General features: G+C 31.7%; 49 protein-coding genes and 1 tRNA gene. 25 read left to right on the plus strand and 25 right to left on the minus strand.

Annotated elements, in window-relative coordinates; translation table 11 throughout:
* The 8 genes from K8Z87_RS06795 to K8Z87_RS06830 all read right to left on the minus strand — a co-directional run.
* On the minus strand, positions 1-2,159 hold a 2,159-nt coding region (locus K8Z87_RS06795), incomplete at its 3' end, for a TonB-dependent receptor (protein WP_227476737.1).
* Positions 2,160-2,494: 335 nt separating this feature from the next.
* A complete protein-coding gene (arfB, locus tag K8Z87_RS06800) occupies positions 2,495-2,899 on the minus strand; it encodes an alternative ribosome rescue aminoacyl-tRNA hydrolase ArfB (RefSeq protein WP_227476738.1) in 405 nt (134 codons plus the stop codon).
* Positions 2,900-4,456, minus strand: a complete 1,557-nt coding sequence (locus tag K8Z87_RS06805; protein ID WP_227476739.1) for a DUF4301 family protein — start codon at positions 4,454-4,456, stop codon at positions 2,900-2,902.
* Positions 4,456-5,022 carry an AAA family ATPase gene (locus K8Z87_RS06810; RefSeq protein WP_227476740.1) on the minus strand — a complete coding sequence of 189 codons (567 nt, stop codon included), beginning with the start codon at positions 5,020-5,022 and terminating at the stop codon, positions 4,456-4,458. The genes K8Z87_RS06805 and K8Z87_RS06810 overlap by 1 nt, the downstream gene beginning before the upstream one ends.
* Positions 4,983-5,615: a nicotinamide riboside transporter PnuC gene (gene pnuC / locus K8Z87_RS06815; RefSeq protein WP_227476741.1), complete on the minus strand. Its 633-nt coding sequence runs from the start codon at positions 5,613-5,615 to the stop codon at positions 4,983-4,985. Before pnuC ends, K8Z87_RS06810 begins: the two co-directional genes overlap by 40 nt.
* Complete coding sequence (locus tag K8Z87_RS06820) at positions 5,599-5,859, minus strand: hypothetical protein (protein WP_227476742.1); 261 nt, start codon at positions 5,857-5,859, stop codon at positions 5,599-5,601. Before K8Z87_RS06820 ends, pnuC begins: the two co-directional genes overlap by 17 nt.
* 1 nt (position 5,860) lies before the next feature.
* Complete coding sequence (locus K8Z87_RS06825) at positions 5,861-6,586, minus strand: phosphoglycerol geranylgeranyltransferase (RefSeq protein ID WP_227476743.1); 726 nt, start codon at positions 6,584-6,586, stop codon at positions 5,861-5,863.
* Positions 6,586-7,212 carry a 4'-phosphopantetheinyl transferase family protein gene (locus K8Z87_RS06830; protein WP_227476744.1) on the minus strand — a complete coding sequence of 209 codons (627 nt, stop codon included), beginning with the start codon at positions 7,210-7,212 and terminating at the stop codon, positions 6,586-6,588. The genes K8Z87_RS06825 and K8Z87_RS06830 overlap by 1 nt, the downstream gene beginning before the upstream one ends.
* 130 nt (positions 7,213-7,342) lie before the next feature.
* Here K8Z87_RS06830 and ahcY point away from each other — a divergent pair, with 130 nt between their 5' ends.
* The 3 genes from ahcY to K8Z87_RS06845 all read left to right on the plus strand — a co-directional run bounded on the left by ahcY (position 7,343) and on the right by K8Z87_RS06845 (position 10,402).
* Positions 7,343-8,659 carry an adenosylhomocysteinase gene (gene ahcY, locus K8Z87_RS06835; protein WP_227476745.1) on the plus strand — a complete coding sequence of 439 codons (1,317 nt, stop codon included), beginning with the start codon at positions 7,343-7,345 and terminating at the stop codon, positions 8,657-8,659.
* 88 nt (positions 8,660-8,747) lie between these two features.
* Positions 8,748-9,212: a DUF1569 domain-containing protein gene (locus K8Z87_RS06840; protein WP_227476746.1), complete on the plus strand. Its 465-nt coding sequence runs from the start codon at positions 8,748-8,750 to the stop codon at positions 9,210-9,212.
* A gap of 47 nt (positions 9,213-9,259) precedes the next feature.
* Positions 9,260-10,402 (plus strand): methionine aminotransferase, encoded by a 1,143-nt coding sequence (locus K8Z87_RS06845; protein WP_227476747.1) that lies wholly within the window; start codon positions 9,260-9,262, stop codon positions 10,400-10,402.
* Positions 10,403-10,451: 49 nt separating this feature from the next.
* On the opposite strand, the gene K8Z87_RS06850 is transcribed toward K8Z87_RS06845, so the two are convergent.
* Positions 10,452-11,612 (minus strand): serine hydrolase domain-containing protein, encoded by a 1,161-nt coding sequence (locus tag K8Z87_RS06850; RefSeq protein ID WP_227476748.1) that lies wholly within the window; start codon positions 11,610-11,612, stop codon positions 10,452-10,454.
* A 78-nt stretch (positions 11,613-11,690) separates the two neighbouring features.
* Between K8Z87_RS06850 and K8Z87_RS06855 the strand changes: the two genes are divergently transcribed.
* Positions 11,691-12,473, plus strand: coding sequence for an amidohydrolase (locus K8Z87_RS06855; RefSeq protein WP_227476749.1), 783 nt, complete (start codon positions 11,691-11,693; stop codon positions 12,471-12,473).
* On the opposite strand, the gene K8Z87_RS06860 is transcribed toward K8Z87_RS06855, so the two are convergent.
* Positions 12,457-14,064, minus strand: coding sequence for an Ig-like domain-containing domain (locus K8Z87_RS06860; RefSeq protein ID WP_227476750.1), 1,608 nt, complete (start codon positions 14,062-14,064; stop codon positions 12,457-12,459). The genes K8Z87_RS06855 and K8Z87_RS06860 overlap by 17 nt on opposite strands.
* A 54-nt stretch (positions 14,065-14,118) precedes the next feature.
* Positions 14,119-14,787 (minus strand): ComF family protein, encoded by a 669-nt coding sequence (locus tag K8Z87_RS06865; RefSeq protein ID WP_317207421.1) that lies wholly within the window; start codon positions 14,785-14,787, stop codon positions 14,119-14,121.
* Positions 14,788-14,866: 79 nt separating this feature from the next.
* Here K8Z87_RS06865 and K8Z87_RS06870 point away from each other — a divergent pair, with 79 nt between their 5' ends.
* The gene (locus K8Z87_RS06870; RefSeq protein WP_227476751.1) at positions 14,867-15,754 is read left to right on the plus strand and encodes a coiled-coil domain-containing protein; all 888 of its coding nucleotides are present in this window, start codon (positions 14,867-14,869) and stop codon (positions 15,752-15,754) included.
* A 64-nt stretch (positions 15,755-15,818) separates the two neighbouring features.
* Positions 15,819-17,360 carry a glycine--tRNA ligase gene (locus tag K8Z87_RS06875; RefSeq protein ID WP_227476752.1) on the plus strand — a complete coding sequence of 514 codons (1,542 nt, stop codon included), beginning with the start codon at positions 15,819-15,821 and terminating at the stop codon, positions 17,358-17,360.
* Between the two features lie 81 nt (positions 17,361-17,441).
* Here the strand turns inward: K8Z87_RS06875 and K8Z87_RS06880 are convergent, their stop codons facing one another.
* Together K8Z87_RS06880 and K8Z87_RS06885 are read right to left on the minus strand one after the other, a co-directional pair.
* Positions 17,442-17,996, minus strand: coding sequence for a DUF3575 domain-containing protein (locus K8Z87_RS06880; protein ID WP_227476753.1), 555 nt, complete (start codon positions 17,994-17,996; stop codon positions 17,442-17,444).
* A 100-nt stretch (positions 17,997-18,096) separates the two neighbouring features.
* Positions 18,097-21,516, minus strand: coding sequence for a hypothetical protein (locus tag K8Z87_RS06885; protein WP_227476754.1), 3,420 nt, complete (start codon positions 21,514-21,516; stop codon positions 18,097-18,099).
* Between the two features lie 124 nt (positions 21,517-21,640).
* Here K8Z87_RS06885 and K8Z87_RS06890 point away from each other — a divergent pair, with 124 nt between their 5' ends.
* The 5 genes from K8Z87_RS06890 (at position 21,641) to K8Z87_RS06910 (ending at position 28,150) form a co-directional block, all read left to right on the plus strand.
* Positions 21,641-22,402: an exodeoxyribonuclease III gene (locus K8Z87_RS06890; RefSeq protein WP_227476755.1), complete on the plus strand. Its 762-nt coding sequence runs from the start codon at positions 21,641-21,643 to the stop codon at positions 22,400-22,402.
* 41 nt (positions 22,403-22,443) lie between these two features.
* Entirely contained in the window at positions 22,444-23,403 is a 960-nt protein-coding gene (locus K8Z87_RS06895; protein ID WP_227476756.1) for an OmpA/MotB family protein, read from the plus strand.
* 167 nt (positions 23,404-23,570) lie between these two features.
* Positions 23,571-24,608, plus strand: a complete 1,038-nt coding sequence (locus K8Z87_RS06900) for an aldo/keto reductase (RefSeq protein ID WP_227476757.1) — start codon at positions 23,571-23,573, stop codon at positions 24,606-24,608.
* A gap of 104 nt (positions 24,609-24,712) precedes the next feature.
* Positions 24,713-27,568, plus strand: a complete 2,856-nt coding sequence (gene polA / locus K8Z87_RS06905) for a DNA polymerase I (RefSeq protein ID WP_227476758.1) — start codon at positions 24,713-24,715, stop codon at positions 27,566-27,568.
* A 15-nt stretch (positions 27,569-27,583) separates the two neighbouring features.
* On the plus strand, positions 27,584-28,150 hold the full coding sequence (locus K8Z87_RS06910; RefSeq protein WP_227476759.1) for a cysteine hydrolase family protein: 567 nt from the start codon (positions 27,584-27,586) through the stop codon (positions 28,148-28,150).
* Between the two features lie 11 nt (positions 28,151-28,161).
* Here K8Z87_RS06910 and K8Z87_RS06915 read toward each other — a convergent pair whose 3' ends face one another.
* Positions 28,162-30,057 carry a T9SS type A sorting domain-containing protein gene (locus K8Z87_RS06915; RefSeq protein WP_227476760.1) on the minus strand — a complete coding sequence of 632 codons (1,896 nt, stop codon included), beginning with the start codon at positions 30,055-30,057 and terminating at the stop codon, positions 28,162-28,164.
* Between the two features lie 161 nt (positions 30,058-30,218).
* Here K8Z87_RS06915 and K8Z87_RS06920 point away from each other — a divergent pair, with 161 nt between their 5' ends.
* From K8Z87_RS06920 to frr, 8 genes are all read left to right on the plus strand, one after another.
* Positions 30,219-32,141 (plus strand): tetratricopeptide repeat-containing sensor histidine kinase, encoded by a 1,923-nt coding sequence (locus K8Z87_RS06920; protein WP_227476761.1) that lies wholly within the window; start codon positions 30,219-30,221, stop codon positions 32,139-32,141.
* Positions 32,138-32,764, plus strand: a complete 627-nt coding sequence (locus K8Z87_RS06925) for a response regulator (protein WP_227476762.1) — start codon at positions 32,138-32,140, stop codon at positions 32,762-32,764. The genes K8Z87_RS06920 and K8Z87_RS06925 overlap by 4 nt, the downstream gene beginning before the upstream one ends.
* 268 nt (positions 32,765-33,032) lie before the next feature.
* Positions 33,033-33,488: a 50S ribosomal protein L13 gene (gene rplM / locus K8Z87_RS06930; protein WP_227476763.1), complete on the plus strand. Its 456-nt coding sequence runs from the start codon at positions 33,033-33,035 to the stop codon at positions 33,486-33,488.
* A complete protein-coding gene (gene rpsI, locus K8Z87_RS06935; RefSeq protein WP_227476764.1) occupies positions 33,488-33,874 on the plus strand; it encodes a 30S ribosomal protein S9 in 387 nt (128 codons plus the stop codon). The genes rplM and rpsI overlap by 1 nt, the downstream gene beginning before the upstream one ends.
* Positions 33,875-34,087: 213 nt before the next feature.
* Entirely contained in the window at positions 34,088-34,876 is a 789-nt protein-coding gene (gene rpsB, locus K8Z87_RS06940) for a 30S ribosomal protein S2 (RefSeq protein ID WP_227476765.1), read from the plus strand.
* 34 nt (positions 34,877-34,910) lie between these two features.
* The gene (gene tsf / locus K8Z87_RS06945; protein WP_227476766.1) at positions 34,911-35,885 is read left to right on the plus strand and encodes a translation elongation factor Ts; all 975 of its coding nucleotides are present in this window, start codon (positions 34,911-34,913) and stop codon (positions 35,883-35,885) included.
* Between the two features lie 160 nt (positions 35,886-36,045).
* Entirely contained in the window at positions 36,046-36,753 is a 708-nt protein-coding gene (gene pyrH, locus K8Z87_RS06950; RefSeq protein WP_227476767.1) for a UMP kinase, read from the plus strand.
* Positions 36,754-36,796: 43 nt separating this feature from the next.
* Positions 36,797-37,348 carry a ribosome recycling factor gene (frr, locus tag K8Z87_RS06955; protein ID WP_227476768.1) on the plus strand — a complete coding sequence of 184 codons (552 nt, stop codon included), beginning with the start codon at positions 36,797-36,799 and terminating at the stop codon, positions 37,346-37,348.
* Between the two features lie 4 nt (positions 37,349-37,352).
* Here frr and K8Z87_RS06960 read toward each other — a convergent pair whose 3' ends face one another.
* Positions 37,353-40,112, minus strand: a complete 2,760-nt coding sequence (locus tag K8Z87_RS06960) for a hypothetical protein (RefSeq protein ID WP_227476769.1) — start codon at positions 40,110-40,112, stop codon at positions 37,353-37,355.
* Positions 40,113-40,535: 423 nt separating this feature from the next.
* Here K8Z87_RS06960 and K8Z87_RS06965 point away from each other — a divergent pair, with 423 nt between their 5' ends.
* The 4 genes from K8Z87_RS06965 (at position 40,536) to K8Z87_RS06980 (ending at position 46,542) form a co-directional block, all read left to right on the plus strand.
* Positions 40,536-42,926, plus strand: coding sequence for an efflux RND transporter permease subunit (locus tag K8Z87_RS06965; protein WP_227476770.1), 2,391 nt, complete (start codon positions 40,536-40,538; stop codon positions 42,924-42,926).
* A gap of 28 nt (positions 42,927-42,954) precedes the next feature.
* On the plus strand, positions 42,955-44,388 hold the full coding sequence (gene asnS / locus K8Z87_RS06970) for an asparagine--tRNA ligase (RefSeq protein WP_227476771.1): 1,434 nt from the start codon (positions 42,955-42,957) through the stop codon (positions 44,386-44,388).
* A gap of 87 nt (positions 44,389-44,475) precedes the next feature.
* A complete protein-coding gene (gene rpoN / locus K8Z87_RS06975; protein ID WP_227476772.1) occupies positions 44,476-45,933 on the plus strand; it encodes an RNA polymerase factor sigma-54 in 1,458 nt (485 codons plus the stop codon).
* A gap of 3 nt (positions 45,934-45,936) precedes the next feature.
* Positions 45,937-46,542, plus strand: a complete 606-nt coding sequence (locus K8Z87_RS06980; protein ID WP_227476773.1) for a hypothetical protein — start codon at positions 45,937-45,939, stop codon at positions 46,540-46,542.
* Here the strand turns inward: K8Z87_RS06980 and K8Z87_RS06985 are convergent.
* The 8 genes from K8Z87_RS06985 to K8Z87_RS07020 all read right to left on the minus strand — a co-directional run bounded on the left by K8Z87_RS06985 (position 46,537) and on the right by K8Z87_RS07020 (position 51,683).
* The gene (locus K8Z87_RS06985) at positions 46,537-47,220 is read right to left on the minus strand and encodes a porin family protein (RefSeq protein ID WP_227476774.1); all 684 of its coding nucleotides are present in this window, start codon (positions 47,218-47,220) and stop codon (positions 46,537-46,539) included. The two genes, K8Z87_RS06980 and K8Z87_RS06985, sit on opposite strands and share 6 nt — an antisense overlap.
* Before the next feature lie 98 nt (positions 47,221-47,318).
* On the minus strand, positions 47,319-47,789 hold the full coding sequence (locus K8Z87_RS06990) for an ExbD/TolR family protein (RefSeq protein WP_227476775.1): 471 nt from the start codon (positions 47,787-47,789) through the stop codon (positions 47,319-47,321).
* A gap of 1 nt (position 47,790) precedes the next feature.
* Positions 47,791-48,408 carry an ExbD/TolR family protein gene (locus K8Z87_RS06995; RefSeq protein WP_227476776.1) on the minus strand — a complete coding sequence of 206 codons (618 nt, stop codon included), beginning with the start codon at positions 48,406-48,408 and terminating at the stop codon, positions 47,791-47,793.
* A gap of 5 nt (positions 48,409-48,413) precedes the next feature.
* Positions 48,414-48,863 carry a hypothetical protein gene (locus K8Z87_RS07000; RefSeq protein ID WP_227476777.1) on the minus strand — a complete coding sequence of 150 codons (450 nt, stop codon included), beginning with the start codon at positions 48,861-48,863 and terminating at the stop codon, positions 48,414-48,416.
* 9 nt (positions 48,864-48,872) lie between these two features.
* On the minus strand, positions 48,873-49,640 hold the full coding sequence (locus K8Z87_RS07005) for a MotA/TolQ/ExbB proton channel family protein (RefSeq protein WP_227476778.1): 768 nt from the start codon (positions 49,638-49,640) through the stop codon (positions 48,873-48,875).
* Positions 49,641-49,715: 75 nt separating this feature from the next.
* Positions 49,716-49,803: transfer RNA gene (locus K8Z87_RS07010), tRNA-Ser, on the minus strand.
* Positions 49,804-49,887: 84 nt separating this feature from the next.
* Positions 49,888-50,913, minus strand: coding sequence for an asparaginase (locus tag K8Z87_RS07015; RefSeq protein ID WP_227476779.1), 1,026 nt, complete (start codon positions 50,911-50,913; stop codon positions 49,888-49,890).
* Positions 50,914-50,915: 2 nt separating this feature from the next.
* Positions 50,916-51,683, minus strand: a complete 768-nt coding sequence (locus tag K8Z87_RS07020) for a TatD family hydrolase (protein WP_227476780.1) — start codon at positions 51,681-51,683, stop codon at positions 50,916-50,918.
* A 48-nt stretch (positions 51,684-51,731) separates the two neighbouring features.
* Here K8Z87_RS07020 and K8Z87_RS07025 point away from each other — a divergent pair, with 48 nt between their 5' ends.
* Positions 51,732-52,172: a retropepsin-like aspartic protease gene (locus K8Z87_RS07025; protein WP_227476781.1), complete on the plus strand. Its 441-nt coding sequence runs from the start codon at positions 51,732-51,734 to the stop codon at positions 52,170-52,172.
* A 55-nt stretch (positions 52,173-52,227) separates the two neighbouring features.
* A complete protein-coding gene (locus tag K8Z87_RS07030) occupies positions 52,228-52,851 on the plus strand; it encodes a DNA-binding response regulator (RefSeq protein ID WP_227476782.1) in 624 nt (207 codons plus the stop codon).
* A gap of 742 nt (positions 52,852-53,593) precedes the next feature.
* Here the strand turns inward: K8Z87_RS07030 and odhB are convergent.
* Positions 53,594-54,805 (minus strand): 2-oxoglutarate dehydrogenase complex dihydrolipoyllysine-residue succinyltransferase, encoded by a 1,212-nt coding sequence (gene odhB / locus K8Z87_RS07035; RefSeq protein ID WP_227476783.1) that lies wholly within the window; start codon positions 54,803-54,805, stop codon positions 53,594-53,596.
* Between the two features lie 49 nt (positions 54,806-54,854).
* Positions 54,855-57,611 (minus strand): 2-oxoglutarate dehydrogenase E1 component, encoded by a 2,757-nt coding sequence (locus tag K8Z87_RS07040; RefSeq protein WP_227476784.1) that lies wholly within the window; start codon positions 57,609-57,611, stop codon positions 54,855-54,857.
* Positions 57,612-57,671: the final 60 nt, after the last annotated feature.

Consider the following 57,671-nt stretch of genomic DNA (forward strand, 5'->3'; position numbering starts at 1 on the left):
GTTCCGTCTACAGTTGTAACACCATTTCCTGATCCGTTTGGCACATCGAAACTGAAGAAGAATCCATTATTTTCATATGTTTCGTCAAAGATGTTATTGATTTGAGCTGTAAATACAATTGATTTAAAAATAGATACATTATCAAGAACATATTGTACGTTTAAATCATTAGTAAAATAGCTATCTAATAAAGAGCTTTCTGCATCTATATTTGCCAAATACTGCTCTCCTACATACTTTGTAAAAAAGGTTGTATTAAGATTATCTGTAATTCTATAGGTTAAAGCATTTCCTGCAATAAAATCTGGAGAAAAAGAGATATTTGTTGTTCCTAGGTTAACTAATTCGCCATCTCTTTGTGCTACAAAATCTTCATTTTTATTTCTACTTATAGCTACATTTGGTCTTGCTACAAGTTTATCTGAAATCTCAATAGCTGCATCTACTTCTAACCCTAGTCTATAACTGCTACCGCTATTTTGTCTAATAGGAAAACCTACTTGGTCTAATTCTCCTGTTAATACTAATTGATTACTAAAATCTAAATAATAGATATTAGTATTCAGCTTAACTCGATTGGTATTTAACCTCCATCCTAATTCAAAATCATTTAAACTTTCTGATTCTGGGCTTCCGTTTTCAAAATCAACTCTAGATGGTTCTCTATTAGCTCTCGCATAAGACAAATAGAATTTATTTTTATCATTAGCTCTATAGACTAAACCTGCTTTAGGGTTAAAAAATGTATAGCTTTCATCAACATCTAAAATGGCGCCTGGGAAAAACAGAGAGCCATCTGCTTCATAATTAACTGTTCTTATTTGAGCATCTGCGAAAAAAGAAAATTGATCATTAACTCTATACGTTGCTTTTGCATACACGTTAAAATCTTTCTTATCACTATTATTATCAAAAAAGCGAGTTGGTAACGATGGTAACTGTGCAAATTCAGCAAAGATCACTTCCCCAAATTGTTCGCCATCATAACGGTTCCAACCTCCACCGAAAACGGCATCTAACTTATCTTTTTTGTAATTTAAATTAAATACTGTTCCGTAAAAATCACTATTAAGATGTGATCTAGTTACCAAATCTGAGCTTAAAACTGTTTCTCCTTCAAACTGAAAATTAGGGAGTCTATAAAACTCTAAATTACCAGCAAATCCATCTTGAAAAAATAGAGTATCATCAATATATTGTTCAAAGAAACCACGCCCATAAGTGTAATGAAAAGATATATTTCCTGTCCAATTTTCATTAAACTTATGTGTTACGTGTAATTGATAATGATCTTGTCTATAGTCGTCTCTTTGTCCGTCATGAAATTGTTGATTTCCATCTCTATCAAAAAATAAACCATCTGAATTAAAACGTCTATCTGATTGCAAACCTGCTTCATCTAAACCAAAAAATGCTAGACCAGTGATTTCCTCACCTCCAAAAACTAATCCTTTTATAAGTGTGTTTTCTGTTTTATAAACTCCACTTAAAAAATAAGAACTTAAATCAGAAAAAGCTCTGTCAACATAACCGTCAGAATCAATTTTAGATAAGCGTGCCGAAAACGCAAAATGATCATCTAAAAGACCTGTACCAACTTTAACAGTATGCTTACGTGAATTAAAGCTACCAAAAGAATTAGAAATCTCAGCATATGGTTCTTGAGTATAATTATCTGTTAGTACATTAATACTTGCGCCAAAAGCACCTGCTCCATTAGTAGACGTTCCAACACCTCTTTGTACTTGTATATTTTCTACAGATGATGCAAAATCTTGAAGATTTACCCAAAATACAGATTGGCTATCTGCATCGTTATACGGAATACCGTTGAGCGTTACATTAATTCTTGAATTATCTGCTCCTCTAATTCTTAAATCGGTATAACCGATACCTGTACCATCAAAAGTTGTAGATACTACTGACGGTAAATAATTTAAAAGCACAGGAATGTCCTGACCTAAATTAACTTTTTCGATGTCTTTCTTAGTAATTTCTGAATACGTAATAGGTGAATTAGAGTTAACTCTTGATGATTTTACTACGACTTCTTCTAGTTTTTCAACTTTAGTTGAATCTTTCTTTTTTTCTTGTGCTGATACACAATAGCATACTAATGCAAATACAATTGTAATTGATTGTTTGAAAAATGATTTCATTCGAAATAAACTTTATAAATCGAATAAAAAGAGGCAATTATTCTTATATTAAATAATTGGTTTTCGTAAAATTTTCCGACGCGCCATGTGGCTACTTCGCTAAAAACATCCTTCGGATGTTTTCTTTACGCTCGTCCCTAAACAGCATTATCTGTTCTAGGTTCAATGGGTATGATCTCAGCCAAATGGATTTTAGATTTTAGATTTTGGATTTTGGATTTAGAACTTTTTAATTCATCAATCGTTAATCTTTAATCGTCATTCGTCAATCAATCGAGCACCCCTTTTTTGAGAACGGCACAAAGATAGTAACAAATACGTATTGACCAATAATTTTAATTAATATCTGGTTTTCTACGATTGGCTTTCTTTTCAGAAGTTTTTCTTTTAGTTGCTATACGTTTTTTAATCACTGATTTAGGCACCTTAGTTGGAATGCGTATTTTATCTTCTCTTAATCCTTCTTCAACTAAAGTTAAAAACCGTTGAATAATTATAGCTTTATTTCTAAATTGACTTCTGCTTTCTCCTGAACTTAGTGATAAAATTCCTTTTGAATTTATTCTGTTTCCAAAGAAAGCATATAATCTTGTTTTCTCTTCTTTAGTAAATAATGAAGTTTCTTGAAGATTGAAATACAATTCTACTTTAGAAGCAACTTTATTAACATGTTGACCACCTGCACCTGAACTTTTTACAGCTTTAAAAGTAAGTTCTTTTATTAGGTGAGAAGTATTCATTTATTTTAGTTGATGCGGTGATTTTAATAAATCATTTACTGTTTTAACAGGGTTAAAGGTCATTATAGGCACTTCTACAAAGATGGTATTCCAAAATGCCATACTTCCATTCCATAAACCTGGCGATTCTAATGCTTTTAAATCTTTCCCAACTTTCGTCTTCATAGTAATAAAAGCAGCCTTTTTATCTACAAAATCTTCTAAATTAAATTTTTCTCCTTTATAGTTTTTTATACCACAAACTATATCTACAGGGTTAAAATGTGTTGCATTTTTAAGAATTTCTTTTTGATTTTTATCTTTAAGATTAATTTGAGCCGATTCAACAATTTGCAAAGATAAATTACCAGATTCATTTTTTACCCAAAATGGTCCACCGCCTGGTTCGCCTTCATTCTTTACCATTCCGCAGACACGGATTGGCCTATTTAATTTGTCTCTTAAATATTCTATTTTGTATTTATTAGAGTACTTTTCAAAATCTTGCGATATTTTAACATTTAATTCTCTTGTTAAGAATTCTGCAACTTTAATAAGATCTCCTTCAATGATTTGATTATTCTCTAAATCTATCAAATATTGAAATATTTTTTCTTGAAACCCTATAAGGATTCCTGCTAATACTTTTTTATACTTAGCGACTACTTCTTTATATTTTTTTACAACAACATTATCTATGTTTTTTATAAAAATAATATCTGCATCTAACTCATTTAAATTCTTTAGTAATGCCCCATGCCCTGATGGTCTAAATAATAGACTTCCATCTTTATTTCTAAAAGGTTCGTCTTTAAGTGTTACGGCTATGGTATCTGTAGATTCATGCTGATAAGAATACGAAATATCAAATTTAGAGTTTGTTAATATTTCTATTTTTTCTTGAATTCTCTTAAACTCATTTATAAATTTACCCTTAAAACGTTCTGATATCGTGAAATGTATTTTGGCTGCCTCTTCTTTAGAAGCATATAAAACAGATTCGAATAAATGTTCTTCAAAAGCTGTAGATATAACATCATTCTTATATTTATGAAATGGCAATAAGCCTTTTGGATAATTACATAAATTTAATTGATCTTCATCTAACATCGCATGAACAAAAGTATAAGCTAGTTGATTTTCTGACAAGCTATTAACTTTAATATTATTAGATATTATATGGCGGCATACCTGATCATAAAAAGGAAATTTATCTAAACCTATCATAAATAACATTAAATCTTTTAATTTATTTTTATTAATGTATGAATTAATAGATTCTTTTTCAGGATTGTATTCTTTAACAAACTTGAATAAAAATTTAAACATCCGAGTTGCAGCTCCTGACGCTGGAACAAATTTCAATAAACAAAGAGTTTCTTTTCTGGATTCAAAAACAGCGATAGCATCACCAATATTGGCTTTATTTAATTGAGTTATTCCATTACCAATAGTTGCTGCTTCAAAAATGTTTGTATATGGAACACCTTTCTTAAACAGTTCAATTTGACTCTTAACTTCTTTTGGTGTTAATCCTTTATTTTCTATTTGCTTTATATCTTCTTCGGTAAAATGCATTATCTACTTTCTAACAATTTATCTATATGCGCTATTGCATTTTTCAATCTCGCTTTTTTATCTCCTTTAAGCAAAACAAAAGGGCGATTGTATTTTATTAAAGCCTCCTCAAAAGCTTTAAACATTTTCTCTCGCTCATTAGGCTTGTCCCTTAAATCATCAGCTTCCCAAGGTGTGTCAATATAGGTTAAAAAATACAAATCATATGAATTCTCTAGAGCATATTTATTTAAAATTGGGTCACAGATTCCTATATAATATGCTTCACTATATACTTTGGTTTCTAACAAATCTGTATCGCAAATTAAAACACTATTAACTTGGTTTGCTAATTCATTCTCTAATTGCATTTGTCCAATAACAATAGGTAATAAGTCTTTTGGCTCACAAACTTTTTGTTCTTTATCCCATTTATATTGAAGATATTCTCTGGCATATTCTGGTACCCAAAGTGTTTTGTAGTGTTCTGCTAATTGCCTGGATAATGTTGTTTTCCCTGTTGATTCTGGCCCAAATAGGACTACTTTTATGCAGTCTGCTGGTTGTTGCTTAAGCTTTTTTTCCATTCTATATATCCTTGAATAGCTAAAATTGTAAATATTAAGTATTGTAATGAAAACATTCCCCAACCACGATAAGCATATAGAGGTACTGTTATAATATCAGCAAAAATCCATAATGTCCAATTTTCTAATTTTTTATTTGCCATATACCACATAGCAGTAAAAAATATTCCTGAAGTAAATATATCTATATAATTAGACGTATTAATTTCGGTTCCATAAGCCCAGTAAACTCCATAAGTAACAAGCATAGTTAATAGAAACATTCCTATACCAATTACTTTTTCTCTGGAATTTGTTCTAGAAATTGGCACGATAAATTTATTTTCTTTTTTTCTAGACCAATTCCACCAACCATACAAACTCATAATAGAATAATAAAAATTCATCATCATGTCTCCCATTAATTCATCATGAAAAAAGAGATATACGGTTATTATCGTAGCAACTAAACCAACAGGATAAACTAAAATATTTTCTTTTTTTGCATAAATAACACTGGCAATACCAAATAAAAATGCAATAGCTTCTAATATTATTAAATAAGTTTCTCTAGTATAATATGGTTCTAGAAAGAAATCAAAAATCTGATTCATAATCGCTTCGGTCTGTTTTTACAATTTTCATTTGCAATACCGAGATGCCTACATCAGCAAATGAACGTTTAATTTCTTTAGTTAAAAATGGCATTAAAGTATCATAATTGCCATAAATCTGTGTGCTTAAAGGGTTTTCTAGTACAGTAAATTCTGAACTTCTGAGTCGTTTTATAAAATTGATGACATGAGTTTCATAATCATTTTGAAGTGGTGATAAAGTTAAATCTACTGATATGTTCATGTTATTTTTTTATTTCATTAAAAAACGATTTGTCTTGTTCAAAAGCGGTCCCAATTACAACCAAATCTGCACCAGCTTTATAAGCAGATTCTAATCCTTTTTTACTTCGAATACCTCCTCCAACAATTAGTGGAATATTAAGCTCTTCTTTTACTTTAGAGATAATTTCTGGCTCTATAGCATGTGTTGCGCCACTACCTGCTTCGAGATAAATAAGTTTCTTTCCTAATAATTCTCCTGCTTTTGCTGTATCAATTATTTTTTTAATATTATTTCTTTTCAAAGGTTTTGTTTTGCTAACGCGTTCTACAGACGTTTCTTTTCCGTTTTCAATAAGCAAATAACCCGTTGAAACGACCTCTAGATTTGTTTCTCTCAATTTAGAAATTGCATCAACATGTTTACCAATTAAATAATCTGGATTTCTACCAGATATTAAAGATAAAAACAAAATAGCATCCGCTTTATCTGTAATCTGAATAACATCTCCTGGAAATAAAATTACAGGTAAATTGGTGTGTTTCTTAATGTCTTCAACTAAAGTTTCAGTAACCCCTTCGTTAACCTCACTCCCACCAACAAAAATATGTGTGGCTTTAGATTGATTAATCTTAGAAATAAATTTTGAAACAGCTTCTAACCTCATCTTATCAGGGTCAATTAAAACTGCTAAAAGTTTTTCAGATTTTGAAATTGAAGTGATTATATTTTGATAAATACTATTCATTACGGAATCACATAGGCACAAGTAAATCCTTCAAACTCTATAAAAGCAGTATTGTACTTGTATTTTTTATCTTTATAATCTATCCAAGCTACAGTTTTGCCATCGTTTAACATAAACGGAATCACTAAGAAATGCTCTCTAAATAACATGCCCGGTGTTGCAAATAGCTTGTATAAAGATTCCTTTATTCCCCAAATCACAGTTAGTTTTCTAATATAATCTTCTGTTTCAGACTCTAAATAATTAAACTCATAATCGATGAATTTTTTAGCTATAATTCCAATTTTATTTCGTTGCTTTTCTATATCAATACCTACTTCTTTATCGCTAATAATAATTCCTGAAAATATAAAACTATGTGTTATAGAAATGTGCTTTCCATCTTTAAGGTGTGGCTTACCATTTTCATCGTAATATAAATCTTGATCAGTATATCCAAAATCTCTCAAAAGATGTCTAACACTTAAAAAACCACGTTGATGTAATTCACTTTTCATGCTTAAAACGCGTTCTAAACTCTGAGGTTTTAAATCTAAGGGAGATAATAAATCACTATAAGACTCATCAATCTTCCAGATTTTAACAGTAGTTTGTGAATTTACAGTAATGGATTTGTACAGTGGCATTTAATATTCTGAATCCTATTGATTATCTTTGCATCGCCTAAGGCGAATTTGGCATTTTTTGATATAGCGAATTTAGTTATTTAAGCCATAAACCCAAAGGCAAGTATAATTTAAAAAAGACAAAAATAATATGAGTACAAAAACTGTTGCTTACGTACCAAATAAGGTGAAAGATATGTCGCTTGCGGCTTGGGGAAGAAAAGAAATTGAATTGGCTGAAGCAGAGATGCCAGGTTTAATGAGTTTACGTGAAGAGTATAAAAACGCTCAACCATTAAAAGGTGCTCGCATCGCTGGTTGTTTACACATGACGATTCAGACTGCTGTATTAATTGAAACATTACAAGCTTTAGGCGCAGAAGTAACTTGGAGTTCTTGTAATATATTCTCTACTCAAGATCAAGCTGCTGCTGCTATTGCTGATGCAGGTACCGCAGTATATGCTTGGAAAGACATGACTGAGGAAGAATTTGATTGGTGTATTGAGCAAACTTTATTCTTTGGTGAAGATAGACAACCATTAAATATGATTCTTGATGATGGTGGAGATTTAACCAATATGGTTTTAGATAAATATCCGGAATTAGCTGCTGGTATTAATGGCCTTTCTGAAGAAACAACAACTGGTGTACACCGTTTATACGAGCGTGTAAAAAATGGAACGCTTCCAATGCCTGCAATCAATGTTAATGATTCGGTTACTAAATCTAAATTTGATAACAAGTATGGTTGTAAAGAATCTGCAGTAGATGCAATTCGTCGTGCAACAGATATTATGTTAGCAGGAAAACGTGTTACTGTTTGTGGATATGGAGATGTTGGTAAAGGAACAGCTGCTTCGTTTAAAGGCGCAGGTAGTATTGTTACTGTAACTGAAATTGACCCTATTTGTGCTTTACAAGCTGCAATGGATGGTTTTGAAGTAAAAAAACTAGAAACTGTTATTGGTAATACTGATATTGTTATTACAACTACTGGTAATAAAGATATTGTACAAGGACGCCACTTCGAAGCTTTAAAAGACAAAGCTATTGTATGTAATATTGGACATTTTGATAATGAAATTGATATGGCTTGGTTAAATGAAAATCATGGTCATACTAAAGATACTATTAAGCCGCAAGTAGACAAATATAATGTTAATGGAAAAGACATCATCATCTTGGCTGAAGGTCGTTTAGTTAACTTAGGTTGTGCTACAGGACATCCAAGTTTTGTAATGAGTAACTCATTTACTAACCAAACACTTGCACAGATTGAGCTTTGGAATAACATTGAAGCTTATGAAAACGAAGTTTATATGTTACCAAAACATTTAGATGAAAAAGTAGCAAAACTACATTTAGCTAAAATTGGTGTTGAATTAACAGAGTTACGTAACGACCAAGCTGAATATATTGGTGTAACTCCTGAAGGTCCATACAAACCAGAGCATTATCGTTACTAGACTAATTAGGTTATTAGAAGCGCTTGCTTTTAGACATTAGACATAAACCCTTGCAGAAATGTGAGGGTTTTTTATTATTTTAGGCTATATGAAAAACGCTCGTAAACTTTCTAAGTATCTTGATAAGATAGAATCTGTCATCCCAAAGCACGAAGAGAAGAATCTCAACGTATCAAAATCTACTGTAGGATGGCAAATAGACCATAGCCTTAAAGTAATTAATAATGTTACTAAAGCACTAGAAGACTCAGACCCTAATTTGTATGAAAATGACTTTAGTTTTACAGGAAAGGTATTTTTAACTCTTGGTTATTTTCCAAGAGGAAAAGGAAAAGCGCCAAAACATGTTAAACCGCCTGAGGTTATTTTAAAAGAGGATATAATATCACAACTTGAAGCCGCAAAATCTAATATAGAAATGATTGCCAATTTAAATGAGGACTCTTTTTTTAAACATCCTTTATTTGGAAATATAAATACCAAAAGAATTTATCGGTTTTTAGAAGTACATACCAAACATCATTTAAAGATTGTTAATGATATTTTGAAATAACTAATTACTTATTTCAGCTTCTTATTGTTGTTTAATATCTTTGAGAGATGCAATACAAATCTAAACTCCCCAACGTAAGCACTAATATCTTTTCAATAATGAGTGCTTTAGCAAACCAACATAATGCTTTAAATCTTTCTCAAGGATTTCCTAACTACCCAAGCTCTCAAAAACTAAATGACTTAGTCAATAATGCTATGAATACAGGTTATAATCAATATGCACCAATGCCTGGGAATTTAGATTTATTAACCGCTATTTCTAATAAATATCAATTATTATATAACAACTCTTATCATCCTGAAAAAGAAATTACTGTAACTTCTGGTGCTTCTCAAGCCATTTTTACGATCATCTCTACCTTTATAAGACCTAACGATGAAGTCATTATTTTTACTCCTGCATACGATTGTTATGAGCCAGCAATAGAACTTAATGGTGGAAAAACAATTACTATACAATTATCTGCACCTGATTACGGTGTAAATTGGGAAACTGTAAAATCTAAGATCTCATCCAAGACTAAAATGATTATCATTAATTCGCCACATAATCCTAGTGGAACCATTTGGTCTGAAACTGATATGTTACAACTTCAAGATTTAACTAAAAACACAGATATCATTGTATTGAGTGATGAAGTCTATGAACATATTATTTTTGATGGAGAACAGCATCAAAGCGTGTGTCTTTTTAACGATTTAAAACAGCGTAGTTTTATTACAGCTTCTTTTGGAAAGACGTTTCATAATACGGGATGGAAAATAGGCTATTGTTGTGCTCCAGAATATTTAATGTCTGAGTTTAGAAAAGCACATCAATTTAATGTGTTTTGCGTCAATCATCCAATGCAAAAAGGACTAGCAGACTATATGCAAGATTCTAAAACTTACACAAGTTTACCTAACTTTTTTCAACAGAAACGCGATTTGTTTTTAAGTCTAATTTCAGAATCACGGTTTAAAATAAAACCATCTCAAGGCACTTATTTTCAAGTATTAGATTATTCTGAAATTACAGGCGAATATGATGTCGATTTTGCAAAAAGACTCACCAAAGATTTTGGTATAGCTTCAATTCCTTTATCTGTTTTTAATGAAAATGATAAAGATGACAAAGTACTTCGTTTCTGTTTTGCTAAAACAGATGAGACTTTAGTAAAAGCAACTGAGATTATTTGTAAGATTTAATACCAAACCCCAAAAATCAATAGCTATCGGGATTAGAAGAAATAACAGTTTAGTTTAATGCTTTAGTCAATGTTTCCATAAATTCGCCAATTTTAGAAGGTTCTAACCAACGTGTTACTACCACAACGTTATGCTTTCTATCGACAACAATAAAATTACCTCCAAAACCAGCTGCGTAATAAATATCTTCAGAAACATTCTCCCAATGACGTGGCCCTTTTTGATTTAACCACCACATATACCCATAGTTTACATTTGGTTTAGATGGCACTATAGCATTTTCTATCCAGTTATTACTTATAATTTGCTCATTCTTCCACTTACCATCATTTAAAAATAATAAACCAAAACGCGCCATATCTTCTGCAGAAATAAATAATCCGGCTCCAGAATGTCCACCTCCAGTTACCGATTTCATTTGTACCCCATCAATAGTCGTCCAAGCTTTGTCATACCCAAACCATCTCCATGTCGTTGAAGCCCCAATTTTGTCCATTACCTCATCCTTAAGTACTTGTGGTAAAGGCTTTCTCCATACTTGAAGCAAGGCATAAGCCAGCACATTAACACGCACATCGTTATACTCCATAAATGTTCCTGGCTCCCTTAAGGTTCTGTTTTTCCAATCGTCTAAATCTCCTTGACGTGGCGGACGATCTGCCCAATCTTTTCCTCCCCAAAGTTCACCAGACCAATCTGAATTTTGTTGCAATAAATGTTGAAATGTAATTTTAGAATTATGAGCACCACCAAAAGTACCATCCCAAACATAGTCTTTAGCTAAATCTGTTTCGTTTTTAATTAAACCTTTATCTACAGCTAAGCCAGCCATAGTGGATAAAAAGCTTTTGGTAACACTAAAGGTCATATCTACACGTTTTGTGTCACCCCATTTTGCTACTACATAGCCATCTTTTAGTATCATTCCTGCTGGACCACCACGTTTTTTAGTTGGCCCTAAAATTTGATAAAATGGCTCTCTCGCAAAACCTTTAACAATGGCAATACGTAAATCTCTTGACCCAGAATACTCATTAGCTTCTGCAAACTTAACAGCATCATTTAACCATTCGCTATCTATTTTTAAATCTGTTGGAACCTTTTCTTCCCAATTGGCATTACGCTCAGGGAAGTATTTAACTTGTGCTTCTAATGAGCTAACAAAAAAGAATACAAAAAGAGCAAATATCTGTGTTATATATTTTTTCATAAAATGCATATAAAATTTTTAACGGTTGAAATTACTTAATTAATTTTAAACCATCTATAAAATATGTAATTTTAAGACATGCAAAATCAATTAAAAATTGCCTTAGTACAAGCCAATCTCGTTTGGGAAAACCCTATTCAAAATCGTGTTAATTTTTTAAAAAAAATAAACAATATCTCTGAAAATGTAGACCTCATTGTTTTACCCGAAATGTTTACTTCTGGCTTTACTATGAATGCGAATAGTGTTGCTGAAACCATGACAGGAGAAACCATAACATGGCTAAAAAACATAGCAAAAGAAAAGGACACTGCTATTATGGGTAGCTTAGTGATTAATGAAAATGACACCTTTTATAACCGTTGTGTGTTTTTACACCCAAATGGAGATGTGAATACTTATGACAAACGACATACATTTACTTTAGCTGGCGAACATAAAGTATATAAAGCTGGTGAAATTAAATCTATTATTAATTACAAAGGTTGGTCGATTTGCCCTTTAATTTGTTACGATTTACGTTTCCCTGTTTGGGCACGTAATATTGAAAATTACGATCTTTTAATCTATGTTGCCAATTGGCCGAAACCTAGAATTAATGCTTGGGATGCCCTTTTAAAAGCTAGAGCTATAGAAAATATGAGTTATTGTATCGGCGTAAACCGCGTTGGTTTAGACGGTAATAATTATGAATATCCTGGACATTCCGCATGTTACGACGTTTTGGGGAATAGAATAGATAATATTCCATTTGATAAAGAAGAAACTGAAATCGTTACTTTAGATAAAACACACATAAAAACTTATAGAGACAAGCTTAATTTTTTAAACGATAAAGACGCGTTTAATCTAACAATATAAATTCTATAATATTGTCAAAATTTGCACGTACAATATCTATAGGTTTAGAATAACTAATACGTTCAGGTTGCTGTTGTTTTAAATAATCTCCAGAATCAAATTTTCTATTTTTATTAGTGTCAAAAATTGCTCTCAAAAAGTATTGTTTGGGTTCAAGGTCTGTAAAATCAACAGTTGACGATTCAGTAGTGTACTCTTCATATTCTACTTCTCCATTATCATCTACAAGTTGAACTATTAAAGGAAACTTTGCATTAACAAGGTTGACCCTAATATTACCATAATCTGATTTCTTCTTTGTCCTAAAATTAAAATCTAAAGTGTCATTTTGAGTAGCATACATATCCTCTAATGCTCCTGGCAACAATTTCATTTTATAACTTTCGTCTTCCTGTAAGTCAATTGGAAATGCATATTGATTATACAACGAATCGTACTTCACGGTAAACGGAACGTCTAATGAATCTTTATTAATAATTTTTATTTTGCTTTTATCAATTTTTGAAAATGGAGTTGTTCCTTCGAGTTTAAAATCTTCACCAAAATTTAAAGTTCCGGATTTAACCACAGAAATCACTAAAGAGTCCTTATCTGCATTTCTAAATTTATGAACTAAAGTATCTGTGTATTTTTTATTCTTTACAATAAAGACTGTAGAATCCGCTTCAAACTTAGCATTGTACCAATAGTATAAACTATCTTTATCCTTATCTCTAGTTAGCCTTGTTATATAATCTTTTGGTGTTTCTCCTGAAACCTCAATTTTTACACCTTCAGGATCTCCTTCATAAGGAAAAATGATTCTTTTTTCTCCAACTTGTCCTGGTCTTAGTATTTTAAATTCCGGTGTTTCTTCAAACAATTTTATAGTATACAACGTGTCTTTTGGCACTTCAATAATTCCTTCATAAAACCCAATTTTGTCAACTTTAGGTTGGTAAGTGAAATTAGAATTTTCATCTTTTAAAGCTACCAATTTATATTTCCCTGCTTTAATATTATCAATACTAAACGTCGTTATGCTATCTAAGGTATTAGTAATATATTTTGGCTTTTGCTTATAAACTAATGAGTCTGTATATGAAGAATCTACTTCATATAACATTACAGAAACAAATGTATCTGCATTTCTGTTTTCTGCATCTAAAATTTGTCCTTTTACCGAAAGTGAATCTATAATTTCACCAGTAGAAAACACATATCTATAATATGGATATGGATTTTCTTCGTTATTATCTACTATACTTTGTCCAAAATTTAATGCATAAGTTGCATTGGCTTCTAGTGTGTCTTTAATTTTTATACTAATATATCTACTCGCAGTTCCTAGTGGTCTAATGTCTGGCTCAGTATCCATCGGCGGAGATATAATCAGTTGTTTTCTTAAATCTTTTATTTTAATATACTCATCAAAATAAATTCTGATCTCTTCCGCATTAAAGTTTGTTGTATAATTCTCAGGATTGGCTTGTATAATAACTGGTGGTGTATCATCTTTAGGACCACCTGTTGGCCGACCACGACTTGCACAACCTAGAGTTAGTAGCACTAAAAATATCCCGAAATAAATTCTAAACGAATTTGCAGACATGAACTGTAAAAAATTTAAGCAAATTAACGATATAATTAATTAGTAACGAAAAAATTAATCTGCAATTGCTATAGTTGCTAAACTAATTTTTATTCCATCTATTGCAGACAATACTTCAGCGCATGCTTCAACTGTTGCACCTGTAGTAATTATATCATCAACAAGTAAAATATGCATTCCTTTTAAAGCTGTAGGATTTTCAACTTCAAAACGGGTATTAGCATCATCGTAACGCAATAATCGATCTTTAAACACTTGTGTTTTTGTATGCTTCTTTTTTAACAAGGTTGTGGTATTATAATCCGTATCTAATGCTTTTGCAATAGCTTTTCCAAATTTTGTGACTTGGTTATAGCCACGTTGTCGAAGCTTTCTTTTGTGTAATGGAACAGGTACTACAACATCAATCTGTTTGTAAGCACTAATCGTTTTTAATTCTTCACCTAACCATTGGCCAAATAAGCTGCCAATATCTTCATGACCTCTATACTTTAAATTATGAAGCAATTGTTGCACAATACTCTTTTTAGAAAAGTGTACTAGCGCTGTAGCATTTTCTAATTTTACACGTCCATAGAGTATTTTCTTTACCGTATCATCTTCATTAAAGTGAAAATTTGTTACAGGCAATTGATGTCGGCAATTTGTACAGACAAGTTGCTCATTATCTTTAAGCTGAGAACTACAAGCTTCACAAACAGCAGGAAAAAACAAGTTTAACAAATTTTTTAACACTTATAACGATTAAAATAAAGTTGCACTCTAATATTACATATTTTCGGCCTGAATACAAAAATTAATAATGATAGTTAACCCTCAACATTTTAACTACAGATTAATCATAGGGTCTTTAGCAGTTGTAGTAATTATAATATCTGGCTTCAGCTATACTAATTACAATACGCTTAAATCTCAAGAACAATTTCTTGAACAAGAAAAACAACTAATCCAATCTGAATTGTCTGATATGCTCAATCGCTATGACAAAATCAAAAAGGATAACTCTAATATTTCCGAAGCATTACAAATTGCTAAAACAAATACAGAAAATGCACTTGCCAACTTAGAGTCTGCTAATGCAACTATTAAAACCATTTTAGATTTTAAAAATCAATATTATCTTATTAAAGAAGAAAATAAAAATTTAAATCAAATTATTGATTCTTTAAATTATACCAATCAAAAACTTGTAGAGACGCAAAAACACACTTTAAATACATTAAATGAAAAGCAAACTGTAATTTCTAATTTAGAAACTACAAACGCTTCATTAAATAAAAAGATTGATGATGCAGCGTTATTAGTTGCTGCTTCTATTGATGCAAATGCATATAAGAAAGCAACTTTTGGAAAAAAGAAGGTTACTGATAAAGCTGGCAGAACAAAGTCTATAGATGTATGCATTACACTATCTAAAAACGCATTAGTATCTGAAGGCGAAAAAGATATCTATATACAAATTGTAAACCCTAAAAATAATGTTATAGGCAACAAAGGTTCTATTTCTTTTGGTGATCATAATTTAATATACAGTCAAAAAAAGGTGATTGATTACACTAATGAAAATCTAGATTTATGCGCTATAATAGAAGGTACAGAAAATGACATTCCTTTTGCAAAAGGCTTATATTACGTTAATGTATTCCACGACGATATAAGACTAGGCAGCACAACTTTTGAATTAAAATAACTAACTAAACATAATTTTCTGAAAACCGCTCTATTAGTTTAGAGTGGTTTTTTATTTTTGCAGCATGGCAAACAATGACGATCAATTTAAAAAAGTATTATCTCACGCTAAAGAATACGGTTATGTATTTCAGAGTAGTGAAATATATGACGGTTTAAGCGCCGTTTACGATTATGCTCAAAATGGAGTAGAATTAAAGAAAAACATAAGAGACTATTGGTGGAAAGCCATGGTGCAAATGAATGATAATATTGTAGGCATCGATGCTTCAATATTTATGCATCCAACGACTTGGAAAGCTTCTGGTCATGTCGATGCTTTTAATGATCCTTTAATTGACAATAAAGATTCTAAAAAGCGATATCGTGCTGATGTTTTAATTGAAGATTATTGTGCAAAGATTGAAACTAAGATTGAAAAAGAAGTAAAGAAAGCTGCAAAACGTTTTGGAGATGCATTTAATAAAGAAGAATTTATTTCTACTAACGGAAGAGTTCTTGGCTATCAAGAAAAGATAAATACCATTTTATCTCGAATGGCTAAATCTCTTGAAAATGAAGATTTAGCAGATGTAAAAGCACTTATTGAAGAACTTGAAATAGCAGATCCTTTATCTGGCAGTAAAAATTGGACCGACGTTAAGCAATTTAATCTAATGTTTGGCACTAAACTCGGTGCTTCTGCGGAAAGTGCTATGGATTTATATCTTAGACCAGAAACGGCTCAAGGTATTTTTGTGAATTTTTTGAACGTTCAAAAAACTGGGCGTATGAAAATTCCTTTCGGGATTGCGCAAACAGGAAAAGCTTTTAGAAATGAAATTGTAGCACGTCAATTTATTTTTAGAATGCGTGAGTTCGAACAAATGGAGATGCAATTTTTTATCAAACCAGGAACCCAAGCAAAATGGTATGAACATTGGAAAGATGCTAGGATGAAATGGCATTTATCATTAGGCTTAGGAGAAGATAATTATCGTTTTCATGATCATGAAAAACTAGCACATTATGCCGATGCTGCAAGTGATATTGAATTTAAATTTCCATTTGGGTTTAAAGAATTAGAAGGTATCCATTCGCGTACAGACTTTGATTTAAAAGCTCACGAAGAACATTCTGGAAAGAAATTACAATATTTTGACCATGAAACAAATACCAATTATACTCCTTACGTTTTAGAAACGTCTATAGGTTTAGATCGTATGTTCTTGGCGGTATTTTCTAATGCGCTTATTGAAGAAGAATTAGAAAACAATACAACACGTACAGTATTAAAATTACCAACTGTTTTAGCACCAACAAAAGCTGCTATTTTACCATTAGTTAAAAAAGATGGATTGCCCGAAGTTGCAAAACAAATTTTAGAGGATTTAAAATGGGACTTCAATGTTGTTTACGATGAAAAAGATGCTGTAGGAAGACGTTACAGACGACAAGATGCTAATGGAACTCCATTTTGTATTACTGTAGATCATGATACATTAGAAGATAATAGTGTCACTATCCGTCATAGAGATACTATGGAACAAAAACGTGTTAAGATTGAAGAATTAAGCAGCATTATAAAAAAGGAAGTTGATGTTGCTGTTTGGCTAAAGAGAATGTAAAGTAGTTTTTAACTTATAAAATAAAGAAGCCCAAACTATATGTTTGGGCTTCTTTATTTTAGTGTTATTCATTTAAAAAAATTAAAACCGATACCCTAGGGTTATTCCAATTTTAGCAACAACATCATCTATAAACTCGTCTGCATTAAATAAATTACGCCCAATACCTAAGTTTAATTCTCCAATAAATCCATTATTGGTTACCCATTTACCACCAATTCCTATACCTAGTGCAAAATCAGTTAGGTTTTCCTCTCGTACAATTGGTGCTCCATCAAAAGCTAGTGGCGAAAAGTCTATTGTTGTTACATCGTAAGAACTCAATAACCCAAAACCTTCTATAAAAAATCCGGCGGCATAACGTTTACCAAAATAAAGACGGTAATACGGTGAGAAATAAAAATTGATTTCATCATTAATAAGTTCATCATCAAAAGGAATAAATAAACTTGCTCCAACTGCAGATTCCTCATTCAATGTACGCTCATAAGTCCCTTCAAAAGCTCCTAAAACAAGATACAAGGCATTAATTTTAACTTCATTGAAATTAGTTGTTGCATCAGGATCATTTTTATCTTGAGCCTGAATACTAAAAATTGAAAAAAGTAATAAAAAAGATAAACATAAGTGTTTCATAATTGATTGATGTTTTGGTTTTATAAGTTTAAGTGCTCGCAATAAGCATACCATTAAGATGGTCTATTGTTTAATAGGTTGCGTAAGTATTTAAGCTATTTTAGAAATAAGCTTTTAACTGTACTGTTCCTGTGTGGATTACACTTGAACTTTCTGTTTTTCTGCCAAAGTAATTTAGGTTTAAATCTAAAAACTTAGTTAACTTTTTTTGTGCTAAAAGACTCCAAGTAAAGTTTCTCCCAGGTTGTAGACCTTCTAACAATTGAAAACCAACGGGTGTATTGGCATTACCAGAAAAATCATTCTCAAAAACATTAAATTCTCCTGTCAATGCCACTTTTTGAGCTTTATTATAGGTAAAAGACAAGCCGTAATTATTTTGAGTTAATGTTTCTAAATCTCCAATGGTATTGTCTTTATTAGTTAGTTGATAAAAGACATCAAATTGCGCATTTTCACTAAATATATATGAAAGCCTAGGTTGTAATTGTGTTTCATTTATATTAAAATCGCGGTTTTCAAAATTTTCATTTAAACTTTCATTTTCACCAAAACTCACCAAAGAGTTAATTAACCAACTTTTGGCAAACTTGTGATTAAAGTTAAACTGATGACTTTTTAATCGACTCTCTTGAAATCCTATTGATAATAGATTACGACTCTTAGTATTTAAAAAAGTATATGATGTTGTATAGCGCTGCTTCCCTCTATTATAAAACAAAACATTTCGTAGACTAAAATTTAATCCTAAACGATTAGGGTCATTATCATCTGTATTACTTAAAGCTTCAAACGGATTAAGGTTAAAGTCATTACCATTACGTCTTAATTTATTATCAACTAAGAAAGAGGCTTGATTATAAAAATGTGACCAAAATTTCTTTGTTTTACTTTTAGAAACATTCCATTGTTGTGCATTAAACGTTAAAGTTTGGCTAAACCTATTTTGATGTGTTTGAATAAACACTTGATTTGGTAATAACACTCTTATAAAACTACCTTGATCCTGAAATTGCGCAACTTCAAATTCGCTAAGCTCTTGAATACCATTTTCATTATAATCTATCCAAGTAAATGTACCTTGTCCAGGTTCTACTTCAACAAAAGTAAAATCTTGTTGTGGCAAAGTTCCAGAATTGGTTTCGTAACTAGAATTAGAAATAAGAATATTATTAAACAATTTCTGATTAAAATTTAAACGGCTATTTAAGGATTGCTGGTTTTCAACAGATGGATCTGAAGCTTTTAAGTTTCTGAAATTGACAAACAATTGAAGGTTTGTTTTTGCATTTTGAACCAATTTCGATTTTACATAATAAGTGTTAGATGTATTAACACGTTCTAAATTATTAGATCTTAAACTATCGTTAACCCTATTAATGTAACCCAGTTCTACAAAAACCGAAGTGCTATCGCCAATACCAGCAAAAGCTTCATAAGATCTAAATTTTTGACTCAATGGTGTTAAAATTCCTGTAGATTTTTCGATTTGTTGATTGTCTTCTAGAGCAATTTTTAGGCCTGCCCATTTTTTATCTTTTCCATACACCACACGATTAAAAGATCTAATAAACGAAGATGTATTTAGCGTTGTATTATTACTTAAAGCACTAGAATTTGAAAATAATGTAAAATCTCCTAATCTAAAATTAGCGTTTAAATTATGTCTATTACCATTAAAGTTTTCAGAATAATTAAGGTGTTCAAATTTATATGCTGCACTTCCATTCTTTGAATGTGATAATTGTAACCCAGAATTAAAAAGCAACTGATTTCCTAAAGGTGTATCTAAATTCCAATCTCTATTAAATTCAGCATTAAATAAAGCTTCAATAGTTCTAAAATTAGATTGAAGGTAATCTACATCAGCAATAGCAGACAGGTTCCAAAGACTATCTGTTTTTATAATATTTTGAACAACTCGTAATTTACCTGCAAAGCCATCATTATTACCATCGTCTAGACTAGAGAATAGATTTAAATCATTTTTACTTCCTGCCAATTCAAAAAACACATTGGTTTTTTCCGTTGGCGTATATGTACCATTTAAAGTAGCCACCTGTAAACGTATCGGAGCCACTAATTGCACAATAGGCTCAAAATTGCCTTGTGGTACTCCTGCAATTGGAGGAACATATTCAAAAATATTAGATACCGCATTGTTATTGCTCAATATATAGTTTCCTTGATTATCACCAACTAATGTAAAACGCACACTAAATAAATCGTCATCAGGGTTTGTAGAAAACACAAAAATCTCTTCTGTGCCAACCAGTTCTTTTCTGTACAAAACTCTACCTTCAGAGAAATCTTCTTCCACTGCCGAAGGAGCTGTCATTAGCGAACGGTCATCACCAGCATCTGCTAATATTTGTATTTGTTCTGTTGATAAATTTTGTTGCAACGGTTGGTTTTTAGCATCACTTTCAGAATATACAGAAACATTAAGTTTCAACTTTTCGGTGTTATACGAACCACCTCCAAAAACTGTAAATCTTGAAAAATTACGTTCACTAAATTGATAATCTACGGTAATTCGCATTTCAGAAGTTATAGGAAATGTAGAATTAAAACGTAATTCTCCTGCATTATAATCAATCACATAATCCTTATTTTCTCCACGTTCTAATGCAACTCCATTAACATACACTGTTTCACTTCCTGATACTACAAGCACAAATAATTCTCCATTTTGTCCTGTTAGCTTATAAGGTCCTTGATTGCCTTCTTGAGCTGTAAACTGGCTTCTTGTAAATTGACCTCTTACTAGAGCTCCTGAGATGTAAGCGCTTGTTTTTTCATTAATGTTTGCATTGACCAATAAACCTTGTACGCGCTTACTAAAACTAGAAAAATAGCTGTTTGTATTTTGTAAATCTATATCTCCTGCTCTAATGCGCCAATCTTTACTAAACAGTTCTATAAACACTTGATCAAACTCGTCTAAACGTTGAGAAAATCCATTTTCTTGCAACGGAATATTAGCATCTTGGATAGAAGCTCTTAAAGAAACTTTATCACTTAGTTTGCCTGAGATTTGCAAATCTAATTCACTATTTAAAACAGAATTTTGATTATTCCCAATAGTGACTCCACGAGAGATACTACCTGATGTGGTTAAACCATCAAAAGGAGTAAATGTATTTTTCCTTGTATTTTGCTTAAGCTGAAATAAACGCTGACGTCCTTTACCACTTTTTACAATTAAAGATTCGTCTAATTGCTTATATGTTTTTGTAATAAAGTTAGGGTATCTAAGATATTCAACAATAATAGTATCTAACTGAGTAGGTTGTTTAAACTGCAATATTGACTTTACAAAATCAATATGGTATAAAGTAGAATCTAATAATTTATTCGTTTTGGTTTTAACCCTAAACGCACTAGGATTTATACTTACAGTATCTATTTTAATACTGTCTTTAACTGCTATTTTTTTTACACGATAATTACTTGATTTTTCTTGAGAAAAACCAACTAATGATATCATAAAACATAAAACGCTAATAGCAATCTTCATACAGAACAATAACTTCTTAAAACAAGAAATATTTTATAGTTAAAACCTCCATAAAATAATAGTGTAAAAGTACAGTATTATTTATTTTTGGGTTTAACAGGAACTTACCAAGAAATACTAACAAATGAAAATAGCTTCGTACAATGTTAATGGCATCAGAGCTGCTATAAAAAAAGGATTTATAGATTGGTTAAAAGCGGCTAATCCAGATGTAATTTGCCTTCAAGAAATAAAAGCTCAAGAAGATCAACTCGATTTAGATTTGTTTAAAGAAGCAGGTTACAAATACAACTATTGGTTTAGCGCACAAAAAAAAGGGTATAGTGGTGTTGCTATTTTAAGCAAAACGGAGCCCAATCATATAGAGTTTGGAACTGGAATAGCCTCTATGGATTTTGAAGGTAGAAATATACGTGCTGATTTTGATGGTGTTTCTGTAATGAGTTTGTATTTACCTTCGGGGACAAATGATGCAAGACTCAATCATAAATTAGAGTACATGGATTTATTTCAAGATTATATTAATAAATTGAGACAAACCGTTCCTAATCTTGTTATTTGTGGTGATTATAATATATGCCATGAAGAAATAGATATTCACAATCCTAAAATGAAAGGAGTATCTGGTTTTTTACCTGAAGAGCGCGAATGGTTAAGTCATTTTTTAAATAGTGGTTTAATTGATAGTTTTAGATACTTAAATCCTGGCTTACAACAATATACATGGTGGAGTTACCGTGCTAATGCTAGAGCAAATAATAAAGGTTGGCGTTTAGATTATGCATTAGCAACCTTACCATTACAAGAAAAACTAAAACGCTGCGTTATACTCTCTGATGCTGTACATAGTGACCATTGTCCTATACTTTTAGAACTAGAAAATTAATACGTATTCATCAAACAAAAAATCAAATAAAACATTAAATCATGATTAAAAGAATTTCATTAATCGCACTAACACTTACCTTGTTTTCATCTTGTGTTTCAAAAAAAATCTATACTCAATTAGAAGATAAATATGCTAATCTTAAAAGAGAGCATCGAAGTTTATCTGATGAAAATCAGGTACTATCTACTGCCAAAACAAAGCTCGAAAATGATTTAGATAAATTAAACAAAGCTTATAACGATGCCGTAAAAGAACGCGACCAATTACGCGCTGATTATGCTGCTACTAAGACAAATCTCGATAATCTTAAAGCATCATATAAAGCACTAGAAGAAAACAGTTCTGCTTCTATTGCAGCAAATTCTAAAAAGAATAGAGAATTATTGGCTCAGCTTGAAGCTAAAGAGCAAGCACTTGCCGCTGAAAGTGAACGCTTAAACAAATTACAAAAAGAATTAGAAAATCGTTCTCAGCGTGTTGCGGAATTAGAAAATGTTATTGCTACTAAAGATGCTGCAATGTCTCGATTAAAAGATGCTATCTCTAAAGCATTGACCAATTTTGAAGGCAAAGGTTTAACTGTAGAACAACGCGATGGAAAAGTATACATCTCTATGGAAAATAAATTGTTATTTCAATCTGGCAGTTGGTCTGTTGGTGGTGAAGGTCGTAGAGCGGTACAGCAATTAGGCTCTGTATTGGCAGAAAACCCAGATATTGCTATTTTAATAGAAGGCCATACTGACGATGTTCCTTATAAAGGTAATGCACAATTAAGTGGTAACTGGGATTTATCTACCAAACGTGCTACCGCTATTGTTAATATTCTTAGAGAAAATGCATCTATAAACCCTGAGAATTTAACTGCTGCTGGTCGTGGAGAATATGCTCCTGTTGCAACTAATGACACCGCTGAAGGTAAAGCTAAAAATAGACGTATAGAAGTGATTTTAACTCCGAAGTTAGATGAGATTTCTAAATTATTAAACGACATATAAAATCTTATTCTAGATATTAACATACATTTAGACCTTTTGAGTTTTCCTTACTTAAAAGGTCTTCTTATTTTTGCTCACAATAAGTTTTTGTCACTTCGAGCGCAGTCGAGAAGTCTCAAAATCTAAGTTTAATTTTTAAAAGATTCCTGCTTTCGCAGGAAATAAATATGAAATACACCAACTTACCACATACAGATATAAAAGTGAGTAAAATTTGCCTAGGCACAATGACTTGGGGCAATCAAAATACCCAAGACGAAGGTTTTGCTCAAATGGATTATGCACTTGACAAAGGTGTTAATTTTTTTGATTGTGCTGAATTATATCCTGTTCCTGCAACAGCTGAAACTTATGCAGAAACTGAACGTATTATAGGCAATTGGTTTACAAAAACGGGTAATAGAGATAAGGTTGTTTTAGCAACTAAAATTGCTGGTCCTGGTGATTACACTGCACATATTAGAACTAATGGTTATAGTAAAACCGCACTTAATGAAGCTATTGACAATAGTCTTAAACGCCTGCAAACCGATTATGTGGATTTATACCAATTGCATTGGCCAGAGCGTACAACAAATATCTTTGGTGTAAGAGATTATAAGTATAATGCTGAAGATAAATGGAAAGATAATTTTAATGAAATTCTTTATAATTTAGAAACTATTATAAAATCTGGAAAAGTAAGGCAAATTGGGATCTCTAACGAAGGAGCTTGGGGAACCATGAGATACCTTCAAGAATCTAAACAATTTAATTTACCACGAGCTATCACTATCCAGAATTCATATTCTTTATTAAATAGAACATTTGAAGGAGATTTAGCAGAAACGTCTATTCGTGAAAACATCGGTTTATTAGCATATTCGCCAATGGCATTTGGAGTACTTTCTGGAAAGTACATAAAAGGTAATGCTGCTGATAACGCAAGACTAAAATTATTTCCTCGTTTTGCAAGATACAGTAACGACCAAGCTACTGAAGCCACTAAGCGTTACCTTAAAATTGCTGAAGATAATGGCATCTCTCTAGCTCAAATGGCATTAGCCTTTGTTAATGATCGTCCGTTTGTAACCAGTAATATTATTGGAGCTACAAACATTAAGCAATTAGAAGAAAACATAGATAGCATCAATATATCGTTAAGTCATGAAATTATGGAGGCTATAGAAAGTGTACATGCTATAATACCTAATCCTTCGCCATAAAACATTTAACTTTTGGTTTTAGATTTCTAATATCTTTTTAAAAATTACACCTTAATAAAACGTTGAAGTTTTTGTAATTTTATAGACTTCAAAATAAACATCTCATGTCAGATAATAAACGTGTGTTTTTAGTTGATGCTTTTGCATTAATTTTTCGTGGCTACTATGCCTTTATTAAAAACCCTAGAATCAATTCAAAAGGCCTTGATACCTCAGCCATTATGGGTTTTATGAACTCACTTTTAGACGTGATTAAACGTGAGAGACCTGATCACTTAGCTGTTTGTTTTGATAAAGGCGGAAGTGCAGATCGTGTAGAAATGTATGCCGAATACAAGGCTAATAGAGACGAAACCCCTGAAGCTATTAAAGTTGCTGTACCTATTATACAAGACATTTTAAAAGCCATGCATATTCCTATAATGGTAAAAGCAGGTTTTGAAGCTGATGATGTTATTGGTACACTTGCTAAACAAGCTGAAAAAGAAGGTTACCAAACTTTTATGGTGACTCCAGATAAAGATTTTGCACAATTAGTAAGTGAAAACATATTTATGTATCGACCCGTTTTTGGTGGTGGTTATGAAACTTGGGGCATCCCTGAAGTGCAAAAAAAGTTTGAAGTAACCGATCCGTTACAAGTGATTGATTTTTTAGGTATGATGGGAGATTCATCAGATAATATTCCTGGGCTACCTGGAGTTGGTGAAAAAACTGCAAAGAAATTTTTAACGCAATACGGTTCTATGGAAAACCTTTTAGCCAACACACATGAACTAAAAGGAAAAATGAAAGAAAAAATTGAAGCTAATGGAGAACTCGGATTGCTCTCTAAAAAATTGGCTACAATTATGCTAGATGTACCTGTTGAGTTTCATGCTGAAGATTTTAAACTCGATCAGCCAGATATTCCTAAAGTCACTGAAATCTTTCAAGAGTTAGAGTTTAGACGTCTCATCGATAATTTTAATAAAACCTTTGCTTCAGAAACCACTACAGTTTCAGATAATGCTCAGAAAACTATAGAAAAACCAGAAGTTAAAACCACGCCAAAAGAAATTAAATCTGCTGGCGCTGGACAATTCAGTTTGTTTGGCACTTCAGACAATAATAGTACGCAAGCATCTGATGAAAACACCTATACTCGTAAAACTGTAAAAACCACATCACATTTTTATCAGAGTATAGCTCCCGGAATGGCAACTCAGCTTTTTGTTAAAAACTTAATGCAACAAACTAGCGTGTGTTTTGACACTGAAACTACAGGCCTAAACTCATTAACAGCAGAATTGGTTGGTATTGCATTTTCTTGGGAAGTTGGTAAAGGATTTTATCTTCCTTTTCCTGAAGATAAAGCAGAAGCACAAGTTGTTATAGAGCAACTAAGACCGTTTTTTGAGAATGAGTCTATTGAAAAAATAGGACAAAATTTAAAATACGATATAAAAGTCCTTAACAAATATAATATAAAGGTTAAAGGCAAACTCTTTGATACGATGTTAGCTCATTATTTGATTAATCCTGATATGCGCCATAATATGGATGTATTAGCAGAAACATATCTCAATTATACTCCAATATCAATCACGGAACTAATTGGTAAAAAAGGAAAAAATCAATTGTCTATGCGAGATGTTTCGTTAGATCAACAAACCGAATATGCTGTTGAAGACACCGATATTACACTTCAGTTAAAAGAACATTTTAAAACCGAATTAGGTGATGCTAATACTCAAAAATTATTTGATGATATTGAAGTGCCTTTATTACGTGTTCTTGCTGCAATGGAATTAGAAGGTATTAATTTAGATAGTGAATTTTTAAATTCTCTTTCTGAAGAATTAAATACTGATATTGAAAATTTAGTTTCTAAAATTTATGATGCCGCTGGCGAAGAATTTAATATAGCCTCTCCTAAACAATTAGGAGTGATTTTATTTGAAAAACTAAAATTAGTAGACAAACCTAAAAAGACCAAAACCGGTCAGTATTCTACAGCCGAAGATGTTTTGAGTTACTTGGCAAAAGATCATGAGATTATTCAGAATATATTAGACTATCGTGGACTGGCAAAATTGAAAAGCACATACGTCGATGCATTGCCAACTCAAGTAGAAGTTGCTACAGGTCGAGTACATACTGATTATATGCAAACCGTTGCTGCTACTGGTCGTTTGAGTAGCAATAATCCGAACCTTCAAAATATTCCTATACGTACAGAACGCGGTCGCCAAGTTCGTAAAGCATTTATCCCTCGTAATGGTGATTATATTTTATTAGCCGCAGATTATAGCCAGATAGAATTACGCATTATTGCAGCTTTAAGCAAAGAAGAAACTATGATTGAGGCTTTTAAAAATGGGGAAGATATTCATGCCTCTACCGCCGCAAAAGTGTTTAATGTAGATCTTAAAGATGTTACTAGAGAACAACGTAGTAATGCCAAAACTGTAAACTTCGGAATCATCTATGGAGTATCTGCTTTTGGACTAAGCAATCAAACCGATTTATCACGTAGTGAAGCCAAAGAGTTAATTGACACCTATTACGAAACGTATCCAAAACTACGCGCTTATATTAGTGAGCAAGTTGATTTTGCAAGAGATAATGGTTATGTGCAAACTGTTTTAGGACGTCGTCGTTATTTAAAAGACATCAATTCTAGAAATGCTGTTGTCCGTGGAGCTGCAGAACGTAATGCTGTAAATGCACCGATACAAGGTAGTGCTGCAGATATTATTAAAATAGCAATGATTAATATTTTTGAAAAATTAGAAACTGGCAATTACAAATCTAAGATGTTATTGCAAGTACATGATGAGCTCGTTCTTGATGTCTATAAGCCAGAACTAGATACTATTAAAAATTTGGTAAAAACTGAAATGGAGAGCGCATTTCAACTCGAAGTTCCTCTTGATGTTGAACTAGACACAGGATTAAATTGGTTAGAAGCACATTAATTATAATTAATACACATGAATTTAAGAGACAAAAATGCGGCTTTACTTTTAGTTGATTTTCAAGTAGGGTTTGATGATGAAGCTTATTGGGGAGGCAATAGAAACAATAAAGATGCTGAGAAAAACGCAGTACAATTATTAGAGAAATGGCGTGCTTTAAATTTACCTGTTTTTCATGCTATACATAGTTCTCAAGATCCTAATTCTTTATTACACCAATCACATCCTGGATTTGAAATGAAAGCAGAATTAAAACCACAAGCTGATGAACCGCTTTATATAAAAAATGTAAATAGTGCATTTATTGGTACTCGTTTAAAAGAAGATTTAGAACAACAAGGCATCAACACATTAGTTATTGTTGGCCTAACTACAAATCATTGTATTTCTACTACGACGCGTATGGCCGGAAACTTAGGTTTTGATACCTTATTAGTTTCTGATGCCACAGCTACTTTTGATAGAAAAGGTATCAATGGAGAAACATTCTCATCAGAAATTATTCATCAAACCACATTAGCTAATTTACAAGAAGAGTTTGCTGAGATTATTAGTACAGAAGCATTGCTCGACTACGTGTAAAATAAGTCTATTTAATTTTTGATGAACTTAAAACTTTGTTCATTGTCAAATGATATAAAATATAAGCCTTTGGCTAAATTTTGAATATCTATTAGTTCATTATTCCTTGTTTCATTAACCTTAAGCTTAGTTCCTATAATATCATAGATAGTATATTTCTTAGCTCCAGCAAACCCTATAATTCTAATGAAATTTGAAGATGGATTAGGGTATAATCTCAATTCTTCTTCATTTCTAAAAGCTTCTGTACTGAGTGTTTGATTTGTGGAGCGCTGATACGATAATCCGTTTTGAAAAAATGTGTTATTTTGACTTCTACTTAACACTCCACCTGTCCAAGAAGTAAATTTTATATCTATAAAGATATTATCGGTTATTAAGTGGAGAACCATATCTAAATCAATCATACTTTGCGGATCACCACCAATCGTGTTTTCCCAAGTATCAAAGGTTAAAGTTTCTATATCTGCTATTGTCCCAAATGCCCATTCTGTATCTACTGGGCTTACTAATGATGTGTAAAATGTTTCTGAAGCGATATTGAAAATTCCACCTGTATCGGCTCTAGTTAACCAGACTTTATCTGTAATTCTATCTTGATTAACTTCTTGTGTTGGATCAGAATTATCACTAAGAGAAAATGTTATTGGGTCACCAGTCCAAAGAGATTGAGGAAATTCATATACTCTTACATGTCCAGCTAAATTAGCACTATCACTGTTTCCAGAGGCTCCAATAGCCACAATGCCATTAGCCGAAATTGAAACAGAGCCACCTGAATCATCTCCACTCGCTTCTCCATCTATATCAACTCCTTGTTGCACCCAACTTAATCCATTAAACCTAAAAACACGTACACGACCAGTTCTCCCGTTATTATTAGTTGATCCAATGGCTACGGTTAATCCATCAGAACTTAGAGATAATCTATCATGATCACCTATTTGATCACCTATTCCTATAGATTCCCCTTCAATATTATTCCCCATTTGAATCCAGTTAGTTCCATCATATTCAAAAATTCTGACATGACCAGAAAGAAAACCATTAGCATCATTACCCGGAGAGCCCATTGCTATTCTGTTACCATCACTAGACAATGAGACACCACTAGGAAAATCATTAAAGACTTCTCCAGCTATTCCTGTTCCTAATTCAACCCAAGTAGTACCATTATACTCATATACTCTAGCACTTCCTAATCCACTTCCTAAGGTATTATCTCTAGGAGTAGCTATTGCCAAACGCATTCCATTAGCTGATAATGAAACACTTCTCCCCAATTGATCATCAATATTACCCACAAAATCAGTACCGGTTTGAACCCAATCTGTTCCATTAAATGAGAACACACGTACTATTCCTGAAAAACTATTATTTGAGAGAGATCCAATAGCTATATGCAATCCATCTGAGGATAAATCAATTCTACCATTAAATCCATCTGACTCGCCTGCTCCTAAAATCCCAGAACCAACTTGTGTCCAACTACCTCCAATAAAATCATATATAGTGGTTTCTCCAGAATCTATATTAGCACTTGTATTACGTGAAGATTGTACAGCTAACCTTAAACCATTAGAAGATAAAGACACCCTATTTCCAAAGAAAACGCCTGCTGCAGAACCATTAATATCTTGACCCAATTGCACCCATGTATCATTAATATTCTGATAAACCCGTACATGCCCAGAAGCCATTCCGTTTCCATCATTATCTGAAGCCCCAATTGCAACTATTGTTCCGTCTGCTGATATTGAAACAGATCGTCCAGAACGATCAACGGCTGCTTCACCATCAATATCTTGACCTACCTGTGTCCATTGGGAATATCCATTATTAATATTTAAAAATAGAACAGTAAAAATTAGAATAATCCATTTAACTTTTTGAGTATTTTTTTTCATAATAGCTAATTTTAATTAATTCTTAAAATTATTACTACAAAAGCCAAATCCATATACCTAATTGTAGGTATTCACTTTAATTTACCCATTAATTATTTTTACTAAAACTTTTAAACTATAAATTCTTAGCTTTATAACTCATTATTAATTGATTATTACCTGTGAAACGATTACTTTTTTTTGTTTTTATCATCCCTATAATTATGTATTCTCAGAATACGCAAGTTGATAGTTTATCTTCTTTGTTAAAAACTACTACTAATACATTTGAACTTGTTAAACTAAATTTACAGTTAGCAAGTCTTCATGAAAGGTTAGATCTTAATAAAGGAAAATCATATGCCTACAATGCTTTAAAATATAAGAGTAACGATTCTCTATTAGCTGAAACCAATAATCAGCTAGGCCGTTTTCATTTCTTTACAGGACAGTTAGATTCTGCTTTACATTATTTTAGAAATTCTAAAACTCTTCTTATAGGATTGAATGACCAAAAACGTGCAGCAATTATAAATATTAGTCTTGGAGCTATTCAATTAAGACAAGGTGATTATGAAAAAACAATAACTACACTCACTCAAAGTGCGTCATTTTTTGAAGACACTAAAGACGAACTCAACGCTGCAAAATGTTACAGTAATATTGCTAGTGCTTTTGCCGAATTAGAAATTTACCCAAAAGCAATTGAATACAGCAAAAAAGCATTGATCGTTTTTGAGAATCAAAATCAAACACAATTTAGGCTTATTACTTTACCTAATCTAGCGACTCAATATTATAAAAATGGTGATACAATAAAAGCAATAGATTATAACAATAAAGCAGAACAATTAGCGTCTAAAGTTGGTGATAAACGATCGCTATCTATTATTTATAACAATCTTGGCGATTTATATTTAGAAAAGGATATTAACAAAGCGAAACAATATTTAGAAAAAACACTGCAGCTTAAAAACGAACTTAATCTTAAATCTGGTATTGAAATAACGCAAAGTAATTTAGGCTATATTCATTTAAAAAACAAAGATTATAAAACTGCTATTTCCTTTTTTAAAAAAGCAGAACAACTTATTAGAGGTAAGCAACGTGTTAATGTTTACAATAATCTAAGAGATACTTATAAAGGTTTAGGTCAAATGAATAGTGCTTTAGAATATTCAGAAAAATCTAGTCAATTAAATGATAGCATCCTAAATATCGAAAGTCAAAAGAGCTTTATTGAAATACAAACGAAGTACGAAACCGAAAAAAAAGAAAAAGAGATTCTGCAGCTAAAAACAGAAAACTTAGAAGTTAATTATAGACGAAAGCAAAATCGAAATTTATTACTTGGTTCTCTAATAGCACTTTTTACAGCAATTTTTGGTTTATATATGGTATTTAAAAATGCGAAACGTAAACGCATTATTATGGAACAAAATTTGACTATTCAGCAACAAGAGTTTAATGATCTTTTAAAATCGCAAGAGTTAGATGGAATCGATGCTATTATTGATGCTCAAGAACAAGAACGTTCTACAATGGCCGCAGACTTACACGACAACTTAGGAAGTAAAGTAGCTACTTTAAAATTATATCTGGAAAGTTATGATGATAAAGAAGCGTTTTCTGGGTTCTATAATAAACTTAAAAAGTTAATGAACGATACTTATATTGAAATTAGAAATATCTCTAAAAATAAAAATTTTGGCGCGCAGATTAATAAAGGACTTATTCCTTCAACAAAAATTATAGCTAAACGTATTTCAGATTCGAAGAAAATAGATATCAAAGTAATTAATGTAGATGTAAAAACTCGTATAGAAAACACTTTAGAAATTCAAATTTTTAGAATTATTCAAGAACTGTTAACCAATATTATAAAACATGCTGAAGCTACTGAAGCTATTGTACAATTCTCAGAACACGAAAACATATTAAATATTATTGTTGAAGATAACGGCAAAGGTTTTAATATAGACGCCAATAGACATGGTGTTGGCTTAACCAATATAGAAAAACGTGCAGAAAAAATTGATGCCGAATTAGTTGTAGATTCTGGTTCAGGAAATGGAACAACAATTATCTTAAATATTCCTTTATGACCGTTAAAATAATTATAGTAGACGACCACCAACTATTTATAGATGGTATTAAATCTATTCTGGCTAAAGAAATAGATATTGAAGTTATTGCAGAAGCCAATAATGGCTTGGAAGTATTACAATTACTCGCTAATGAGATGCAACCCAATATCATTATCACAGATATTAGAATGCCCATTATGGATGGGATTTCTTTAACTAGGAATCTCGTAAAGGATTATCCAAATATTAAAATTTTAGCATTAAGCATGTATGACCAAACTTCGGATGTTATAGAAATGTTAGATGTTGGCGCTAAAGGCTATGTAACCAAAAATGTTGAAAAAAAGGAATTAGTATCTGCTATCCATACACTTATAAAAGGAGATTATTTTTTTAGTAAAAACTTATCTCAAGATATTAAAGAATGGTTCAATAAAGAACAAATAAATAATTCAACAACTCTTACAAAGCGCGAAAAAGAAATCTTAAATTTATTAGTAAATGGAAGAACTTCACTTCAAATGGCTAAACAACTTAAATTGAGTAAATATACTATAGATACACATCGTAAAAATATTCATAAAAAGCTTGGTATTAAAACCAATGCTGGACTCGTAAAATTCGCTTTACAAAATCTATAGGTTTAGTTGTCTTTCTTATAAGACACCAACTTAGGTATATAATCCATAAGATATATTCAATTATGCTAATAAAACTAATGAGAATTCAGACTGCAGAGAGTATAGAATGATAAACATTATAAGTATTTCCTTAACTTCATAATTTTCGACTAAAAAATATCATTCAACACTTGTCAATCCAATAAGTTATCGTAAATTTGCAAACTCTTTTTCGAAAGAGGATTGTTTAATCAATGTACCAAAGTGGTACATCATAAATCAAATTAGTGTGGATACATTAAGCTACAAAACAGTTTCAGCTAACAAAGCTACCGTTAATAAGGAGTGGGTTTTAGTTGATGCTGAAGGACAAACTTTAGGTCGCTTAGCTTCAAAAGTAGCAATACTTTTAAGAGGTAAGCATAAACCTAACTTTACGCCACACGTTGATTGCGGTGACAACGTTATTGTTGTAAATGCAGAAAAAATCAACTTAACTGGTAACAAATGGACAGATAAAAGTTATATCCGTCACACAGGTTATCCAGGTGGTCAAAGAAGCTTGACTGCTACTGAAATGTTTGAGAAAGACCCAACCAGATTAGTAGAAAAGTCAGTAAAAGGAATGTTACCTAAAAACAAATTAGGTGCTGTTCTTTTTAGAAACCTAACAGTTGTTGCTGGTGCTGAGCATGCTCATGAAGCTCAAAAACCTAAAACAATTAATTTAAAAGAATTTAATTAATGGAAGTAATTCACAAAATTGGCCGTAGAAAGACGGCTGTTGCTCGTGTGTACGTTGCCAAAGGAAAAGGTAACATCACGGTGAACAAAAAAGACGTGGCGGATTATTTTAGTACTGCAACATTGCAATACAAAGTAAACCAACCTTTAGCCATGACTAACAATGATGGCAACTTTGATATTACTGTTAACGTATATGGAGGTGGTATCACCGGCCAGGCAGAAGCAATACGTTTAGCTTTATCTCGTGCAATGTGCGAGCTAGATGCTGAAAACAGAGCAATATTAAAGCCAGAAGGTCTATTAACTAGAGATCCAAGAATGGTAGAGCGTAAGAAATTCGGACAGAAGAAAGCGCGTAAGAAATTCCAGTTCTCTAAACGTTAATATCCAACAACACTTAATTCAGAATCTGAATTATCAGATTCTGAATTATTTTATTTTATTGAAAAAAATTCTGAAATAAGTTCAGAATAAAAACCAGTTATTGTTGCTCATGACGATAAACGTCAGAGTTTAGTTTAGCATCTAAATGGTTAAGGCAAGCGAAAGCAACCACTTAATCATTGCTAATTCAACAGAACGTAAACTATTACAAACATGGAAAAAGTAGAAGTAAAAGAACTACTAGAAGCAGGTGTACACTTTGGTCACCTAACACGTAAGTGGAATCCAAACATGGCTCCTTACATTTATATGGAACGTAACGGTATCCATATTATCAATCTTTACAAAACTGCAGCTAAAATTTCTGAATCTGCTGAAGCATTACACAAAATTGCAGCATCAGGAAAGAAAATTTTATTCGTTGCTACAAAAAAACAAGCTAAAGACATCGTTGCTGAAAAAGCAGGTGCTGTAAATCAACCTTACATTACTGAAAGATGGCCAGGCGGAATGTTAACCAACTTTGTAACTATTAGAAAAGCTGTTAAGAAAATGGCTTCTATTGATAGAATGAAAAAAGATGGTACATTCAACTCTCTGTCTAAAAAAGAGCGTTTACAAGTAGATCGTCAACGTGCTAAACTAGAAAAGAATTTAGGTTCAATTTCTGATATGACTCGTTTACCAGGTGCTTTATTTGTTGTAGATATTATGCGTGAGCATATTGCAATTAAAGAAGCTCAAAAATTAAATATTCCAATCTTTGCTATGGTAGATACGAACTCTGATCCTCGCGAAGTTGATTATTTAATTCCTTCTAATGATGATGCTTCAAAATCAGTAGATAAAATTTTATCTATTGTAACTTCAGCTATTGCTGATGGTTTAAATGAAAGAAAAGCAGAACGCACAGAAAAAGATGCTAAAGTAGCAGTCCCAAAAGCAGAGGCAAAACCAGAATCAGTTAAGGCAGTAGCTCCTGTTTCTGAAGAAGAAGAATAAACAAATAATTATCTATTTTTAATTATATATTAATATGGAAAATACTGTAAAAATTACAGCAGCAGAAGTAAATAAGCTTAGAAAAGCAACTGGTGCTGGTATGATGGATTGTAAAAAAGCCTTAGTTGAAGCTGAAGGTGATTTTGACAAGGCAATTGAAGTTCTACGTAAAAAAGGACAAAAAGTTGCAGCAAAAAGAGCGGACAGAGAATCTTCTGAAGGTGCAGCTGTAGCTAAAATTAATGCAGACAACACTAAAGGAGTGTCTATTGTACTAGGTTGTGAAACTGATTTTGTTGGTAAAAACGAAAACTTTTTAAAATTAGCTAGTGATCTAGGAGATATTGCACTTAATCATTCAAATAAAGAAGGTTTTTTAGCTGCTGATTTTGGAGGAATGACTGTTGCTGAAAAATTAGTTGAGCAAACTGGAGTTATTGGTGAAAAACTAGATATTAATGCATTTGAAGTATTAGAAGCTGCTTATGTAGGTTCTTATGTTCATATCAACAAAATTGCTGCTTTAGTAGGTTTAACGGCTAAAGTCGATAATGTTGAAGTTTTAGCAAAAGATTTAGCTATGCAAATTGCATCTATGGGTGCAACAACATTATCTTACAAAGATTTTGACCCTGCATTTGTTGCCTCTGAAACAGAAGCACGTATAGCTGTAATAGAAAAAGATAATATTGAATTAGGTCGTTTAGGTAAAACGCTTAAAAATGTACCTCAATATATTTCTATGTCTCAAATTACTGATGATGTTTTAGCTAAAGCTGAAGAAGCTGCAAAAGCTGAATTAAAAGCTGAAGGTAAGCCTGAGCAAATTTGGGATAGAATATTACCAGGTAAGATGGATCGTTTTATTTCTGATAACACAACTTTAGATAAAGAGCAATGTCTTTTAGACCAAAACTTTATTAAAGACGAAAAAATGACTGTTGCAAAATACGTTGACACTTATGGAGATGTTGCTGTAACTGCATTTAAGCGTGTAGCTTTAGGGTAAATAAACACCTCTTAAAAATATAATTTTTTAAAAGCCATTCTTAATAAGAATGGCTTTTCTAGTTTTAGTTATTTCGTTTTTAAAGATTATAATAATTATGTAGTTTTGTTTAGCCAAAATCCTAGCTATAAACGGATGGTAATTAACACAACTTCTATTGATGAAATTTAAAAGAATCTTACTAAAACTTTCAGGTGAAGCCTTAATGGGAAATAGACAATATGGTATTGACCCAGAGCGTTTATCTGAATATGCTAATGATATAAAGTCTATTACTGCCAAAGGAATTGAAGTTGCAATAGTCATTGGTGGTGGAAATATATTTAGAGGTGTCTCTGGTGCTAGTAATGGCATGGATCGTGTACAAGGTGACCATATGGGCATGTTGGCTACCGTAATAAATGGATTGGCATTACAAGGAGCCTTAGAAGATGCAGGCATCCCTACACGCTTACAAACAGCTATAAAAATTAATGAAGTTGCAGAACCTTTTATTCGTCGTAAAGCTATGCGTCATTTAGAAAAAGGTCGCGTTGTTATTTTTGGAGGAGGCACAGGTAATCCTTATTTTACTACAGATTCTGCTGCTGTTTTACGTGCTATTGAAATTGAAGCTGATGTTATTTTAAAAGGAACGCGTGTTGATGGTATTTATACTGCTGACCCAGAAAAAGATACGGATGCTGTTAAATTTGATCATATTACGTTTGATGATGTACTGCGTAAAGGATTAAAGGTTATGGATACTACGGCATTTACATTAAGTCAAGAAAATGAATTACCTATTATTGTTTTTGATATGAATAAAAAGGGAAATCTTTTACGTTTAATATCTGGCGAAAAAATAGGGACAAGAGTTAATTTATAAAATTGGCTTACATTTTGATAATAATCAACTAAAAATTGATACAATGGAAGACATTGAATTTATATTAGATACTACTAAAGAAGCCATGGATAATGCCATGAAGCATTTAGAAAAACAATTAGTAAACATTAGAGCTGGTAAAGCAAGTCCGGCCATGTTAGGAAGTGTTATGGTAGATTATTATGGTTCTCAAACACCACTAAACCAAGTTGCTAATGTTAACACACCTGATGGACGTACAATTACGGTTCAACCTTGGGAAAAAAATATGCTTCAAGAAATTGAACGCGGTATTATGGTTGCTAACATTGGTTTTAATCCTATGAATAATGGGGAAACTATTATTATAAATGTACCGCCATTAACAGAAGAACGTCGTCGCGAATTGGCCAAACAAGCTAAAGCTGAAGCTGAAGATGCTAAAGTTGGTATTAGAAGTGCCAGAAAAGATGCTAATAACGATGTTAAAAAAGTAGATATTTCTGAAGATCTACAAAAAAATGCAGAGATTGATATACAACAATTAACAGATACTTATGTTAAGCGTATAGATGATATACTAAGTGCAAAAGAAAAAGAAATAATGACTGTTTAATAAGCTAATTATTATCTTCATGGATAACAGTATAATCTATTGTTTTACAGCCTATTCTACCAGATTCTGAAATAGCTTCTATAACTATTATAAACTTACCTGGATTATCTGAATGGTAATAATTAATATTTGTTTTTCCTTCTATACTAGTTTCTATATTTGGGTTCCAATAAATAGTAGATCTTAAATCCGGAATAGATAAATCCGCTGAATTATTAATATTGTGTTTAGGTGTATAATACTCTTTTTCTGTTGAAAAAACTGGTATCTGCTTCACATTTACATCCTTTTTACTTTTCAATGCGCCATGTAAGCCTTTACCTTTTTTCGTATAAATAGCAATAACACTACCGGTTATTCTCTGCACTCTTGGATTTTCAGTTGGTAATGGTGGAAATCTACCTGTCACTTCAAAAAAGAACTGTCTAACGTTATTGATTTCATCAATAATTTCAAAGCTCGTCACTTCATCTACTGATATATTTTGTATTAAATCATAGTTAATTTCTTTAACAGGTATACCATCTACAACAACAAAAGTTATATGATAATTACCACCTTGGGTTGTTTTAGCAAAAAGGATACCGCTTCTACTTTTAACAATTGTAATTTTATCAGGAAAAGCAGCTTGTAAAACACTATATATACCATTAGAATATCTTTTATCTTCTTTGGCCTTTATCTCTTTACCTTCAATAACTACATCTGGTTCCCCAAAACGTTCCATAACCTCTTTACGCTTTGGTGTTAAATTATAACCCTTTACTAAAACTTCATCTAACTCGGTTACTCCTGTATTTGAAAAATAAGACCGATCTTCTTTCTGTTTTTGTTCTCTATAACTCTCTACAATCTTATCCGTAATACTATCACTTGCTAAACTAATATTAGCGTAATTATAATCTACAGGTAATTCTTGCCTTTTCTTTAAAGCTATTCTATATTTTTTCTTCTCCTTCTCAGGTATATTTACACTCTGAATTATTACATCTTGTAATCCTTCATTATGATATAAATCATTTAAATCATATGTGAAATTACCCGAAGCAATTACCTCTTCGGTGTAAATAGCACTATTATCACCAAGTGTCATTAGCATAAGTTCTACTTCTTCTTTCTTATTTTTTGAATTTACAAGATTAACTACACCTGAAACTTTAAGACCTTGTTCTCTCTTATAATTAAACTTCCCTATAGGGTCTCTATACTTATACTTCCTCCAACCTTGTGTTAATAATAAATCGTCTATATCTAATCCTTCGTCTTCTTTAAAATATAAACCTGGCTTTTCTATCTCTCCTCTAACATCTGAACTTAATAAAAAATAAGAAAGTATATTATCTCGAGCATCTTGTGTACTCCCATAATCTTCCTTATTAATAACCAATACAGATGCATTTGCTCTTATCAAATTACTATCTGAATCTTTAACTTCTATATTGACATTTACCTTTTCTCGTTTTGTATATTCTATATCATTACTATTTGTATTTATAGTTAATCGACTGTCTTTTCTCTCATTAAAATATAAACGCTCTACCATTGGTGTTTGATTCTCATCTAGTAAAGTAAAAGCAATGACTCCTTCTGGCAATTCATCTATTGGAAACTTAAATGCGAGTTGTCCGTCTACCAATGAGGCTTCTGTATTATAATATTCATAGCCTCTACATGAGGTCTTTAAAATAACTCTCTTATTCTTTAAATAAGTAGATCTTACTCTAACATTTACCATATCATCAACATTATATACTGATACTGTGTTTCCTTGAGTTACTGCCTTTGGAAGCTGTACTGTACGATTAATGTTTTTAGATGTTAATCTTGCCGAATATTGTGTTGAAGCATCTACTTTATCTATTATAAAATGACCCATACCTAAACTATTACTTTTAAAAGTAGTTATGACTTGGCTATCTTCATCTATAATCTCACCTTCTACCTCTTGGCCCTTTCCATTTGCGCCTAATGCCTTAAAACCTACTTTACTTGGTAAGCCATTCACTAAATCACCTCCTTCTGGGAAAAATTGTAAATCTAAATAATTGGTGTTTGGCGAAAATGAAGTCTTGTAAAATAAATCATTCTTTGTTACAACCTCTAATTCAACACGTTTAGTCTCTTTTGAAATTGCTCTATCTAATACATATCGCTTTTCATTATTTGGCTTTAATATTATAGTATCACTCTTAGTATCCTCTTTTACAATTACTGTAATAGCTCTTTTATGGGTGGCATCTAATAATTCTGGATATATATCTATCTTAAACTGTTGCGTATTAAATGTTGAATCTATACGCCTTATATTTTGTATAGGGTTATTCTCATTATCTAGTTTTGTCGCTTCATATATTCCTATATACTTCTCAAAAACAAAGTCTGAATCAAAATTCTTATTCCATTCTGTATAAGCTCTAATTAAATATTGCCCTTCTATATAACTCTTGTCTAAATCAAAATAACCATTGCCTATTCCTCCTTTTAACTTTATTATTTTTGAAGCCAGAATTTGCTTTTCGGAATCTATTAAATCTACATATAAAACACCACTAGATAAATTAGTCTCATGTGTCACAGCATTTGCAACTACTGCTTTGAACCATATCGTCTTAGTATTGGTGTAAATGTCATTGTCTAATTGTAGGTAAATCTTTTCTGCTAAAGCATTATGCGAATATTTTGACGACTCTTGTGACTCAACAAAACCAGCCATTAAAACAAATAATGCGAATAATATAAACCCACATTTTGTAGGATCTTTCATCTTAAAAATTTTATAAAAACGTATTGTCATACACATCAAATATTATTCCTATTCCAGATTCGTTATAGTAATGTTTAAGGTCATATCAATAAAATAACGCAAACTAAATCATTATCACTAATATTTCTTAAGTATTTTTCGAAAGTTGAGGTGAATTATACTCAAGTAATTCCCTGACGAATAGCAAGAAACATCAAATATTCTAGTAAATTTAAAAAACAATTCAAAACATAGATATTACTCATCAATCTTTTTATTAATTTTTAAATATGATTTTGTCAATACAATAAGGTATTGTTTTCTTGAAGCTCAAGATAATCGAGTTTTGTTTTTATATCTCATATTTTTTCATTGTTAATAAACCATTTTTATGGCATACAATCTTATCGTTTTTTCTACCTTTGCGCCTTATTTGCTTAATGCATGATTAGACCTTTAACGACAGGATTTTGGGAGGTTGTTGCCAGATTAATTTTACGCAATAAAATTGCTATTTTAATTACAATGATCCTGTATACTATTTTTTTTAGTATGCAATGGAAGCATATGCGCTTTACTTACACTGAAGCTAATCTGTTGCCTGATGATCATGATGTTAATGTTACCTATACTAATTTTTTAAACATTTTTGGTGAAGAAGGAAATCTTGTTATTCTTGGTGTTAAAGACTCAACCCTTTTTACTATTAAAAATTTAAATGCTTGGAATACACTATCTGAAGATTTTAAAAAATATAGTGAAGTTGAGACTGTAGTTTCAATAAAAGATCTCCAGAAACTAATTAAGAATACTAAAGAGGAGAAATTTGATTTAAAACCTTTTATAAAAGATTCTATTTCTTCAACACTTCAAATTGAAAAACTTCAAGACGAGCTTTTTAAGCAATATCCTTTCTATGATAACTTTTTGTTTAATAAAGACACTAAAACGATTCGTACAGCAATATATTTAGATAAAGATATTGTTAACACTCCTATTAGGAAAGATTTTATTATGGAAACGCTCCAAAATAAAATTAGAGTTTTTGAAGCAGAAACCGGAATGGATGTTCGTGTTTCTGGAATGCCATATATACGTACTTTAAATTCTCAAAATATTGTAGATGAAATTAGTCTCTTTATTGCTGCAGCGCTTGGGATAACATCGCTAATATTTTTTCTGTTCTTTAGGTCTTTTAGAGCCACATTTATTTCTTTAATTGTAGTATGTATTGGAGTGATGTGGACTTTTGGCATCATTGGTTTATTAAATTATGAAATTACAGTTCTTACAGCTTTAATTCCTCCTTTAATCATCGTTATAGGAATACCTAACTGCATCTTTTTAATTAATAAATATCAGAACGAAGTTAGGCTTCATGGCAACAAAGTTAAATCACTACAACGTGTTATTACTAAGGTTGGTAATGCCACTTTAATGACTAATGTTACTACTGCTTCAGGTTTTGCAACATTTATACTTACAGAAAGTAAATTACTTAAAGAATTTGGCATTGTAGCGTCGTTGAGTATTCTTGCTATTTTTATTTTATGCCTCTTTATAATCCCTATTTTATATACGTTTTTACCTTATCCTAAACCTCGTCATTTAGAACATTTAAACAAACGGTGGATTAATGGTTTTGTTGATTGGATGGAACGTATGGTAAAACACAAAAAAATTACTATATATGCTACCGCTTTAGTTCTATTAATTGCTAGTTTACTTGGTATTAATAAGATTATTATCTCTGGTAGCCTTATAGAAGACATGCCTAAAAAAACAGAATTCTTTGAAGATATCCGTTTTTTTGAATCTGAGTTTAATGGCATTATGCCATTAGAAATTGTTGTGGATACTAAACGTAAAAAAGGCGTTATGAAATTGGCGACAATTAAACGCATGAATGAGTTAGAAGAATTAATTCTTGAAATACCAGAGCTATCTCGTCCTATTTCTGTAGTTAGTTTAGTTAAATACGCTAAGCAAGCTTATACAAATGGCAATCCTAAATATTACCAACTGCCTACAAGTCAAGAAAATTTATTTATTTCTTCCTATATCAAAAAGTCATCTTCAGATGTAGATTTATTAAAAAACTTTGTAGATAGCACTGGTCGATATGCGCGTATTACTACGTTTATGAAGGATATTGGCACAGACAAAATGGAGCGCATCGAAGAAGACCTTCAAAATAAAATAAACAAAGTTTTTCCTAAAGAACGTTACGATGTTACAATGACCGGAAAAGCGTTAGTCTTTCAAAAAGGCACAAAATATTTAGTCCGTAATCTTGTCATTTCTTTAACATTGGCTATTGTGCTCATTGCATTGTTTATGGCATATATGTTTAGATCTTTACGGATGATTATTGTATCACTAATTCCCAATCTACTACCATTATTGGTTACTGCTGGTTTAATGGGTTATATCGGTGTTCCTATAAAGCCGTCAACGATATTGGTGTTTAGTATTGCCTTTGGTATTTCTGTAGATGATACTATTCACTTTCTAGCAAAATATAGGCAAGAATTGCAAGCAAACCATTGGAAAATACGCAAATCCGTTTACGCTGCATTGCGAGAAACTGGAGTAAGTATGTTTTACACATCTATAGTACTGTTTTTTGGGTTTTCCGTTTTTACGATATCTAGTTTTGGTGGTACAGTTGCTCTAGGTGCTTTAGTTTCAGCAACATTATTATTTGCAATGCTATCTAATTTACTGTTATTACCTTCGCTATTGCTATCTTTGGAACGCAGTATTGCTAATAAAGAAGTACTAAAAAAACCTGCTATAAATATTATACCAGAATCGTTAGAGGGAGAAGAATAAAAACCAATTTGATTATAAATTTTAAAACATGAATACAAGTACCGTTGCTGAATTATTATCACAGGATGCTAGCTCACAAATTATTGAAGTTAAAGGTTGGGTTAGAACATTTAGAGCAAATCGTTTTATTGCATTAAATGATGGTTCTACATTAAATAATATTCAGTGTGTTGTGGATTTTGAAAATTTTGATGAAACTCTATTAAAACGCATAACCACAGGTGCTGCATTACATATAAAAGGAGAACTTGTAGAAAGTCAAGGTAAAGGTCAGAAAGTAGAGATTGTAGTTTCTTCATTAGAAGTTTTAGGCGATTCAGATCCTGAAACATATCCTATTCAACCTAAAAAACATTCATTTGAGTTTTTAAGAGAGAATGCACATTTACGCACTAGAACAAATACGTTTAGTGCTGTAATGCGAATTAAATCGGCCTTATCATTTGCCATACATAAGTATTTTACTGAGAATGGATTCTACAACATGCATACACCTATGATTACAGGAAGTGATGCTGAAGGTGCTGGAGAAATGTTTAGAATTACAACTTTAGATGCAAAAAATCCTCCACTAGATGAAAATGGTGAAGTTAATTTTAAAGAAGATTTCTTTGGCAAAGAAGCAAATCTTACAGTATCTGGGCAATTAGAAGCTGAAACTTATGCGATGTCCTTAGGGAAAGTCTATACTTTTGGCCCGACATTTAGAGCAGAAAACTCTAATACATCTCGCCACTTAGCAGAATTTTGGATGGTTGAACCAGAGGTTGCATTTATGGATCTAGCAGGTAATATGGATTTGGCTGAAGATTTTATGAAATCTGTAATTGCATATGTCTTAGAGCACAATAAAGAGGATTTAAACTTTTTAGATCAACGCTTATTTGATGAAGAAAAAACAAAACCTCAAACAGAACGAAGCCCAATGCGACTTATTGAAAAATTAAAATTTATTGCAGATAATAATTTTAAACGTGTAAGTTATACTGAGGCTATAGATATTCTTAGAAATTCTAAACCAAATAAAAAGAAAAAATTTAAATACCTTATTAATGAATGGGGTGCCGATTTACAATCTGAGCACGAACGCTTTTTAGTAGAAAAACATTTTAAATGTCCTGTTATATTATTTGATTATCCTGCAAATATCAAAGCCTTCTATATGCGCTTAAATGATGATGAAAAAACGGTTAGGGCTATGGATGTTTTATTTCCTGGAATCGGAGAAATTGTTGGTGGATCTCAACGTGAAGAACGTTTAGACGTTTTAAAAAATAAAATGGCAGAGTTAGATATCCCAGAAGAAGAATTATGGTGGTATTTAGATTTAAGAAAATATGGTACCGCAGTACATTCTGGTTTTGGTTTAGGTTTTGAACGTCTAGTAATGTTCGCGACAGGTATGAGTAATATAAGAGATGTAATCCCTTATCCAAGAACACCACAAAATGCAGAATTTTAAATAAAAAATAAATTTTTAAGAAAACAATCTTATAACGGCACAGTTTTAGATTGTTTTTTAATTTTAAGATAAAATCAACCCAAAAGAATGCTAAAGCAGTATTTACAATTTAAGTTATCTCAAAAGTTATCTCCTCAGCAGATTCAATTAATGAAATTGATTCAGTTACCGACTCAAGCTTTTGAGCAACGTTTAAAACAAGAATTGGAAGAAAACCCTGCTTTAGATACTGGTAAAGACAAAACAGAAGATAGTTTTGATGAGTTTGACAATAGTCAAGATGAGTATAACGATAACGAAACTATAGACACTGGTGATATTAATGTTGATGAATATTTAAGTGATGATGAAATCCCCGATTATAGAACACATGCTAATAATTACAGTGTAGATGATGATGAAAAATCAGTGCCATATGCAGCCGGAACATCGTTCACTCAGCATTTAACTACTCAATTAAATACTTTTAGACTTAACGATCAAGAATACGAAATTGCCTTATTCTTAGTCGGCAGTGTAGATGAAAGTGGATATATACGTCGTTCGTTATCTGACATTACCGATGACTTGGCGTTTACACAAAATGTTTTTACTACAGAAGAAGAGGTTGAAAATGTATTAAATGTTGTTCATCAATTAGATCCTGCTGGTGTTGCCGCCCGTAGTCTTCAAGAGTGTTTAAGTATACAATTACATCGAAAAGAGCAAAACCCTGCTATAGAATTAGCTATTGCAGTTATAGATAAAGCCTTTGATCAGTTTACAAAAAAGCATTACAAAAAATTACTTCAAAAATTTAGTATTGATGAAGAAGAACTCAAAGATGCTATAGAAGAAATAGAACGTCTTAATCCAAAACCAGGAGGTTCTTATGCTGGCAATAATAGAATGGTTGAACATGTTGTCCCTGATTTTGCTATAAAAATTATTGATGGCAAATTAGAACTTACTCTTAATGGTCGTAATGCCCCAGAGCTTCATGTTTCTAGAGAGTATAATAACATGCTAAAAGGGTACAAGGAATCTAAAGATAAAACGCAATCACAAAAAGATGCCGTACTATTTATTAAGCAAAAATTAGATGCTGCCAAATGGTTTATTGAAGCAGTAAGACAAAGGCAACAAACGCTTTTTGTTACTATGAGCTCGATTATGCATTACCAAAAAGATTACTTTTTAACAGGTGATGAGCGTAATCTTAAACCTATGATTCTTAAAGATATTGCAGACGAAATAGAAATGGATGTTTCTACTGTATCTCGTGTGGCTAATAGTAAATATGTTGACACACCTTATGGCACTAAATTAATTAAAGAATTCTTTTCAGAATCTATGACAAACGATCAAGGTGAAGAAGTTTCAACACGTGAGATTAAAAAAATACTTGAAACCGTTATTGAAGACGAAAACAAAAAGAAGCCTTTAACGGATGATAAGCTTGCTACTATTTTAAAAGAAAAAGGGTATCCAATTGCAAGACGTACTGTTGCAAAATATAGAGAGCAATTAGATATTCCTGTGGCTCGTCTGCGTAAAAAGATTTAAGATATGAATACTGTCTTAAAAAGCATATCCTATATTTTTCATCCTCTTATAATGCCGCTATTGGGTGTTGCTTTTTATTTTAGTAAAACACCACGATTTATACCTGATGAAGCTATAAAAGCTAAGTTATTCTCAACAGTAATTTTAACCATTGTTTTACCAATATTGCTGTTCTTTCTTTTAAAGACTTTAAAAAAAGTCGATAGTATACATCTTAAAACCACAAGAGAGCGTGCTTTACCTTTATTTATAAATTGTGTTATTATTTGCTTAATACTAGTACGTGTTTTTACACCAAATGAAATTATTGAACTCTATTATTTCTTTGTTGGTATTTTATCTTCGACACTAGCTTGCTTATTCTTAGCCATTTTTAAAATAAAAGCCAGTATACATATGTTAGCTGCCTCTGGGTTTTTTATGTTTGCTGTGGCTATTGGAGTGCATTTTCAAGTAAACATTAATGGTACTATTGTTTTAATGCTTATTTTACTAGGAGCAATAGCAACTTCGCGCCTTCATTTAAAAGCACATACAAATACAGAGCTTATCATAGGTTTTTTTGTCGGATTATTTCCGCAGTTAATTCTTATAAAATTTTGGTTATAAGATATAGAAAATCAAACCTAGTTTAAGTGCTTTAATATCTATAGATTGGTTATCAACGCTTACTGTATTATCAAATATAGAATTCAATCCATAATACACATTAAAATTCCAAGTTCCATAACCCGCACTTAATGTAATACCGTATTGAAAGTCATTAAAATTATCTATACTTGAAAGATCATTATCTAAATTAGAACTTCTCAACTTAGATGTATTGTATACCAGATAACTAAACTTAAAACCTGTGTATATTCGCCAGAATTTATAGTCCGTTGCTGTAGATGTGCGCCAGCGTAATTCTAAAGGAAAATCTATTAAATATGTAGTAAATTTATTCTTCTGAATATTCTCTATAGTTTCATCTGAGAAACTAAACTGAAATTCATTAGCGTTTTCAGAAATTATAAGATTTTGATTGTATGAATTCGATGAAACTCCGATACCTAAACCAACGGACCAATTACGCCTAGCATTAAATGGCATATCTCTTATAAAACCAAGGTGGAATCCGGTAGAAAATCCATCTTGTGATAAATCATCTGGGACATTACTTAATATATTATAGGTTATCGATGCATAAAACTGATCTTCTCTATAGCGATCGTCAACGACTAAGCTATCTTGTCCATAGTTTGACTGAAACAGAAAAAACATAAAAAATAATGGAAGATATCTCATGACTGTAAAACTATAAAAAACAGATCATATAAAAACATAAAAAAAGCGTTATGATAATTACATAACGCCTTTTATAAATTATAATTTTATCTATCTACCTATAGATCTTCATTCTTAGCATTTGCCACATACATTATTTTAAGTGCATTGGCTTTTCTGAGTTCTTCTTTAATATCAAAAGTGATACCTGCTTTTGTATTTGTATCTACTTTAAGCCCAATAACAACTCTTGGTTGAAGTTCTTCAGGTAAATTATTGATATACTCTTTTACTGCTGGTTGAACGGCGTCTAAATTAACATACGCATCATTAATTTGTATACGCCCTTCTTCACCAAATTTACCTTTATATTGTTCACTTGGTGCTCCAGCATAAATAAACATGGTTCTGTCTTTTTTCAGTTTTTCAACTTGATCTGCAGGAGGTAATTGATTTTCTACCAATAAGCTAGTATCTCTTAATACGGTCGCAACCATAAAAAAGAATAGTAACATAAATACAATATCTGGCAATGATGCCGTAGAAATTGCAGGTAATCCTCCGTCTTTTTTCTTCTTAAATTTAGACATATTAATTTACTTTATCAGGTTGAGACTCAGATAACTTTAATGGATACATATCCTTAATTGTTTGAATATCTTCATTAAGCTTCTCATCTTTATTAAACTGATTCTTTTCCTTCTCTTCTAACATAGATTGATAAGAACGGTTAAAGAGTCTTTGTGCTTCTCTATCTCTTAAGAAATTATAAGCCGAAAGTAATGAATTTTGCACTTCAATATACTTACCATGAGAGCTTCTTCTATCATACTTTAATGTTACAATTGCCTTATCTGGATGATCTGATGAAGATGCATCTCTTTCACCTTTACAATAATCACAAGATTCTCCTTCCGCATTCGTACTACCTCCATTATCTAAAAAATCTATAGCAGCTTGCTTTAAATCTTTAATCTCCATGACTTCATCTTCTACAAAAAGATCATCATTTAAATTAATAACAATTGTAAATAAATTTTTAGCCTTAATTTCTGGCGGAGTAATCTCTGTATCATCAATAGGAGGTAAACTTCTTAAGATACCTTTATCTTTCTCAATTGTAGTTGTTACCAGAAAGAAAATTAATAGTAAAAAAGCAATGTCAGCCATTGAACCCGCATTAACTTCTGGTACTGATCGTTTTGCCATAATACTTACTTATTAATTATCTTCTTTGCTCCTGCAAATAACATTGCTATTGCCGCAATAGCTAATAACAGATAGAATGCTACTAAACCAGCACCTACCATTTGAGATGTACTATCTGTAGCAAAACCTCCATCTTGTAGGTCATACTGTCTTGCGTCACCACCAGACATTACATAAGAAATGACTAGTACAGCTACAAAAGCACCAACACCTATTAGTGTGTTTTTAAGACCTGCTGTATTAGTAAATAAGTTTTTTAGTACAAAAAACAATACTGCTAAAACTGTTAATCCTAAAATAACATAGGCTATAAGAGCCATTGGGTCTACTATAGCAGAATCACCTGCCGCTGCAGCTGCCTTAATCTCATCGTCACCTGTAGATATTATTCTCACTAAGAAAATAATACCAAGTAACCCAAGAACGGCTGCTACTATTTTTAATATTTTATGCATAATTGTCTATTATTTTTTGTGTCTTACTAATAAATCCATCAATGTGATAGATGAGTCTTCCATATCATTTACAATACTATCAATCTTAGCGATGATGTAGTTGTAAAATATTTGAAGAATAATAGCCACAATAAGACCAAATACCGTTGTTAAAAGTGCTACTTTAATACCACCTGCAACTAAAGAAGGGTTCATGTCACCTGCTGCTTCAATTTTATCGAATGCAGAAATCATACCAATTACTGTTCCCATGAAACCTAACATCGGTGCTAATGCAATAAATAAAGATATCCAAGACACATTCTTTTCTAATTGTCCCATTTGAACACCACCATAAGCTACAACAGCTTTTTCTGCAGCATCAATATCTTCATCTGCTCTATCTAAACCTTGGTAGAATATAGATGCAACTGGTCCTTTTGTATTTCTACAAACTTCTTTTGCTGCCTCAATACCTCCAGATGCTAAAGCATCTTCAACATTTTGAGTTAATTTCTTAGAGTTTGTAGTTGAAAGGTTTAAATAGATAATTCTCTCGATAGCAATCGCTAATCCAAGAATTAAACATAATAATACAATCCCCATAAATCCAGGACCACCTTCAATAAATCTCTTTTTTAATTCTTGATGAAAACCCAATTCCTCTGCCTGAGCATCGTCTTGAGTTATACTTGCAACTGCTGTTGTTGCTGTTGCTACTGTTGTTGTTGCGTTTGCATTAACAGTTCCTAAAACCATTAAACATGTAATAGCCAGGATAGAAAATAATCTTTTCATTGTTCTTAATCTTAATTTTATTAGTTAAAGCGTTAAAGATAAAAAAAAAATGTAACTTATAACTTAAATCATCAGCAGAGAGGAAGGGATTCGAACCCTCGATACCCTTTTGGAGTATACACACTTTCCAGGCGTGCGCCTTCGACCACTCGGCCACCTCTCTGTAAGTCTTTAAAAAATTACAGACCGCCAAATAACAAAAAAATATGCAAACACTAAAACTTCCGAGGTTAATTTTAAGACATATTTAGGACAATTCGCCTCGTAAAGGCACTTCATAAACAGATTTGAAGTTTTTTGGTTCAATTTCTTGTCCTAGTAAGTACATTAGTTTTGTAATTGCTGCTTCTGTTGTCATATCGTTCCCTGATATAACCCCAATCTCTTTTAACTGAGAACTTGTCTCATATTGCCCCATATTTACACTACCACCAGCACATTGCGTCACATTAATAATATACAATCCTTTTTTAATGGCTTTACTTAATAAATCAATAAACCAATCTTGAGTAGTAGCATTACCTGAGCCATAGGTTTCAATAACCAACCCTTTAATTAATTTACTTCTAAGTACAGCTTGTAATATGGGTTTAGAAATTCCTGGGAATAATTTTAAAATTGCAACATTAGTGTCAAATCTATCATTAAGTTTTAACGCTTTAGATCCATTAGGCTTTAATAAATATTCTCTATTAATATTAAGGTGTACGCCAGATTCAGCTAAATGTGGATAATTAAGAGATTCAAAAGCTTCAAAATGTTCTGCATTAATTTTTGTTGTTCTATTGCCTCTATATAATTTATATTCAAAATATAAACCAACTTCTCTAATTATTGGCAATCCGTCTTTTTGAAGCGAAGCCATTTGTATAGAAGTAATTAAATTTTCTTTTGCATCAGTTCGTAAATCACCTATTGGTAGTTGAGAACCTGTAAATATAACTGGTTTATCAAGATTTTCTAACATAAAGCTTAGTGCAGATGCCGAATAGCTCATAGTATCGCTTCCGTGCAGCACAACAAAACCATCAAACTTGGAGTAATTCTCTTTAATAATATGTCCAATCTCAGACCAATATGTTGGATTAATATTAGAGGAGTCTATCGGTTTTTTGAAAGAAATTGTATCTATATTACAATCGAGTAAACGTAATTCTGGAATGCGTTTTAATATATTATTAAAGTCAAATGCTTTTAAAGCACCTGTCTTAGAATCTTTAATCATGCCAATAGTTCCGCCTGTATATATTAATAATATGTTTGGTTTGTCCATTGTTATATACCAAATATGGATTTTGAATTTGCTGTTGTAATTTCTGCAATCTCTTGAGACCCTATATTATAAAGCTCTGATAGTTTTTCTAATACCTTAATTATATATGTGCTTTCATTACGTTTCCCTCTATACGGTTTCGGCGCTAGATAAGGAGAGTCCGTTTCTAACACAATATGCTCTAAATCAATTTGATTAATAAATTGATCTATCTTTCCATTTTTAAAAGTAACGACTCCACCTATACCCAATTTCATATTATATGAAATAGCCTGTTTTGCTTGCTCAATATTTCCTGTAAAACAATGGAAAATTCCAAAAAGATCATTGCTCTTTTCACTGTCTAATACTTCAAAAATTTCGTCAAAAGCTTCTCTACAATGAATAACGATTGGCAATTTGTAATGCTTAGCCAATTTAATTTGATGCTTAAATGCTTCTATCTGAATTTGCAAAGTAGATTTATCCCAATATAAGTCTATCCCTATTTCACCAACGGCATAAAACTTATGCGATGCCAACATCATTTCTACATGTTCTAGCTCTTTTTTATAATTAGCTTTTACATGCGTTGGATGCAAACCCATCATTAAAAAAATATTATCAGGATACTCTTTTTCTAATTGCAACATAGATTCTGTGTATGTAGAATCTATAGCAGGTATAAAAAAACGCTTCACATTATTATTAAGTGCATTTTCTATAATAACGTCTCTATCATCATCAAAAGCTTCACTGTATAAATGTGTATGGGTATCTGTAATAATCATTAATACAAAAGTACATGTTTATACCATTATATTTGCAAAAAAGACTACATGGAGTTATTAAGCGATTTTTTATTAGACAAAGGGTATTCAAAAATAAAATTGAAACTTACTAAAACTAATCATTTTGAAATTAAAGCCATTTTAAATGGTACTAAAGGCCGTTTTATTTTAGATACAGGTGCCTCAAATAGTTGTGTTGGTTTTGAAGCTATTGAACGTTTTAACTTAACTGTTAAAGACTCTGAAATTAAAGCTGTTGGAGCTGGTGCTTCTAATATGTTTACTCAAATTTCTTCTAAAAATGAAATAAAGATTGGAAAATGGGAAAAGAAAAGAATAGTCTTAGTTCTTTTTAATCTCAGCCATGTAAATGAGGGTCTTCTTCATCATAACGCAAATACTGTTGATGGAATTATAGGCGCCGATATTTTAAAAAAAGGAAAGGCTATAATCGATTATAATAAAAAATATTTGTATTTAAAATTTTAAAAAAATCCATTTTTGTTTCTATCTTTAATTCAAATTAAAAAATTAATAGCACTTAATGAAACCATCTATATTAATAGCTGATGACCATCCATTAGTTCTTAAAGGTTTACAAGACTTTCTAATTGAAAAAGACTCTAATATTGCTGCAGTAGCAAAGAATGGAAAAGAAGCCTTATCTCTTATTAAAGCACTACAACCAGACATTGCTATCTTAGATATACAAATGCCATTTTATACAGGTTTAGATATTGCAAAAATTTGTAAGGATGAAAACTTACCTACTAAAATAGCTTTAATCACTTTTGAAAAAGATCAGACCATATATAATGAAGCTATCTCGTTAAATGTTTACGGTTATATTTTAAAGGAATTTGCTTTAGATGAAATTGAAAATTGCATAGCATCTATGATTGAAGACAAGCCTTATTTTAGTCCTGAATTATCTGATTTTATAGCATCTAATAACGATTCAAAAAAAATAGATGTATTAACCTCAACTGAAAAACGAATTCTAAAAGGTATCGCAGAAAATAAAACAGCTAAAGAAATTGGAGAAGAATTAGCTATATCTTCTAGAACTGTAGAAAAACATAAAAGAAATATCAGAATTCGTCTAGAAATGGATTCTAAATCGACTAGTATATTCTTATTTGCAAAAAATAATTACAAATTTTTATAAATATACGTAGTTCTACGTATAGTATGGCATTACTTTTTTTTTAACCTTTACACAGTTATTTGATATAGGGTTAAATAGCCGCTAATAATTAATCAACAATTAGGGATTTAAAAGCTCCAAGTTTTCTTGGAGCTTTTTTTTATATGCATGCATATAAAATACGTAGATCTACGTATAGGATTAGCAAATAATAATTAAGACATTTATAGTGTTATTTTAATTATATAGGGTAAATGAAATAACGTTATTGATCCTAACCGGATTAATCTAGGCTCTGATAAAAATCAGAGCCTTTTTTATTTAAAATTTAATAATCTATTTTTTGTAAGAAAATAGCGTTTTATCGACAAAAGAGATTTTTCTTACAAAAAACACCTAAAATTGATTAAAAAATACGTAGTTCTACGTATAGTATCACATTAGATCTTTTTGCATCTTTACAATGCTATTAATTATTGTCCCAAAATTTAAGTTCTTAAAAACTCTGGATTATTAAATAGTCTAGAGTTTTTTTAAATTAAACCCTATATGCCTAATATGAACTTACCAACAAGAAATAAAATGAATAAAAACGATAAAATATTTATGTGTGTTCTTATTATTAGTTCAGTCACCATAATAACCGCTAATATAATAGTCAACTTTTTTTAGTTAATTTAGTTAGTTATTCCTTTTAATCAAGGGAATAAAAAAAAGCGCAATTTGGTCAAATTGCGCTTTTTGTATTTTATAATAATTAAACTTACAATTCTAATGCTTTTTTAATATTGTTATTCATTAATAATTCTTCAGGATTTTCTAACGCTTCTTTAACCGCAACTAAAAAGCCTACGGATTCTTTTCCATCAATAATTCTATGATCATAAGATAACGCAACATACATTATTGGTCTAATTACTACTTCCCCGTTTACAGCAACTGGTCGTTCAACAATATTATGCATTCCTAAAATTCCACTTTGTGGCGGATTAATAATAGGTGTAGATAACATACTACCAAATACACCTCCGTTAGATATTGTAAATGTACCTCCGGTCATTTCATCTACGGTGATTTGTCCATCGCGTGCTCGTATAGCTAAACGTTTTACCTCAGTTTCAATACCTCTGAATGATAAATTTTCTGCATTACGTATTACTGGTACCATTAAACCTTTTGGCCCAGATACTGCAATACTAATATCTACAAAATCGAAACTTTTCATCTCTTTACCATCAATCATGGAATTAACAGCAGGATATAATTGTAAAGCTCTTACAACAGCTAAAGAAAAGAAAGACATAAATCCAAGTCCAACACCATGCTTATCTTTAAATTCCTCCTTGTATTGTTTACGTAGTTCAAATATTGGAGACATATCTACTTCATTAAAAGTAGTTAGCATCGCTGTAGAATTCTTTGCTTCAACTAAACGCTCAGCTACTTTACGACGTAACATTGACATTTTACTGTTAGAAGAACTTCTATTTCCACCAGATGGTGTTCCCATAGAAGGCGTTGCTTTAACAGCATCTTCTTTTGTAATTCTGCCATCTCTACCAGAGCCAGAAACAGCACTTTCATCCATTCCTTTCTCTGCTAAAACTTTTTTCGCCGCTGGACTTGCTGTACCAGTTGCATATGTTTTAGTTTCTGGAACTGAAGCTTTAGGTTCTTCTTTTTTAGGAGTTTCTTCAACTTTTTCTTCTTTAGCAGGCGCTTCTCCTTCTGGTTTTGCAGCGGCTGTATCAATTAAACAAACCACAGCACCAACCTCAACCGCATCTCCTTCTTCAGCTTTTAGTGTTATAATTCCGCTCGCTTCTGCTGGTAATTCTAAAGTTGCTTTATCACTATCAACTTCTGCAACAGCTTGATCTTTCTCAACATAATCTCCATCTTGCACTAACCATTCTGCAATTTCAACTTCTGTTATCGATTCGCCCGGCGAAGGCACTTTCATTTCTAAAATCATCGTTCTTTATTTTATTTAAGCTCTGATTTAACTTTATGTTTATTATTTTTTATCTCTGGTTGTTCTTTGTTTTATCAAACACATAATCAATCACTTCTTGATGACGTATTTTTGAACGCGCAGAACTACCTGCAGATGGCGCCCCATAAGGTCGTCTTGTTGCTGCTCTAAATTGTTTAGATTCTTCAAAATGCATTAATATATGGCTATAAGCTCCCATATTACGAGGTTCTTCTTGTGCCCATACAATATCATCTGCATTTTTATAGTTTTCAATTACTTTTCGCATAGCATCTACTGGTAATGGAAATAATTGCTCTATTCTAACTAATGCAATATCTCCTCTACCAAGTTTCTCTTGCTCTTCTAGTAAATCGTAATAGAACTTACCTGTTACAAATACTAATGTTTTTACTTGCTCTTTTTTTGCGGTTTCATCATCAATCAGCATTTTAAATTCGCCATTAACAAATTCATCTACACTAGAAACAACTTTTGGATGACGCAATAAACTTTTAGGAGTAAACACCACTAATGGTTTTCTATAATTAGATTTCATTTGTCGTCTTAACAAGTGAAACATATTTGCTGGTGTTGTACAATCTGCAATAAACATATTATCTTTTGCACATACTTGTAAGTAACGCTCCATTCTACCAGACGAATGTTCAGCTCCCTGACCTTCGTAACCATGTGGCAATAACAACACTAATCCATTTTGCGTCTTCCATTTATCTTCGCCAGAAGATATATATTGGTCAATCATAATTTGAGCACCATTACTGAAATCCCCAAATTGTGCTTCCCAAATAGTTAGTGTGTTAGGGCTTGCCATAGCATAACCATAATCAAATCCAACAACACCGTATTCGCTTAATAGTGAGTTATATATATTAAATTGACCTTGATTTTCGTCAACGTTCTTTAATAAAATGATTTCTTCTTCGCTATCTTCAACTTTCACTACTGCATGTCGATGTGAGAATGTACCACGTTCAACATCTTGTCCAGATATTCTAACATTAAATCCTTCTTTTAATAAAGACCCATATGCTAAATGCTCACCCATTGCCCAATCTAGTCGATTTTCATCAAACATTGTTTGACGCGATTCAATTAAACGTTGAATTTTTCTAATAAACTTTTTATCTGAAGGTAAATTAGATATCACTTTAGTTATATCTTCTAAAACTGTTTTAGATACTTTTGTATCTATAGTTTTAATCATTTCTTTTTCATCTACACGAACAAAACCTTTCCATTGTTCTTGCATAAATGGGGAAATCTTGGTCTTTTCAGCTTTACGAGAATCGACTAATTTTTCTTCAAGCTTATCTTTATATTCTTTTTCAATACGTTTTACATGACCGCTATCAATAACGCCTTCTGCTAAAAGATGCTCAGCATATATATCACGAGGATTTTTATGTTTAGAAATGGCTTTATAAAGTAAAGGTTGTGTAAATTTAGGTTCGTCACCTTCATTATGCCCGTACTTTCTATAACCCAGTAGGTCAATAAACACATCGCGCTTAAATTGCATTCTAAAATCTAATGCAAATAATACTGCATGTACTACTGCTTCTACATCATCAGAATTAACGTGTAGTACTGGTGATAAGGTTACCTTACCAACATCTGTACAATACGTACTAGAACGCCCATCTAAGTAATTGGTAGTAAAACCAATTTGATTGTTTACAACAATATGTACTGTTCCGCTAGTTTTATAACCATCTAATTGTGCCATTTGCACCAACTCATAGACTAAACCTTGTCCCGAAATTGCTGCGTCACCATGAACAATTATAGGCAATACCTGAGAAGCATCTTCGATATTACCATTATCTTGTTTTGCTCTTGAAATGCCTTCTACAACTGCACCAACAGTTTCTAAATGCGAAGGATTAGGAGCTATACTTAAATTTATTTTTTTACCTGTGTCTGTTTCGCAATCGCTAGTCCAGCCTAAATGGTACTTTACATCGCCATCAAAAACTTTCTCTTCGTAATCTTTACCATCAAACTCACTAAAAATATCTTTTGCTGATTTTCCAAAAATATTTGTTAGTGTACTTAGACGACCACGATGCGCCATACCCATAACAAATTCTTTTACTCCATACTCTGCTGCTTTTTCTATCATAGCATCTAGAGCTGGAATTAAAGATTCATTCCCTTCTAATGAAAATCGTTTTTGACCTACATATTTAGTATGAAGAAATGTTTCAAACGAAACCGCTTCATTTAACTTTTTAAGAATATTTTTCTTTTCGTCTACTGAAAAGTTTGAATGATTATCATTAATATTAAGCCTATTCTGAATCCAATCTATTTCTTCGGGTTGACGTATATACATATACTCAACACCAATTGAATCGCAATAAATACGTTCTAAATGACCTACAATTTCTTGCAAAGTCATGGGGTTTAAACCTAAAATCTCGCTAGCAGAAAATACTGTAGATAAATCATTTTGAGATAAACCAAAATTCTCTATTTCTAATGTTGGTGCATATTTACGTCTTGCTCTAACAGGATTGGTTTTTGTAAATAAATGACCTCTACTTCTATAAGCATCAATTAATTTTATAACCTGAAATTCTTTCTGAACCTGTTCTGGAATTTGCGTACTAACACCTTCAATAATTTCGCCTTCAAAACCATAGCTTTCTGAGCCAAAATCGTAACCTTGAAAAAAGGCTCTCCAGCTAGGTTCTACAGAATCAGGGTTTTTTAGATATTGTTCGTATAAGTCAGCAAAATATGCTGTATGCGCTGCATTGAGAAAGGAGTATTTATCCATTATTCTTTTAGAGACGTTATAACTTCAACAAAGTTTAAACAAAAGTACAACTTTTGATAA

This window comes from Winogradskyella immobilis, assembly GCF_021887715.1.
In the GTDB taxonomy this organism is placed as follows: domain Bacteria; phylum Bacteroidota; class Bacteroidia; order Flavobacteriales; family Flavobacteriaceae; genus Winogradskyella; species Winogradskyella immobilis.

Bases quoted from the DNA above. Each gene is read 5' to 3' on its own strand.
- arfB (WP_227476738.1), bottom strand. From the start codon at position 2,899: ATGAATACTTCTCACCTAATAAAAGAACTTACTTTTAAAGCTGTAAAA.
- K8Z87_RS06805 (WP_227476739.1), bottom strand. From the start codon at position 4,456: ATGCATTTTACCGAAGAAGATATAAAGCAAATAGAAAATAAAGGATTA.
- K8Z87_RS06810 (WP_227476740.1), bottom strand. From the start codon at position 5,022: ATGGAAAAAAAGCTTAAGCAACAACCAGCAGACTGCATAAAAGTAGTC.
- pnuC (WP_227476741.1), bottom strand. From the start codon at position 5,615: ATGAATCAGATTTTTGATTTCTTTCTAGAACCATATTATACTAGAGAA.
- K8Z87_RS06820 (WP_227476742.1), bottom strand. From the start codon at position 5,859: ATGAACATATCAGTAGATTTAACTTTATCACCACTTCAAAATGATTAT.
- K8Z87_RS06825 (WP_227476743.1), bottom strand. From the start codon at position 6,586: ATGAATAGTATTTATCAAAATATAATCACTTCAATTTCAAAATCTGAA.
- K8Z87_RS06830 (WP_227476744.1), bottom strand. From the start codon at position 7,212: ATGCCACTGTACAAATCCATTACTGTAAATTCACAAACTACTGTTAAA.
- ahcY (WP_227476745.1), top strand. From the start codon at position 7,343: ATGAGTACAAAAACTGTTGCTTACGTACCAAATAAGGTGAAAGATATG.
- K8Z87_RS06840 (WP_227476746.1), top strand. From the start codon at position 8,748: ATGAAAAACGCTCGTAAACTTTCTAAGTATCTTGATAAGATAGAATCT.
- K8Z87_RS06845 (WP_227476747.1), top strand. From the start codon at position 9,260: ATGCAATACAAATCTAAACTCCCCAACGTAAGCACTAATATCTTTTCA.
- K8Z87_RS06850 (WP_227476748.1), bottom strand. From the start codon at position 11,612: ATGAAAAAATATATAACACAGATATTTGCTCTTTTTGTATTCTTTTTT.
- K8Z87_RS06855 (WP_227476749.1), top strand. From the start codon at position 11,691: ATGCAAAATCAATTAAAAATTGCCTTAGTACAAGCCAATCTCGTTTGG.
- K8Z87_RS06860 (WP_227476750.1), bottom strand. From the start codon at position 14,064: ATGTCTGCAAATTCGTTTAGAATTTATTTCGGGATATTTTTAGTGCTA.
- K8Z87_RS06870 (WP_227476751.1), top strand. From the start codon at position 14,867: ATGATAGTTAACCCTCAACATTTTAACTACAGATTAATCATAGGGTCT.
- K8Z87_RS06875 (WP_227476752.1), top strand. From the start codon at position 15,819: ATGGCAAACAATGACGATCAATTTAAAAAAGTATTATCTCACGCTAAA.
- K8Z87_RS06880 (WP_227476753.1), bottom strand. From the start codon at position 17,996: ATGAAACACTTATGTTTATCTTTTTTATTACTTTTTTCAATTTTTAGT.
- K8Z87_RS06885 (WP_227476754.1), bottom strand. From the start codon at position 21,516: ATGAAGATTGCTATTAGCGTTTTATGTTTTATGATATCATTAGTTGGT.
- K8Z87_RS06890 (WP_227476755.1), top strand. From the start codon at position 21,641: ATGAAAATAGCTTCGTACAATGTTAATGGCATCAGAGCTGCTATAAAA.
- K8Z87_RS06895 (WP_227476756.1), top strand. From the start codon at position 22,444: ATGATTAAAAGAATTTCATTAATCGCACTAACACTTACCTTGTTTTCA.
- K8Z87_RS06900 (WP_227476757.1), top strand. From the start codon at position 23,571: ATGAAATACACCAACTTACCACATACAGATATAAAAGTGAGTAAAATT.
- polA (WP_227476758.1), top strand. From the start codon at position 24,713: ATGTCAGATAATAAACGTGTGTTTTTAGTTGATGCTTTTGCATTAATT.
- K8Z87_RS06910 (WP_227476759.1), top strand. From the start codon at position 27,584: ATGAATTTAAGAGACAAAAATGCGGCTTTACTTTTAGTTGATTTTCAA.
- K8Z87_RS06915 (WP_227476760.1), bottom strand. From the start codon at position 30,057: ATGAAAAAAAATACTCAAAAAGTTAAATGGATTATTCTAATTTTTACT.
- K8Z87_RS06925 (WP_227476762.1), top strand. From the start codon at position 32,138: ATGACCGTTAAAATAATTATAGTAGACGACCACCAACTATTTATAGAT.
- rpsI (WP_227476764.1), top strand. From the start codon at position 33,488: ATGGAAGTAATTCACAAAATTGGCCGTAGAAAGACGGCTGTTGCTCGT.
- rpsB (WP_227476765.1), top strand. From the start codon at position 34,088: ATGGAAAAAGTAGAAGTAAAAGAACTACTAGAAGCAGGTGTACACTTT.
- tsf (WP_227476766.1), top strand. From the start codon at position 34,911: ATGGAAAATACTGTAAAAATTACAGCAGCAGAAGTAAATAAGCTTAGA.
- pyrH (WP_227476767.1), top strand. From the start codon at position 36,046: ATGAAATTTAAAAGAATCTTACTAAAACTTTCAGGTGAAGCCTTAATG.
- frr (WP_227476768.1), top strand. From the start codon at position 36,797: ATGGAAGACATTGAATTTATATTAGATACTACTAAAGAAGCCATGGAT.
- K8Z87_RS06960 (WP_227476769.1), bottom strand. From the start codon at position 40,112: ATGAAAGATCCTACAAAATGTGGGTTTATATTATTCGCATTATTTGTT.
- K8Z87_RS06965 (WP_227476770.1), top strand. From the start codon at position 40,536: ATGATTAGACCTTTAACGACAGGATTTTGGGAGGTTGTTGCCAGATTA.
- asnS (WP_227476771.1), top strand. From the start codon at position 42,955: ATGAATACAAGTACCGTTGCTGAATTATTATCACAGGATGCTAGCTCA.
- rpoN (WP_227476772.1), top strand. From the start codon at position 44,476: ATGCTAAAGCAGTATTTACAATTTAAGTTATCTCAAAAGTTATCTCCT.
- K8Z87_RS06980 (WP_227476773.1), top strand. From the start codon at position 45,937: ATGAATACTGTCTTAAAAAGCATATCCTATATTTTTCATCCTCTTATA.
- K8Z87_RS06985 (WP_227476774.1), bottom strand. From the start codon at position 47,220: ATGAGATATCTTCCATTATTTTTTATGTTTTTTCTGTTTCAGTCAAAC.
- K8Z87_RS06990 (WP_227476775.1), bottom strand. From the start codon at position 47,789: ATGTCTAAATTTAAGAAGAAAAAAGACGGAGGATTACCTGCAATTTCT.
- K8Z87_RS06995 (WP_227476776.1), bottom strand. From the start codon at position 48,408: ATGGCAAAACGATCAGTACCAGAAGTTAATGCGGGTTCAATGGCTGAC.
- K8Z87_RS07000 (WP_227476777.1), bottom strand. From the start codon at position 48,863: ATGCATAAAATATTAAAAATAGTAGCAGCCGTTCTTGGGTTACTTGGT.
- K8Z87_RS07005 (WP_227476778.1), bottom strand. From the start codon at position 49,640: ATGAAAAGATTATTTTCTATCCTGGCTATTACATGTTTAATGGTTTTA.
- K8Z87_RS07015 (WP_227476779.1), bottom strand. From the start codon at position 50,913: ATGGACAAACCAAACATATTATTAATATATACAGGCGGAACTATTGGC.
- K8Z87_RS07020 (WP_227476780.1), bottom strand. From the start codon at position 51,683: ATGATTATTACAGATACCCATACACATTTATACAGTGAAGCTTTTGAT.
- K8Z87_RS07025 (WP_227476781.1), top strand. From the start codon at position 51,732: ATGGAGTTATTAAGCGATTTTTTATTAGACAAAGGGTATTCAAAAATA.
- K8Z87_RS07030 (WP_227476782.1), top strand. From the start codon at position 52,228: ATGAAACCATCTATATTAATAGCTGATGACCATCCATTAGTTCTTAAA.
- odhB (WP_227476783.1), bottom strand. From the start codon at position 54,805: ATGATTTTAGAAATGAAAGTGCCTTCGCCGGGCGAATCGATAACAGAA.
- K8Z87_RS07040 (WP_227476784.1), bottom strand. From the start codon at position 57,611: ATGGATAAATACTCCTTTCTCAATGCAGCGCATACAGCATATTTTGCT.